General features: G+C 34.2%; 60 protein-coding genes and 1 tRNA gene (2 of these 61 only partly in view). 31 read left to right on the forward strand and 30 right to left on the reverse strand.

What is annotated here, in order from left to right:
- On the forward strand, nucleotides 1–1,236 hold the 3' portion of the coding sequence (gene aspS, locus P0Y62_11025) for an aspartate--tRNA ligase (protein ID WEK68391.1). It extends 519 nt beyond the left edge of the window; 1,236 of the gene's 1,755 nt are visible here — the last part of the coding sequence; the start codon falls outside the window, past its left edge; it ends in the stop codon at nucleotides 1,234–1,236.
- 249 nt (nucleotides 1,237–1,485) lie between these two features.
- Here the strand turns inward: aspS and P0Y62_11030 are convergent, their stop codons facing one another.
- From P0Y62_11030 to P0Y62_11050, 5 genes are all read right to left on the reverse strand, one after another.
- Nucleotides 1,486–2,259, reverse strand: a complete 774-nt coding sequence (locus tag P0Y62_11030; GenBank protein WEK68392.1) for a hypothetical protein — start codon at nucleotides 2,257–2,259, stop codon at nucleotides 1,486–1,488.
- A gap of 68 nt (nucleotides 2,260–2,327) precedes the next feature.
- Nucleotides 2,328–3,059: an SDR family NAD(P)-dependent oxidoreductase gene (locus P0Y62_11035; protein WEK68393.1), complete on the reverse strand. Its 732-nt coding sequence runs from the start codon at nucleotides 3,057–3,059 to the stop codon at nucleotides 2,328–2,330.
- A 297-nt stretch (nucleotides 3,060–3,356) separates the two neighbouring features.
- Nucleotides 3,357–3,719, reverse strand: a complete 363-nt coding sequence (yajC, locus tag P0Y62_11040; GenBank protein WEK68394.1) for a preprotein translocase subunit YajC — start codon at nucleotides 3,717–3,719, stop codon at nucleotides 3,357–3,359.
- A gap of 4 nt (nucleotides 3,720–3,723) precedes the next feature.
- Entirely contained in the window at nucleotides 3,724–4,242 is a 519-nt protein-coding gene (locus P0Y62_11045; GenBank protein ID WEK68395.1) for a DUF1573 domain-containing protein, read from the reverse strand.
- A gap of 1 nt (nucleotide 4,243) precedes the next feature.
- Entirely contained in the window at nucleotides 4,244–5,149 is a 906-nt protein-coding gene (locus P0Y62_11050) for a transcription antitermination protein NusB (protein ID WEK68396.1), read from the reverse strand.
- 90 nt (nucleotides 5,150–5,239) lie between these two features.
- Here P0Y62_11050 and P0Y62_11055 point away from each other — a divergent pair, with 90 nt between their 5' ends.
- The 3 genes from P0Y62_11055 (at nucleotide 5,240) to P0Y62_11065 (ending at nucleotide 8,364) form a co-directional block, all read left to right on the forward strand.
- Nucleotides 5,240–6,901, forward strand: a complete 1,662-nt coding sequence (locus P0Y62_11055; GenBank protein ID WEK68397.1) for an ABC transporter ATP-binding protein — start codon at nucleotides 5,240–5,242, stop codon at nucleotides 6,899–6,901.
- 99 nt (nucleotides 6,902–7,000) lie between these two features.
- Nucleotides 7,001–7,336 carry a DUF3276 family protein gene (locus P0Y62_11060; protein ID WEK68398.1) on the forward strand — a complete coding sequence of 112 codons (336 nt, stop codon included), beginning with the start codon at nucleotides 7,001–7,003 and terminating at the stop codon, nucleotides 7,334–7,336.
- A gap of 128 nt (nucleotides 7,337–7,464) precedes the next feature.
- The gene (locus P0Y62_11065; GenBank protein WEK68399.1) at nucleotides 7,465–8,364 is read left to right on the forward strand and encodes a hypothetical protein; all 900 of its coding nucleotides are present in this window, start codon (nucleotides 7,465–7,467) and stop codon (nucleotides 8,362–8,364) included.
- Between the two features lie 227 nt (nucleotides 8,365–8,591).
- Here P0Y62_11065 and P0Y62_11070 read toward each other — a convergent pair.
- From P0Y62_11070 to P0Y62_11125, 12 genes are all read right to left on the reverse strand, one after another.
- Nucleotides 8,592–8,667, reverse strand: a tRNA-His gene (locus P0Y62_11070).
- 35 nt (nucleotides 8,668–8,702) lie between these two features.
- Nucleotides 8,703–9,422 carry a bacillithiol biosynthesis deacetylase BshB1 gene (gene bshB1, locus P0Y62_11075; GenBank protein WEK68400.1) on the reverse strand — a complete coding sequence of 240 codons (720 nt, stop codon included), beginning with the start codon at nucleotides 9,420–9,422 and terminating at the stop codon, nucleotides 8,703–8,705.
- A gap of 75 nt (nucleotides 9,423–9,497) precedes the next feature.
- Nucleotides 9,498–11,147: a tetratricopeptide repeat protein gene (locus tag P0Y62_11080; protein ID WEK68401.1), complete on the reverse strand. Its 1,650-nt coding sequence runs from the start codon at nucleotides 11,145–11,147 to the stop codon at nucleotides 9,498–9,500.
- A gap of 97 nt (nucleotides 11,148–11,244) precedes the next feature.
- A complete protein-coding gene (locus tag P0Y62_11085) occupies nucleotides 11,245–12,117 on the reverse strand; it encodes a substrate-binding domain-containing protein (protein ID WEK68402.1) in 873 nt (290 codons plus the stop codon).
- Between the two features lie 266 nt (nucleotides 12,118–12,383).
- Nucleotides 12,384–13,226 (reverse strand): energy transducer TonB, encoded by an 843-nt coding sequence (locus P0Y62_11090; protein WEK68403.1) that lies wholly within the window; start codon nucleotides 13,224–13,226, stop codon nucleotides 12,384–12,386.
- 24 nt (nucleotides 13,227–13,250) lie between these two features.
- The gene (locus tag P0Y62_11095) at nucleotides 13,251–13,823 is read right to left on the reverse strand and encodes a biopolymer transporter ExbD (protein WEK68404.1); all 573 of its coding nucleotides are present in this window, start codon (nucleotides 13,821–13,823) and stop codon (nucleotides 13,251–13,253) included.
- 12 nt (nucleotides 13,824–13,835) lie between these two features.
- Complete coding sequence (locus tag P0Y62_11100; GenBank protein ID WEK68405.1) at nucleotides 13,836–14,444, reverse strand: biopolymer transporter ExbD; 609 nt, start codon at nucleotides 14,442–14,444, stop codon at nucleotides 13,836–13,838.
- A gap of 56 nt (nucleotides 14,445–14,500) precedes the next feature.
- A complete protein-coding gene (locus tag P0Y62_11105) occupies nucleotides 14,501–15,382 on the reverse strand; it encodes a MotA/TolQ/ExbB proton channel family protein (protein WEK68406.1) in 882 nt (293 codons plus the stop codon).
- A gap of 241 nt (nucleotides 15,383–15,623) precedes the next feature.
- Nucleotides 15,624–18,437 (reverse strand): leucine--tRNA ligase, encoded by a 2,814-nt coding sequence (gene leuS / locus P0Y62_11110; protein ID WEK68407.1) that lies wholly within the window; start codon nucleotides 18,435–18,437, stop codon nucleotides 15,624–15,626.
- Nucleotides 18,438–18,504: 67 nt separating this feature from the next.
- Nucleotides 18,505–20,136 carry a DUF1501 domain-containing protein gene (locus tag P0Y62_11115; protein WEK68408.1) on the reverse strand — a complete coding sequence of 544 codons (1,632 nt, stop codon included), beginning with the start codon at nucleotides 20,134–20,136 and terminating at the stop codon, nucleotides 18,505–18,507.
- 2 nt (nucleotides 20,137–20,138) lie between these two features.
- Nucleotides 20,139–21,773 (reverse strand): DUF1800 family protein, encoded by a 1,635-nt coding sequence (locus tag P0Y62_11120; protein ID WEK68409.1) that lies wholly within the window; start codon nucleotides 21,771–21,773, stop codon nucleotides 20,139–20,141.
- Between the two features lie 155 nt (nucleotides 21,774–21,928).
- Nucleotides 21,929–22,396, reverse strand: coding sequence for a lipocalin family protein (locus tag P0Y62_11125; GenBank protein ID WEK68410.1), 468 nt, complete (start codon nucleotides 22,394–22,396; stop codon nucleotides 21,929–21,931).
- Nucleotides 22,397–22,543: 147 nt separating this feature from the next.
- Here P0Y62_11125 and P0Y62_11130 point away from each other — a divergent pair, with 147 nt between their 5' ends.
- Nucleotides 22,544–23,296: a glycosyltransferase family 2 protein gene (locus tag P0Y62_11130; protein WEK68411.1), complete on the forward strand. Its 753-nt coding sequence runs from the start codon at nucleotides 22,544–22,546 to the stop codon at nucleotides 23,294–23,296.
- Complete coding sequence (locus P0Y62_11135; protein ID WEK68412.1) at nucleotides 23,296–23,922, forward strand: deoxyuridine 5'-triphosphate nucleotidohydrolase; 627 nt, start codon at nucleotides 23,296–23,298, stop codon at nucleotides 23,920–23,922. The genes P0Y62_11130 and P0Y62_11135 overlap by 1 nt, the downstream gene beginning before the upstream one ends.
- On the opposite strand, the gene P0Y62_11140 is transcribed toward P0Y62_11135, so the two are convergent.
- The 7 genes from P0Y62_11140 to P0Y62_11170 form a co-directional block, all read right to left on the reverse strand.
- Nucleotides 23,914–25,152 carry a glycosyltransferase N-terminal domain-containing protein gene (locus P0Y62_11140; protein ID WEK68413.1) on the reverse strand — a complete coding sequence of 413 codons (1,239 nt, stop codon included), beginning with the start codon at nucleotides 25,150–25,152 and terminating at the stop codon, nucleotides 23,914–23,916. The genes P0Y62_11135 and P0Y62_11140 overlap by 9 nt on opposite strands.
- Entirely contained in the window at nucleotides 25,152–25,661 is a 510-nt protein-coding gene (locus tag P0Y62_11145) for a hypothetical protein (protein WEK68414.1), read from the reverse strand. Before P0Y62_11145 ends, P0Y62_11140 begins: the two co-directional genes overlap by 1 nt.
- Before the next feature lie 6 nt (nucleotides 25,662–25,667).
- Nucleotides 25,668–26,009 carry a cupin domain-containing protein gene (locus P0Y62_11150; protein ID WEK68415.1) on the reverse strand — a complete coding sequence of 114 codons (342 nt, stop codon included), beginning with the start codon at nucleotides 26,007–26,009 and terminating at the stop codon, nucleotides 25,668–25,670.
- On the reverse strand, nucleotides 26,006–26,473 hold the full coding sequence (locus tag P0Y62_11155; GenBank protein WEK68416.1) for a DUF1648 domain-containing protein: 468 nt from the start codon (nucleotides 26,471–26,473) through the stop codon (nucleotides 26,006–26,008). The genes P0Y62_11150 and P0Y62_11155 overlap by 4 nt, the downstream gene beginning before the upstream one ends.
- A gap of 18 nt (nucleotides 26,474–26,491) precedes the next feature.
- On the reverse strand, nucleotides 26,492–27,208 hold the full coding sequence (locus P0Y62_11160) for a C40 family peptidase (GenBank protein WEK68417.1): 717 nt from the start codon (nucleotides 27,206–27,208) through the stop codon (nucleotides 26,492–26,494).
- A gap of 92 nt (nucleotides 27,209–27,300) precedes the next feature.
- Entirely contained in the window at nucleotides 27,301–27,948 is a 648-nt protein-coding gene (locus P0Y62_11165; protein WEK68418.1) for an O-methyltransferase, read from the reverse strand.
- A 358-nt stretch (nucleotides 27,949–28,306) separates the two neighbouring features.
- The gene (locus P0Y62_11170) at nucleotides 28,307–29,140 is read right to left on the reverse strand and encodes an OmpA family protein (GenBank protein ID WEK68419.1); all 834 of its coding nucleotides are present in this window, start codon (nucleotides 29,138–29,140) and stop codon (nucleotides 28,307–28,309) included.
- Between the two features lie 90 nt (nucleotides 29,141–29,230).
- Between P0Y62_11170 and tilS the strand changes: the two genes are divergently transcribed.
- The 7 genes from tilS (at nucleotide 29,231) to P0Y62_11205 (ending at nucleotide 36,446) form a co-directional block, all read left to right on the forward strand.
- Complete coding sequence (gene tilS / locus P0Y62_11175) at nucleotides 29,231–30,556, forward strand: tRNA lysidine(34) synthetase TilS (GenBank protein ID WEK68420.1); 1,326 nt, start codon at nucleotides 29,231–29,233, stop codon at nucleotides 30,554–30,556.
- A 1-nt stretch (nucleotide 30,557) separates the two neighbouring features.
- The gene (locus P0Y62_11180) at nucleotides 30,558–32,627 is read left to right on the forward strand and encodes a cytochrome c biogenesis protein CcdA (GenBank protein WEK68421.1); all 2,070 of its coding nucleotides are present in this window, start codon (nucleotides 30,558–30,560) and stop codon (nucleotides 32,625–32,627) included.
- A 270-nt stretch (nucleotides 32,628–32,897) separates the two neighbouring features.
- Nucleotides 32,898–33,416 (forward strand): biopolymer transporter ExbD, encoded by a 519-nt coding sequence (locus P0Y62_11185; protein WEK68422.1) that lies wholly within the window; start codon nucleotides 32,898–32,900, stop codon nucleotides 33,414–33,416.
- A gap of 62 nt (nucleotides 33,417–33,478) precedes the next feature.
- Complete coding sequence (locus P0Y62_11190) at nucleotides 33,479–33,988, forward strand: hypothetical protein (protein ID WEK68423.1); 510 nt, start codon at nucleotides 33,479–33,481, stop codon at nucleotides 33,986–33,988.
- A 10-nt stretch (nucleotides 33,989–33,998) separates the two neighbouring features.
- On the forward strand, nucleotides 33,999–34,781 hold the full coding sequence (locus P0Y62_11195; protein ID WEK68424.1) for an alpha/beta hydrolase: 783 nt from the start codon (nucleotides 33,999–34,001) through the stop codon (nucleotides 34,779–34,781).
- Nucleotides 34,782–34,790: 9 nt separating this feature from the next.
- Entirely contained in the window at nucleotides 34,791–35,609 is an 819-nt protein-coding gene (locus P0Y62_11200) for a hypothetical protein (protein ID WEK68425.1), read from the forward strand.
- Between the two features lie 33 nt (nucleotides 35,610–35,642).
- Nucleotides 35,643–36,446 carry a patatin-like phospholipase family protein gene (locus tag P0Y62_11205; protein ID WEK68426.1) on the forward strand — a complete coding sequence of 268 codons (804 nt, stop codon included), beginning with the start codon at nucleotides 35,643–35,645 and terminating at the stop codon, nucleotides 36,444–36,446.
- On the opposite strand, the gene P0Y62_11210 is transcribed toward P0Y62_11205, so the two are convergent.
- Nucleotides 36,441–37,445 carry a bifunctional oligoribonuclease/PAP phosphatase NrnA gene (locus P0Y62_11210; protein WEK68427.1) on the reverse strand — a complete coding sequence of 335 codons (1,005 nt, stop codon included), beginning with the start codon at nucleotides 37,443–37,445 and terminating at the stop codon, nucleotides 36,441–36,443. The genes P0Y62_11205 and P0Y62_11210 overlap by 6 nt on opposite strands.
- Nucleotides 37,446–37,674: 229 nt before the next feature.
- Between P0Y62_11210 and rpmH the strand changes: the two genes are divergently transcribed.
- Nucleotides 37,675–37,833, forward strand: a complete 159-nt coding sequence (gene rpmH / locus P0Y62_11215) for a 50S ribosomal protein L34 (GenBank protein ID WEK68428.1) — start codon at nucleotides 37,675–37,677, stop codon at nucleotides 37,831–37,833.
- A gap of 152 nt (nucleotides 37,834–37,985) precedes the next feature.
- Complete coding sequence (locus tag P0Y62_11220; protein WEK68429.1) at nucleotides 37,986–38,696, forward strand: ATP-binding cassette domain-containing protein; 711 nt, start codon at nucleotides 37,986–37,988, stop codon at nucleotides 38,694–38,696.
- Here P0Y62_11220 and P0Y62_11225 read toward each other — a convergent pair whose 3' ends face one another.
- The 3 genes from P0Y62_11225 to P0Y62_11235 are packed head-to-tail and all read right to left on the reverse strand — an operon-like array spanning nucleotide 38,697 to nucleotide 41,435.
- The gene (locus tag P0Y62_11225) at nucleotides 38,697–39,395 is read right to left on the reverse strand and encodes a methyltransferase (GenBank protein WEK68430.1); all 699 of its coding nucleotides are present in this window, start codon (nucleotides 39,393–39,395) and stop codon (nucleotides 38,697–38,699) included.
- Nucleotides 39,395–40,849, reverse strand: a complete 1,455-nt coding sequence (locus P0Y62_11230) for a HAMP domain-containing sensor histidine kinase (GenBank protein ID WEK68431.1) — start codon at nucleotides 40,847–40,849, stop codon at nucleotides 39,395–39,397. The genes P0Y62_11225 and P0Y62_11230 overlap by 1 nt, the downstream gene beginning before the upstream one ends.
- Nucleotides 40,839–41,435 carry a riboflavin synthase gene (locus P0Y62_11235; protein ID WEK68432.1) on the reverse strand — a complete coding sequence of 199 codons (597 nt, stop codon included), beginning with the start codon at nucleotides 41,433–41,435 and terminating at the stop codon, nucleotides 40,839–40,841. Before P0Y62_11235 ends, P0Y62_11230 begins: the two co-directional genes overlap by 11 nt.
- Nucleotides 41,436–41,484: 49 nt before the next feature.
- On the opposite strand from P0Y62_11235, the gene pdxA reads away from it, so the two are divergent.
- The 12 genes from pdxA to P0Y62_11295 all read left to right on the forward strand — a co-directional run bounded on the left by pdxA (nucleotide 41,485) and on the right by P0Y62_11295 (nucleotide 52,560).
- A complete protein-coding gene (pdxA, locus tag P0Y62_11240) occupies nucleotides 41,485–42,576 on the forward strand; it encodes a 4-hydroxythreonine-4-phosphate dehydrogenase PdxA (GenBank protein ID WEK68433.1) in 1,092 nt (363 codons plus the stop codon).
- Between the two features lie 84 nt (nucleotides 42,577–42,660).
- On the forward strand, nucleotides 42,661–43,182 hold the full coding sequence (locus tag P0Y62_11245; protein WEK68434.1) for a DUF177 domain-containing protein: 522 nt from the start codon (nucleotides 42,661–42,663) through the stop codon (nucleotides 43,180–43,182).
- Nucleotides 43,183–43,241: 59 nt separating this feature from the next.
- Nucleotides 43,242–43,445: a 50S ribosomal protein L32 gene (gene rpmF, locus P0Y62_11250; GenBank protein WEK68435.1), complete on the forward strand. Its 204-nt coding sequence runs from the start codon at nucleotides 43,242–43,244 to the stop codon at nucleotides 43,443–43,445.
- A 127-nt stretch (nucleotides 43,446–43,572) separates the two neighbouring features.
- Nucleotides 43,573–44,055 (forward strand): acetyl-CoA carboxylase biotin carboxyl carrier protein, encoded by a 483-nt coding sequence (accB, locus tag P0Y62_11255; GenBank protein ID WEK68436.1) that lies wholly within the window; start codon nucleotides 43,573–43,575, stop codon nucleotides 44,053–44,055.
- A 98-nt stretch (nucleotides 44,056–44,153) separates the two neighbouring features.
- Complete coding sequence (gene accC / locus P0Y62_11260; GenBank protein ID WEK68437.1) at nucleotides 44,154–45,509, forward strand: acetyl-CoA carboxylase biotin carboxylase subunit; 1,356 nt, start codon at nucleotides 44,154–44,156, stop codon at nucleotides 45,507–45,509.
- Between the two features lie 135 nt (nucleotides 45,510–45,644).
- Nucleotides 45,645–46,220 (forward strand): Crp/Fnr family transcriptional regulator, encoded by a 576-nt coding sequence (locus P0Y62_11265; GenBank protein ID WEK68438.1) that lies wholly within the window; start codon nucleotides 45,645–45,647, stop codon nucleotides 46,218–46,220.
- Nucleotides 46,221–46,296: 76 nt separating this feature from the next.
- A complete protein-coding gene (locus tag P0Y62_11270) occupies nucleotides 46,297–47,421 on the forward strand; it encodes an FAD-dependent monooxygenase (GenBank protein WEK68439.1) in 1,125 nt (374 codons plus the stop codon).
- 191 nt (nucleotides 47,422–47,612) lie between these two features.
- The gene (locus P0Y62_11275; protein ID WEK68440.1) at nucleotides 47,613–48,623 is read left to right on the forward strand and encodes an MAC/perforin domain-containing protein; all 1,011 of its coding nucleotides are present in this window, start codon (nucleotides 47,613–47,615) and stop codon (nucleotides 48,621–48,623) included.
- A gap of 229 nt (nucleotides 48,624–48,852) precedes the next feature.
- Nucleotides 48,853–50,100 (forward strand): ornithine--oxo-acid transaminase, encoded by a 1,248-nt coding sequence (gene rocD, locus P0Y62_11280; protein WEK68441.1) that lies wholly within the window; start codon nucleotides 48,853–48,855, stop codon nucleotides 50,098–50,100.
- A gap of 133 nt (nucleotides 50,101–50,233) precedes the next feature.
- On the forward strand, nucleotides 50,234–50,992 hold the full coding sequence (locus P0Y62_11285; GenBank protein WEK68442.1) for a glycosyltransferase family 2 protein: 759 nt from the start codon (nucleotides 50,234–50,236) through the stop codon (nucleotides 50,990–50,992).
- A 66-nt stretch (nucleotides 50,993–51,058) separates the two neighbouring features.
- Complete coding sequence (locus P0Y62_11290; protein WEK68443.1) at nucleotides 51,059–51,823, forward strand: glycosyltransferase family 2 protein; 765 nt, start codon at nucleotides 51,059–51,061, stop codon at nucleotides 51,821–51,823.
- Nucleotides 51,817–52,560, forward strand: coding sequence for a polysaccharide deacetylase family protein (locus tag P0Y62_11295; GenBank protein ID WEK68444.1), 744 nt, complete (start codon nucleotides 51,817–51,819; stop codon nucleotides 52,558–52,560). The genes P0Y62_11290 and P0Y62_11295 overlap by 7 nt, the downstream gene beginning before the upstream one ends.
- Here P0Y62_11295 and P0Y62_11300 read toward each other — a convergent pair.
- Nucleotides 52,557–53,636, reverse strand: coding sequence for a glycosyltransferase family 1 protein (locus P0Y62_11300; protein WEK68445.1), 1,080 nt, complete (start codon nucleotides 53,634–53,636; stop codon nucleotides 52,557–52,559). The genes P0Y62_11295 and P0Y62_11300 overlap by 4 nt on opposite strands.
- A gap of 62 nt (nucleotides 53,637–53,698) precedes the next feature.
- Between P0Y62_11300 and P0Y62_11305 the strand changes: the two genes are divergently transcribed.
- Genes P0Y62_11305 through P0Y62_11320 form a run of 4 tightly spaced genes read left to right on the forward strand, consistent with a single transcriptional unit; the run spans nucleotide 53,699 to nucleotide 57,420 of the window.
- On the forward strand, nucleotides 53,699–54,676 hold the full coding sequence (locus P0Y62_11305; GenBank protein ID WEK68446.1) for a hypothetical protein: 978 nt from the start codon (nucleotides 53,699–53,701) through the stop codon (nucleotides 54,674–54,676).
- Nucleotides 54,673–55,611 carry a glycosyltransferase family 2 protein gene (locus tag P0Y62_11310; GenBank protein WEK68447.1) on the forward strand — a complete coding sequence of 313 codons (939 nt, stop codon included), beginning with the start codon at nucleotides 54,673–54,675 and terminating at the stop codon, nucleotides 55,609–55,611. Before P0Y62_11305 ends, P0Y62_11310 begins: the two co-directional genes overlap by 4 nt.
- On the forward strand, nucleotides 55,608–56,579 hold the full coding sequence (locus tag P0Y62_11315) for a hypothetical protein (protein ID WEK68448.1): 972 nt from the start codon (nucleotides 55,608–55,610) through the stop codon (nucleotides 56,577–56,579). The genes P0Y62_11310 and P0Y62_11315 overlap by 4 nt, the downstream gene beginning before the upstream one ends.
- 4 nt (nucleotides 56,580–56,583) lie before the next feature.
- Nucleotides 56,584–57,420: a glycosyltransferase family A protein gene (locus tag P0Y62_11320; GenBank protein ID WEK68449.1), complete on the forward strand. Its 837-nt coding sequence runs from the start codon at nucleotides 56,584–56,586 to the stop codon at nucleotides 57,418–57,420.
- Here the strand turns inward: P0Y62_11320 and P0Y62_11325 are convergent.
- A protein-coding gene (locus tag P0Y62_11325; protein ID WEK68450.1) for a glycosyltransferase crosses the window boundary here: on the reverse strand, nucleotides 57,417–57,671 show its 3' portion. It continues 1,764 nt past the right edge of the window; 255 of the gene's 2,019 nt are visible here — the last part of the coding sequence; its start codon lies beyond the right edge, outside the window; its stop codon occupies nucleotides 57,417–57,419. The genes P0Y62_11320 and P0Y62_11325 overlap by 4 nt on opposite strands.

Consider the following 57,671-nt stretch of genomic DNA (forward strand, 5'->3'; position numbering starts at 1 on the left):
GAAGGAGCGAGAGATTTCGTAGTTCCAAGCAGAATGAATCCGGGACAATTCTATGCATTGCCACAGTCTCCACAGACTTTCAAACAATTATTGATGGTTGGAGGAATGGACAAATATTTCCAGATTGTAAAATGTTTCCGTGACGAAGACTTAAGAGCCGACAGACAGCCGGAATTTACACAAATCGACTGTGAAATGGCTTTCGTAGAGCAGGAAGATGTGATGAATGTTTTTGAAGGAATGACGAAAACGTTGTTGAAAGACATCACTGGTCAGGAATTCGGAGATTTTCCAAGAATGACTTTTGCAGATGCTATGCAGAAATATGGAAACGACAAACCGGATATCCGTTTCGGAATGGAATTCGTGGAACTGAACGATTTAGTAAAAGGAAAAGATTTCAAAATATTCGATGAAGCAGAATTGGTTGTCGGAATCAATGTTGAAGGATGCGCAGAGTATACGAGAAAACAAATCGACGAGCTTGTTGACTGGGTAAAAAGACCACAGATCGGAGCTTCAGGAATGGTTTGGGTGAAATTCCAGAATGATGGAGTGAAAACTTCTTCTGTAAACAAATTCTACAACGAGGAAGACTTAACGAAAATTATAGAAAAGTTTGGAGCAAAAGAAGGGGATTTAATGTTGATTCTTTCAGGAAATGAGCACAAGGTAAGAACTCAGCTTTCTGCTTTGAGAATGGAGCTTGGAAATCGTTTAGGATTAAGAAAAGGGAACGAATTTGCACCACTTTGGGTAGTCGACTTCCCGTTATTGGAATTTGATGAGGAAAGTGGACGTTACCATGCTATGCACCATCCCTTCACCTCTCCAAAGCCTGAAGACATCCATTTATTGGAAACAGATCCGGGAAAAGCAAGAGCCAATGCTTATGACATGGTTTTGAACGGAAACGAAATCGGTGGAGGTTCTATCAGAATTTTTGATAAAGATCTTCAGTCTAAAATGTTTGATCTCTTGGGATTCTCAAAAGAAGAAGCAGAAGCCCAGTTTGGATTCCTGATGAATGCCTTCAAATACGGAGCTCCGCCTCACGGTGGTTTGGCTTTCGGGTTTGACCGTTTGGTTGCAATTCTTGACGGAAATGAGGTAATCAGAGATTATATCGCTTTCCCTAAAAATAATTCAGGACGTGATGTAATGATCGATGCCCCTGCAGCTATTGCGAATGAGCAACTCGATGAACTGGAATTGCAATTGAATTTAAAAGCATAAATTAGAAGCGGAGATTTTTTCTCCGCTTTTTATTTGCTAAACTTAATAATCATGAATGAAGAAATTCTTATTTAAATTACTGTAATTCCTCACTTAAATTTTATTTTAGACAAAGCCAATGTTGACGAAAATAATTTTAATAAAACAATTGAATACCTCAATAACAAATCAAAATTAAAAGCAATTTAAAAAACAGAAAAAGCGAAGAATTTTTCTTCGCTTTATATAAAATTTCAATATTAAATTAATTTACAAATATCCATTCTGCACCAACCAAGCGGTGATTCTTTTCAACGTAAGTGAATTCGGATCTACAACAGACGACGAAAATTTTACATTATCTTTTTGCGGAATCGCAACCACCCTTCGAACATTATCTTTTGCCGAAAACAACTCAAAATTTTGAGCATTATTTCCTCCTGCAAAACTTACTTTAGCGACCAACACCCCATTGGGAATAAAAAATTCATAAGAATCTTGTCCGCCAACATTTCCTGTAGAAGTAAAGAAACCTATTTTTTCTACACCTTGTTCAATAGATTTATCCTGCTTTAATTCTATTGGCCAGCTTTTGTTGCGCGACACCAAGGTATAATTTACAGCTGTTCTTGGGGAAACACCTTTTGAAGCAATAAGTTCTGTTACCTTCCCTTCATTTAGAGTATTTCCGTCAATAATTCCACCTTTTCCGATTAGGTTTACAAAACCTTTTTCCATTCCTAATGTGGATAATTTAAAAATTCCAACCTGATTTGTAGGTAAAAAAGTAAAGCGGTAAAACATAGTTGCATTGTCATTTTTATCACCCTCAAATTCCGTACTCAAAACAGCGATAACTAATTTTTCGCCACCCATCGAATATAGATTAAAATTTTTCGTAAGTCCAAAATTTTGCTTTTGTACTTCGACTTTTCCTATTTTATTACCATCTATAGCGATAATATTATTTTTATATTCTACTTTTTGAGCATATAATATAATGTTGATTCCAACAATAAATAAAAAATTTAAGATAGTTTTCATTAATTATAATTTTTCGTTGCAAAATACAAATAATAAAGCAAGCAAACTAAAAAGGATAACATCTTGATTTACGGCAACTTCGCCACCAAACTCTCTGGCAACATTTTTAAAATAAAATAAATCATTTTCCATTTAAAATTAGGAACAATAGTAAAGGAATTTCCTGCATTCACAATGAATTTTGCCACATACTCAGGTTCCATTATTAAAGATTCATTCAGTTGCAACCCTTTATTAATCTTCGTTCTGATGTAGCCAATTACCAAAGCATTTACTTTTATATTCCTTGAAGCCAGTCCCTGTCTCAATCCGGCCAGATAAGTAGTAAAAGCTGCTTTGGTACTTCCATACACAAAATTACTTTTTCGTCCTCTTACTCCTGAAAGTGAAGAGAGTCCGATAATTCTTTCTAAATTTTTATTACTTATATCCGTTGCGATAATATTCAGAATAGAGACGGCTCCCATATAGTTCACCAACATCATTTGTTGTGCTCCTTTAAAATCTTTCAACGCTTTTTCATTATCTACTAAAAATCCCGCCGCATAAACGACAATATTAGGCTTTACCGGAAGTTCACTGTAAAATTTCTGATGGAAATCAAAATCAACAGAATCAAAATATAAAACCGTAACCTTAGAATCAAAACGATTTTCAGCAACAAAGTCTTTCAGAGAATCTGTATTTCTGGAAGCAGCCATTACCCAAAATCCTTTTTTGATATATTGTTTGATACATTCTTTAGCAACATCAGAGTTTGCACCTAAAATAAGGACGGTTTTATTCGTGTTTTGATTCATTGGGCAAAGATAAATTAAACTATAATAACACCAATACAGCATTAACAAACATAAAGCTTGGGCATAACAATGTCATTTCGACGAAGGAGAAATCTTTTGTTTACTTTTCTATTATAATTCTTCACTACGCTACGCTTCATTCAGAATGACAATAGAAAATAGCCATCTCGTGAAATAAGGAATTTCATATTTGGAGAAAGCCTTGTGTATATTTCTTACTAATGATATAAAAAATTTTCGGCGGGGTGAGCTTTGCTCACCCCGCCGAAACAAGGTATTTTTTTTAAATAAAGAGAATTAGTTTTTCTCTTCAACTTCTTTTTTGTCAGTTGCTTTTTCAGCAGTTTTAGCTTTGTCTCCGAAGCGAGCTTCTGTAAGATCCTTAGAGATTGCAGCTTTTTCAAATTTAAGCTTTCCTGATAATGTCTCAATAACATAACCATCGTCCTGAACCTGAGCAATTCTTCCGTGAAGTCCTGAAGTAAGTACTACCCTGCTTCCCACTTTTAAATTTTCCTGAAAGTTTTTTTCTTTTTTCTGCTTTCTTTGCTGAGGAAGAATTATTAAAAGGAAAAAACCAACCATCATAACTCCCATTATGATCATCATGTTTCCCCCTCCTCCTGGTTGAGCCTGTAAAAAAATTGATAATAAACTCATGATATTATGGTTGAATGTTTGCTGTGAATGTTAATTTAATAGGCGCTTTTTCCACATTAGCAAAAACATCAGCATATTTATTTACTGCTCCGTCAAAGTTGGTGGAATCAAAATGCAAAGTGATTTTTCCTTTTTTACCAGGTAAAATCGGCTCTTTTGTAAAATCAGGAGCTGTACATCCGCAACCAGGCTTTACTTCAGAAATTACTAAAGGATTAGTTCCTGTATTTGTAACTTCATATACATGTTCTACTTTATCTCCTTTTTTTACTTTTCCGAAATCAAAATTACTTTCAGATAAAGCAATAGTTGTTAAAGGTTGGTTTGAAGCAGGAGCAGGAGCTGCATGTTCATCAGAAACTGGAGTCACCGAAGATGACCTTTCTGATTGTTTTATTAAAGAATCATGATGGCTCTTATCTATTGATGGAATTCCCTCTTGAGCTTCTTTATTTTCTTTTTTACAAGAAACCAAACCAAAGCCTATAATAGACAAAGCGATAATGGATAATGTCTTTTTCATGTTAAATTCTATTTTGATCTTTACAATATTTATCTAAAATTCCATTAATAAATATATTGGATCTGTCTGTAGCAAATACCTTTGCAATCTCAATATACTCATTGATAATAACTTTTGAAGGGGTGAAAGGAAAATTATCAAGCTCCGAAATAGCTGTAGATAAAATCACTTTATCCATTAAAGAAACTCTTTCCAAATCCCAGTTTTCCAGTCTTTCTTCCAGTTTTTTCTCATTATTTTCCCAGCTATCCAGTGTATTTCTCAACAATTTCATGGCGAAAGTCTTGTCCTCATCATCTTTAATCATTTTAATTAAAGTTCTGCTTTCTTCATCCTCTTTCAGGAAACCAATGGTTTTTTGTACCATAGAGTTCGCAATGTGAATATCATCATACCAGGAAAGTTCTTTATCTCCAAGATAATCGTGGAAATCATCATTTTCAGCAATATATCTTAAAAATAATTTACCAATGAACTTCTGATCTTCCTCAAAAGAATATCCTTCTTCTTTCATAAAATCCTGATAACGTTTTCCTGCAGTAATTCTCTGGAAAGTTTTCACCAATAAATCATCATGCAGATCCCATTTCAATTGTTTATGCTGTCCTGTAAAAAATAATCTTTCAGGATTTTCTTCTAATTTAATTAAAACTTGATTGTTGATGAATTTTTGATTAGGATTGATATCAGACTCTGTTTTAATGTATTTATTTTTACCAATCTCAATTTGATTCTCTGCCAATTCTTTTAGAGAAACTAAAAAATTCAGTTGATAGATGTATAAATAATAGATTTTCTCTATTCCAGAGAACATATTTTTCTCTAATACATCAAATTTAACAGGGTTCTGGTAATATGAATACACAGTCTGTACTACTTTTTCACGGATTTGTCTTCTTCCTAACATTCAAAGAGCTTTTAATGAGTGCAAAGATACAAAATTTAAAATTTATGAAATTCGTAGTCTGATGACATTTTTGTAATTTTGTAAAACTTTATGAAAGCGCTGAAAACCTTAAACCCCTATTTTTGGAAACACAAAATACTATTATTTTGGGGAGTCCTATTTATCATTGCCAGTAATTTTTTCAACATATATAAAGTCCAGTTTGTAGGTAAATCGGTAGATGAACTTACAAAAAACGGTAATCTCGGTTTCAATCAGCAGGTTTTGATTTATGTTGCCATTATTGTAGGCTGTTCTTTATTAACAGGATTTTTCACCTTCATGATGCGTCAAACCATTATTGTGGCATCCAGAAGAATTGAATATGAGCTTAAAAATAAAATCTATAGACACTATCAGGATTTATCTTTAACGGATTACAAGCAAACAACCATCGGAGATTTAATGAACAGATTAAGTGAAGATGTTGTTGCGGTAAGAATGTATTTAGGACCTGGGGTAATGTATGTAGCAAACTTAATTGTTCTTGTGATTATCACGGCCATATATATGGTAAAAACAGACGCTTCAATGACAATGTGGACATTGCTGCCTCTCCCAATTCTATCCTATGCTATATATAAAGTAAGTTCAATTATCAACAAAAAATCGAAAATCATGCAGAAAAGCCAGTCTGCCATTTCTACTTTTGTTCAGGACAGTTTTTCAGGAATCCGTGTTGTAAAGTTCTTTGCCAAAGAAAAATATATTGAAAGAAATTATGGAATAAAAGTCACGGATTATCAAAACAAAGCCCTTGATTTGGCAAAAACGGAAGCCTATTTCTTTACCATCATATTATTTGTCATCGGATTATTAAATGTTGCTATTATTTTAATCGGAGGACAAAAATATATTGACGGACAATTAAGTATCGGGAAAATTGCAGACTTTTTTATGTATATCAATACTCTGATCTTCCCATTTTCCATGGTAGGCTGGGTAACTTCAGTTAATCAGCGCGCGGAAGCTTCCATGCAGAGAATTAATGAATTCATGGATAAAAAGTCTGAAATCATCAATACTAATTTTGAAACCTATCTTATCCAGGGCAATATTGAATTCAGAAACGTGTCTTATGTTTATCCAAATACGGGAATCAAAGCATTAGAAAATTTAAGTTTCACGGTAAAAGCCGGAGAGTCTTTAGCAATTATGGGGAAAACCGGAAGCGGAAAATCTACCATTGCTCTTTTATTATGCAGATTAATTGATCCTACCGAAGGAGAAATTTTAATTGACGGCAAAAACCTTAAAGAGCACAACTTAGAAAACTACAGAAATTTCATCGGATACATTCCTCAGGAAAGCTATCTTTTCTCGGATTCCATTGAAAACAATATAGGTTTTGCGATCGATCATCCAAGTCATGAAAAAGTAGTTGAGTACGCTAAAATTGCCGATGTTAATAAAAATATCATAGAGTTTAAAGACCAATACAAAACCATGGTCGGTGAACGCGGAGTTATGCTTTCGGGAGGACAAAAACAAAGAATTTGTATTGCAAGAGCCTTGATTAAAGATCCAAACATTATAATTTTTGACGATTCTTTATCTGCTTTAGACACCGAAACCGAGCAGAATATTTTAGAAAATATTGACAGAAAAATTCAAAACGCAACTTCCATAATTATCACGCATAGAGAGTCTAGCGCACAAAAAGCTGATAAAATCATTAATCTTACCGAAATTGCAAATTCTGTAACCGCTTAGCCGTTTCGTTCTCAATTGTTAAATAAATCATAAAAAAAATTTTGTGATTAAAAGAAAACTTTTATATTTGTTCTTAACAAGATTAAAAAATATCTAACAATGAGTGAATACAAGGAACGCCATGAAAATGAAATTTTCACTAAGGTGTTAAAAGCAGGGAGAAGAACTTATTTCTTTGATGTGCGCGAGACGAAAGCAGGAGATTATTATCTTACAATTACTGAAAGTAAGAAGAACTTCGGAGAGAATGGAGAAGCAACATTCGAGAAGCATAAAATTTACCTTTATAAGGAAGATTTTAAAAGTTTTCAGGAGATGTTTAATGAGTCCACAGATTTCATCATTAACGAGAAGGGTGAGGATGTAATTTCAGAAAAACATGATAAAGACTTCAAAAGCAAATCATATACCATAGATTCTGACGACGAAGTTTAAAAAAGAATACTAAAAACACAAGCATCTGAAAAAGGTGCTTTTTTTATTGATACACTTTTCCGTTCCCAACAACATTTATATTTTCAGACTTTCATCTTGAAAGCATTAATACATAAACTTACACACAAATGAAAGCAAGAATTAGCATTCTACCTTTATTAATATGCTTATTTTCCAATTTTTATCTCGCACAAACATTACCCACAAAACAAAAAGAATATATTATTTTCAGGCAAAAACTAATTTTCGAAGACCCTCTGAACATATCATCCGATGAGGTACTTAATGAATTAAGAGAAGTTACTAAAAACTGGCATGACAGCGTAAAAGTTTACAAAGAAGGAAAATTATATGTGGAAGATTTCTATGTAAAAGCCGGAGACAACATTAATCTAGACATATTCAGTCAGCATCTTTCCAGCAGGATTAATGGATTTTACACTCCATATCCACCCGAAAAAATAAAATCTATTATACAAAGGTTTACAGAGAAAAACACCTCAAATTACATTCCTGCGATGCAGATTCAGAATAATACCCATAATCCTTTTTTGCTTGCAATATCCAATGGATATGCAGATCCGAAAATGATGCGTGAAATATATATTAACAGATTACTGAAAGAACTTCCTGCAGATTGCATACCTGTACTGAGACACAACAAAGAGTATAACAAATGGACATTAGCTGCTATTCAATATAACACCAAAGAAAAAAACTTTATTCCCACCACTATGTTTGATAAAGTGGTAAAAGATCATAATAAGGTAATAATTCATGTAAAGAAAGAATATTGGGAAACCATCGCAACAATTATTCGTAAAAATCCATATCCTATTTTCAGTGTTGTACATCAAAATTTTAACTTAATAGCCGATTTGTACAAAGAAGCTCTTAACGTCAAAAAGGGAATTATTAGCCTTGAAACATCATCAGAAGAAACCGCAGAAGAGTTTTATGAAGCAGTCTCAAATCAATATACTCAATATAAATTTTTAATTGAGTATCAAAACATACACAAATTATAAGATTTTATCCCTTCATAATTATATTTAGAATACTCAGAAAATTTTAAACAATTAGAATATTAATAGAGTTCATATTTATATACAATAAATTTAATATGTAACAAAAACATGAACTAAGAATAATTAATAACGAACAGTTTATGATAAATAGAAATTAATAAATGGTAAATTAAGCCATTATAGAAATAAAAAAAATCCTGCTAAATCTAGCAGGATTTTCGATTTTTGGGTGAATGATGGGTCTCGAACCCACGACCTTCGGAACCACAATCCGACGCTCTAACCAACTGAGCTACAATCACCGTTTTGTGAGTGCAAATATAGAGAAGATTTTTCAATTACCAAACAATTCCATCAAAATTTTTCAAAGAAATTAGCTTTTCTGACGTAAAGCCCTCAGCATAAGCAACTCCCGACAAACGCCCTAAATCCTGAGCTCGGTAAGTTAAACTCTCATAAAAGTCTTTTGATGTAATAGGTGTCTCGGGTTCTTTAGAAGACGGATCATAGAACTGAGTTTTGAAAGCCATACATGCAGCCACTTTTTTATCCAAATGCTCCGAAATATCAATGCAGAATTCCGGGGTTATATTTTTCCATTGAATATAATGGAAAATATGCTTCGGTCTCCACACTTCCTGATTTTCTCCATCCAAAACTGTTTCAATTTTCCTCAATCCGGCTAAAAAGCACGCATCCGACACTAATTTCGCTCCTTTTGCATGATCTGGATGTCTGTCATCAATCGCATTCGCTAAAACGATTTCTGGCCTGTATTTTCGGATCATTTTTACAATCCTCATCTGATATTCTTCAGAATTTTCCAAAAAGCCATCCTTCATTCCTAGATTTTCACGTGCTGATACTCCTAGAATTTTTGCAGCATCCATTGCTTCTTTTTTTCTCATTTCTTCCGTTCCTCTTGTTCCCAGTTCTCCTCTGGTAAGATCTACAATGGCACAGGTTTTACCTTCTGAAATTAATTTAGCAATAGTTCCGCCACATCCAAGTTCTACATCATCAGGATGTGCTCCAAAAGCAAGTATATCTATTTTCATATCCTCAAAGATAAGATTTAAAACAAAAACTTCCCAAACGAAACGAATGGGAAGTTTTGATGATATTAATTCAAATTATTTATTGATTTCTGCATTCAATTTTACAGCATCCTGATAAGTAGGATCTAATTGAACAGATTTAGCAACATAATCTTTCGCTTTTGCCAGATCTGAATCCTTACTCATATATGCGACAGCAAAATAAGCATATGCAAGAGTCTGCTTATTCGCTTCTTTATCTGCAGGTTTTACTGTATTGATGAATTTCTCATAAGCCATTTTTGCGGCATCATTATTTCCGGCTTGCTGATAAGAATATCCCTGACTGTAATAAGCAGGAGCCCAATCAGGAAGAAGCGCGCTCATTTTCTGCCACGTTACGATAGCTCCGTTCCAGTTTTTAACATCCTGATAAGCTGTTGCTAACTTAAATAAAGCATCTGAATCTTGTGCGTTTGCAGCAACTTGTTTTTTAAGAGCTTCAATTGTCGGGTTTGTCGGTCCTGCATCTACAGCTGCCTGCGAAGCTCCACCACCTGAAATTTTCATCAATTCGACATCCCATTTCATTGTCTCATCTTTAGCAGCTTTTGCAATCGCAATTTTTTGTTGTGCTTCATTTGTTAAAGCGGTTTTCTTGGCTGCATCTTTTTCAGTTTTTGCCAATCCTGCTGCAATAAGACCTTGTAATCCCTGATCTGCAGGCTGAACTCTTGATTTCTCAGCCTGAGATACAAAATTATCCATGTTTTGTTTAGCTTCCACATAGTTACCCTCAGCGAATAACTGATATGCTCTTAATTTAAACTTAATCGGATCATTAATCTTATCAAATATTTTATCCAAAACCTGCTTAGAGTTGACAAAATCTTCATTTGTAAAATAAAGTTTGGCAATTTCTAACTGAGTATACGGATCTTCATCTGCATATTTTGTATAGTTAATAAGGTCCTGAGTCGCTTTATCATTTTGCTGATATCTGATATTATAAGCAGCCATTGCTTTATAAGCAGGTGCATAAGAAGGATCTGTAGCAATAGCTTTTTCAATGCTTGTTTTAGCCTGCTGCCATTGTTGAGCCGCCATCCACAAAGTTCCTATTCTGGTATAAACAGAAGCCTTATTGGTTGCTAATGGTAAAGCTTTATCATAAGCCGTCATTGCATCTCCTGGAATTCTTTTTAATCTGTAAGCATCCCCTAATGTATAATAATAGTAGGCAGGAACTCCTTTTTTCTGTGCTTTTTCTACAGCTTTATTCAAATAATCTATAGCAAGATCTGGCGCATTATTTTTTTCAAATAAAGTTAAAGCTTCCGCCGCTCTGAAAAGAACTTCAGCGTCTTTTTCCTTAGAATCTGCAACTACTTTCTGAATTTCGGCAATAGCAGACTTGTCTCCTTTACCTAATTTAACTGTAGCCAGACCAATTTTATTTAAATAACTTTTAGCATCAGCGGCCAAACCTTTATTAAAATTTTCTGTAGCTGCTGCAAAATCGGGTTCACCTTGTCTTAGAAAAGTGTTCCCTAAGTAAAAATAGTTTTCTGCCTTAGGTTCTTTAGCAATCATTTGAGTGAAATTTGTCTTTGCCTGAGCAAATTTATCACTGTCTATACTATTAATACCATCCTGCAATGTCTGTGCTGTTGCGAAGCTGGTAAAAAATACTACTGCTGCTCCTAAAGCAATCTTTTTTACATTCATAATCATTATATCTTTCATTTTATATTTGTAAATTAAAAACCTAGAATAATCTAAAGACAATTTTCAGACCAAAATAAATGATTAATGTCATGAAAATTATTTTTATTATATATTTTTAACGCATTTGAACCTCTCTTTTATAGATATTGTAAGGTTGTAACCCTTCTTTCTGAACAATCATTTGTCCTAGCTGCGTACAAGAAAATCTTATAAAGCCATTAGCAATATTAAAGTTACCTTCATTAGCTAAAAAATACAGTATTCTGGTAAACGGATATTTCATCTCCCTCATTCCAGAATAATCGGGGGTATAAAGTTGCCCTTTATTCTCTACCTTCAGAATTTTAACTTTATTTCTTAATTCTATAGAAGCTTTATCATAAGGTCTGCTAAATGTATTCAATCCAATAACCCCTATTTTATTAGGAAATTTATTCAGTTCTTCAATAAGATTTTTACTTCCCGGAATTACTGAAAATTTAAGATCTTTAGGTTCTTTATGAAGTTTTTGGGCCACAAAATTCAAATTACTTGAATTGGTTCCGTCAAAAATAAATTCTTTTTCTTCTGATTGTAATCCTTTTTCGATTTCGTCCATAGAAACTGACTTTTTAGACGAAGTATTAGGAACTACAAATACAACTGCGTCTGCAGCAAATTTAGCCGGCAAAAACTTGAGCTCTACTTGTTTTTCATATTCTTTTATTTCATCAGGAGAAAGCTCTTTCGACATCACAACAATTCTCGCTTTACCATTTAATAAATCAAGAAATCCTAAATCTTCCTTTTTTGTTACTACTTTCAACTTTGTTTCAGGATAATTAATCATATATCCTTCTGCCAAGGCTTCTGTAACACTTTGGAAAGATTCGTCAGTAAGAATGGTAAGATCTCCTTTATTGTATGATGGTGAACTTTCTTTTTTCTTTGAACAGCCTGAAAGAATAGTTATAACAATTATTAAAGCTATTTTAAGAGAATTATTCATCTTTATTTTTTTTTTAGTTGGGATATTGCTCTGTAAATTCTAAATATCCCGTAAAGTACCAAAACAGCCCCCAATGGATAGGCAATTGTCGGTTCTAAGGTAACTACAAAGAACTTGTAAATAATTACAACAATACCTAAAACAATATAAAAAAATCCTGTTATTAAGGATAACCACTTGAACATCATAAGACAAAAATACCAAAAAAAATAAAAAGAGAAGCAATCGCTTCTCTTTTTTAGATATTATTTAATATTAAAAATAAATTATTCTGGTGGTTGCATTGCTAGAGGTAGTCTATATCTGTAACGTACAGACTGGCCATTGATCTTAGCAGGCGCCCATTTGTTTTTAATTGATTTAACAGTTCTCACTGCTTCAGCATTAAAGTCAGAGTTTGAACCTGTAACTTTAACATCTGTTATACTTCCATCTCTTTCAACAACGAAAGTAACTTCTCCTTTTACTACACCATTAGCTCCTTCGATTGCAGAAGTATCAAAATTCTCTCCTACTTTCTTTCTGAAGGCATTGATACCTCCTGGAAATTCCGCAGTTTGTTCTACCTCTGTATAAACCTGGTTTTCGTTTACCTGAGGTTTAACTTCAGCTGTAGAAGCTTTAGTTCCTGTTGAAGGTGGTGGTGGTGGTGGCGTATAAGCCGGAGCTTTTACCCCCTCCTGATTTACCAAACCTGTTGTTGTTTCTAATTGCTTAGAAATTGGTGGTGGTGGAGTTTCAATTTTCGGAGCTTTTACAGGCTCCGGAACCACATTCTGAATTACCTCAATTTTTTCCTCTTTTGGAGGTGGAGGTGGTGGAGGTGGTTCTTTTTCTTTGGGTTGCTCAATAATTTTATCTTCCTGAAGAATTTCTACCAAATCCGCCTTCACTTCTTGTTTAGGAGGAGCAGTAAGTCTCTTAATGGTAAGATAAATGAAAGGAGACAAAGCCGCAATAAGGAATAATGCTGTTCCAACGATAAAAGATTTCGTCAGAAGTCTTGGATACTGATGTCTTAAATCGTATGCACCATATTCCTTGTTTCTATTTTCAAATACAATCTCATCTAAGGTAAGATTAGGATCATATACATTTTCATTTGCCATAGATTTACAATTTTATGGTTTAAATTACTTTGTAGCCGGTGCTGCAGCAGCTCCAGAGTTACCAACTTTTCTATCGTAAATCGCTCTCTCCCAAGGCTTAAGATCAGTAACCCCGTACTGTTCGCTTTTGGTAATCGCCATTTCATCAAGAATATCTACAAAGTTTTTATATACAGCATCGTCAGTCGGTTTGATAATCACAGTAAACTTATTTTTATCAGCCGCGTTTGCTTTTGCCTGCTCAATTACTTTTCTAATCCCTTCCCTATCAAAAGTAGTTTCATTAAGATTTTGATCAGTTAAAGACGTATTGTCTTGCTGATGCCAGAAAATCTTATTGTCCTTACCTAATAATAAAGAGATAGAATTTGAAAGTTTAATTTCTGTTGGAGGTGGTTTTTTATCTTTTTCTTTCGGTTTTGCCGGAAGACCCAAATCCATTACATTCGGTTTAGAGAATGTAGTTGTGAACATAAAGAAGGTAATCAATAGAAACCCTAAGTCCACCATCGGAGTCATATCGACTCTGGTACTCTGCTTCTTGGAGCGTACCTTGCCGCCCTTGGCGCCCTTTTCCTGTACTTGTACTTCTGCCATTTCTAAATGATATTATTCATTAGGTTTACCTTCTTGTGATGTAATCAACCAAAATTTAAGAAAATCAATATCTCTTAAACCTTCAAATAAACTTTTAACTTTAGGATATTTAGTTGTAACGTCACCCTTGATTGCTAATTTGTAATCAGGATTAACACTTAAACTTTGCTGTACCCAGTCAACTAATTGCTTATTTGTACTATCCATAGGAATCCCTGTAGGACTCTTGAAATTCTTTTGCTCGTCATCTGGCAAATCAAGATAGCTCTTAAGTTGGTTCATAGGAACCCCAATCGCTTGTACTTTTTGGAATGCAGCTTTTTGTTTATTGTCAAAAGTAATCCCATACTTTTTACCCATATTGTCTAAAAGCTGTAATCTCTCAGATGCATTTTCTACTGGCTGGAAATAAAATTTCCCGTCCGGAGTAGCGTTGATAGTCATCAAACTTGCATCAGGAAGTAACTTCTCTGATATTGAAGATGGCGGTTTGATCTGCTCCACGTCAGGTTTTTTAAACTGAGTGGTCAAGATAAAGAACGTAAGTAGTAGGAACGCAACGTCACACATTGCCGTCATATCCGTAACTACTCCATGTCTTTTTGGTTTGACTCTCGCCATTATTAATAATTTTTAATTAAACTTCTTTTTACTTACTACAAATTCCTTGCTAATTCTTAATTGAATTCAGCGAAAGACTGCTGGATACTCATAGCGATCTCGTCGATCTTATAAGTTAATCCGTCAATTTTAGAAGTAAAGAAGTTATAAAGGATGATAGCGATAGCTGAAGTACCAATACCTAATGCAGTGTTGATCAATGCTTCAGAGATACCAGTAGAAAGTGCAGCTGCGTCAGGAGTACCTCCTCCAGAACCTAATGCGAAGAACGCCTTGATCATCCCGATTACCGTACCTAATAATGCTACTAACGTTGCAACAGTACCTAAAGTAGAAAGGATCATCATGTTTTTCTCTAACATTGGCATTTCAAGAGTTGTAGCCTCTTCGATCGCTTTGTTAAGAGCTACCATTTTTTGCTCTTTGTTTAAAGTTGTATCGTGAGCTAAAGCTTTGTAGGTAGTAAGACCTTCTTTTACTACATTACCAACAGAACCTTCTTGTCTGTCGCACTCTTCTAAAGCTGCATCAATTTTGTTTTGGTTTAGTAAGCTTCTTACTTGTACTACGAAGTTATCCAAGTTTCCTTTTCCAGCAGCTCTTCCAAGAACAAGTGCTCTTTCTATAGAAAACACTATTACAGTAAGCATAAAAGTAATCAATATCGGTACAATTACACCTCCTTTATAAATAATTCCAATAAATGAATCATCACTAGGGTGAATATCTTTCCCAGGGGTACTAGAAAATGCTACAGATAATCCTCCTCCATTCTTAGCAATTGCTTCTGAATCCTTAAAGTTCCCAGGATTCCCCAAAACGAATAAATAAATACAAATTCCTATTGCTAAGATGATAGGAATAATAACAGCCGGGTTTAAACCTCCTGCTTTTTTAGCAACTACTTGCTCATCATTTTTTGAAACATTCATTTCCATATTTAACTAAATTATATTGTTTTAAATTTTTTTGAGGCTGTAAATTAAAGGCAAAATTAATTAAAATGCAATTATTTTAAATAAACAATTCGCTTTTTTTTGATCGATAAATTTTAAATCAATTTCAAAATCTTAATTATTCTTTATTTTTTTGGCAATATTATTTCATTTTAAATAATATATTGAAAATTTAAAAAAATTACCCTACTTTTTTTTTTATTTTACCAATGTTAATTTTTTTTTAAATCACAACATTCACAATTTTACGAGGCACTACAATGATTTTTTTAGGTGTTTTACCCTCCAATATTTGTACCATTTTTTCATTCTGAAGCGCTAATTCTTCAACTTCTTTAGCCGAAAGCTGTGCCGAAAGTGAAATTTTAAATTTCATTTTCCCATTCACACTTACCGGGTATTCAATTTCATCTTCTATCAAATAATCCTCGTTCAATACAGGGAATTTCTCAAATTCGATAGATTCGTTGTGACCTAGCAAACTCCAAAGCTCTTCACAGATGTGAGGTGCATATGGCGAAATGATAACGGCAAGAGGTTCTAAAATATTGCGTTTGTTGCATTTTATTTTTTGTAATTCATTTACGGCAATCATAAATGAGGACACAGAAGTATTGAAAGAGAAGTTTTCAATGTCATACACTACCTTCTTTATCAAGGTATGTAAAACTTTATATTCTGCTTTGGTAGGTTCTTCATCAGAAACAGAGAAATTATCTCCGTCAAAATACAGATTCCAGAATTTTTTCAGGAAACCGTACACTCCACTCAAACCTTGCGTATTCCAAGGCTTGGATTGTTCCAACGGACCTAAGAACATTTCATACAATCTTAAACCGTCTGCTCCGTATTCTTCACAGATATCATCTGGATTTACTACGTTATATTTAGACTTAGACATTTTTTCTACTTCACGACCTGTGATGTATTTTCCGTCTTCCAAAATAAATTTCGCATCTGCATAATCCGGCCTCCAAGCTTTGAAAGCTTCAGTATCTAATTCGTCTGTTGTACCTTTTAATAAAGACACATCAACGTGGATTGCCTGTGTTTTATAATCTTTTGCTAAATTTTTAGATACATATTGATTGGTTCCATCAACTCTGTAAACAAAAGCACTCATTCCCAAAATCATCCCTTGGTTGATCAATTTTTGGAAAGGTTCATTATGATTGATATATCCTCTGTCCTTTAAGAACATATTCCAGAAACGGGAATACAATAAGTGACCGGTTGCGTGTTCGCTTCCTCCGATATACAAGTCTACCTGTCCCCAATAATCTGAAAGGTTTTTATTTGTGAAAACCTCATCATTATTAGGATCCATATATCTTAAGAAATACCAAGAACTTCCGGCCCAACCCGGCATTGTAGATAGTTCTAAAGGAAAAACCGTTTTTTCGTCGATTAAATCAGTATCAACAACTTTTTGATTCACTTCGTCCCAGGCAAAAGTTTTTGCATTTCCTAATGGAGGATCTCCATCTTCAGTCGGTAAATATTTTTCAACTTCAGGAAGTTCCAAAGGCAATGCAGAAGTTGGCAGTGTATATGGCATTCCATCCTTATAATATATAGGAACCGGTTCTCCCCAATATCTTTGTCTTGAGAAAATCGCATCACGCTGTCTGTAGTTTGTTGTTCCGTGACCTATTCCTTTTTTCTCAATCGCCTCAATAATTAATGCTTTTGCTTCATCATATTTTAACCCGTTTAAGAAATCAGAATTCACACAAACCGAATCTTTAGAATCAAAAGAAGCTTCCTGAACATCTTCGTCAGTTTCTACCACTTTTTTAATTTCTAAATTAAATTTCTTCGCAAATCTGTGATCACGCTCGTCATGTGCAGGAACAGCCATTACAGCTCCCGTTCCGTACCCCATCAAAACATAATCTGAAATATAGATCGGCATTTTTTCGCCACTAAACGGATTGATTGCGTAACTTCCCGTAAAAGCACCTGAAACGTTTTTCACGTCAGACATTCTGTCTCTTTCAGATTTTTTGGAAGTTTCTTCAATATAAGTATCTACTTCAGCTTTTTTTTCCGCTGTAGTAATAGTTTCCACTAAAGGATTTTCAGGAGCCAATACCATAAAAGTTGCTCCAAAGATTGTATCAGGTCTTGTCGTGAAAACCTCAACAATTTCGTCATGACCATCAACATTGAATTTCACCTGTGCTCCCTGAGATTTCCCGATCCAGTATTCCTGAGAATCTTTCAAAGGTTGTGGCCAGTCCAAAGTCTTTAAACCTTGTAGTAATCTTTCGGAATAAGCAGAAATCCTCATGCTCCACTGCATCATTTTCTTTTGGAAAACAGGGAAACCTCCTCTTTCGGATTTTCCATCTTTTACTTCATCATTAGCCAACACTGTTCCCAATGCAGGACACCAGTTAACGGTCGTTTCTGCTCTGTATGCTAAACGATAATTTAAAAGAATATCTTCTTTATCCATTTCGGAGGCGAAATTCCATTCTTCTGCTGTGAAACTCAATTCATCATTCTGATTAGCATTTAATCCCTCCGTTCCTTTTTCCTCAAAACGTTTAATTAAAGTTGAAATAGACTCTGCTTTATCTGTATCTTTATTATACCATGAATGAAAAAGTTCAATAAAGATCCATTGCGTCCACTTATAATAAGAAGCATCGGAAGTTCTTACTTCTCTACTCCAGTCGAAAGAGAAACCGATTTTTCTCAACTGCTCTTCGTATCTAGTAATGTTTTGCTCAGTAGTAATCGCAGGATGTTGCCCCGTCTGAATAGCGTACTGTTCAGCAGGAAGCCCGAAACTGTCATAACCAACCGGGTGAAGCACATTGAAACCCTGATGTCTTTTATATCTCGCATAAATGTCGGAAGCAATATATCCAAGCGGGTGACCTACGTGAAGCCCTGCTCCGGAAGGATACGGAAACATATCGAGAACATAAAATTTGGGTTTGTCTGTAGTATTGGAAGTCTTGTATGTTTGATTGTCTTCCCAGTATTTCTGCCACTTTTTTTCTATCTGCTGATGATCGTAAAACATTCTATAATTTTATATAAAGTACAAATTTAAGTTTTTTAAAAGAAAAAACTTAAATATTATTTTCATGTTATTTAGCAATGATAATCTTAGTTGTAAATTCTATCTCTGTAGTTTTAGCTCGTAACACATAATTACCATTAGGTAAATTCCCTACAAACAATTTTGCCTTCCCTTGATTAATTCCATGTGCATCTGAAAGCACTTCTCTTCCTGAAGCATCATAAAAAGCAAATGTTGCATTTTCTCCCGACATATTATTTCCAAAATCTACTTCAAGAAAATCTTTTGCCGGATTTGGATATACTTTAATGTTATTTTTTGTTATCGCTTCCCGCGTTCCTAAAGTTGCACAAACTGCAGTAGCCGTACTGGATGCTGAAATTAAATTTATTTTATTGGCCGGTGTTACAAAATCCTGTAATTCGGTAGAAGTGATAAGTCCTGAGTCAGCACCTAACCAATCTTGCAGAAGGGATGCAAATATCTGGCGGTAATCAAATTTTCGCTGGTTTTGATTGTAGTAATAGCTTGTAGCATTAGTAAATAAAGGATGATCTCCCATAATCCCGGAATTCAAACCATTTCCAACAATAAAAAACGGCGCTAAATCTCCATGATCAGTACCTAAGCTTGCATTTTCTCTTACCTGTCTTCCAAATTCGCTAAAGGTAACCGTCATAATTTTGTGCCCGATTCCCAACGCTTCAACATCAGCCTGAAAAGCCTGAATTGAATTTGAAATATCTGCCAATAAATTAGCATGGCTTCCTAACTGTGTACTCCCCGACTGAATCTGATTAACATGGGTATCAAAACCTCCCAAATTCACTTGGAAAATTTTCGTTTTGCTGCCTCCTTTTATCAATCTTGCCACCGTTTTTAGTTGTTTTGCCAAAGTGGAAGCAGGATAAGTTGTGGTAGAATTATTTCCGGCATTGAAAACCTGCATCACTCTATTGTAATAACTGTCCATACTACTCGCAACATTTTTTATATAATCTAAAAGATCATTGTATTCTGACTGAGTCGGAATTACATTTACAAATAAATTGGTAAACAAAGAAGTCTGAAACCCCGTAAGGTTATATTCTATATTTTTCTCTGTTGTATGTTCATAAAACAAACTTGGATTTAAATTTCCCAATTGTATTGCTAAAGGATCAGGACTTTGTGTGGTAGGATTTCCGGCCAATCCAGGATATAAAGCACCCAGATATCTCCCAAATATACCATCCAAAAGATCCGGATTATTATTCGAACCGTCTTTTCCGGAAAACATTAAATTTTCTGATCTGAAGTGGGAGTAATTGGGATTAGGATAGCCAACACCGTTCAGTAAAGTTAATTTACCTGAGTCGTAAAGAGATTTAAATCCCGTCATTGACGGATGCAGCCCCACCTGTTTAGTCATAGCAACCGTACTATCTAAAGGAATATACGCTCCTGTTCCTGTGTTACTAATCTTAATATTGGGTCTTAAATTAGCATACGTATCATATTGATTTATCGGAATCACCGTATTCAAACCGTCATTTGCTCCTGCCAATCTTAGTATAACCAGAACACGTTCGTTCACAGGATCACAACTTACATTAAAATCCAGAAACTGATTCATGACACGGGAAGGCATTCCATTCAATAAAAAGGGAGCTCCAACGCCTGCCATAGAAATCAACTGCAAAAACTTTTTTCTGTCCATAATTACATAGTTTGAAATTCAGGAGATTTAATAAGTGCTTTCACTAAGCGATCAATCGGAATTTTCACATTGGTAGCCGTTCCGGTAGTAAGATAATTATTCCATTCATTTTGCCAATTGATTACACTCAGACCATTAAGGAAAACTGATTTAAAATAATCCAATCTTGTGGCAGGTGGAAAATCAACAAAAAGAAGTTCACAGAATTCCGAAACCAACTGCACAGCATCGGCAGGATTTTGAAAATTTCCACTATCCTTCACGAACAAAGGCAAATTGAGTTTATATAGAAATCCATTTTGGGTAGTTCCGTTGATTAACATATCAATGGAATTATTATAACGAATCCTTAAAGAAGAAGTAGTTATCCAGTTTTTATCATAGTTGGGACTGCTGGAATAAGCTGCATAACCATTCACAGATTGCGGTCTGAAAACAGGCATTCCCGAATTTTGAGCATAACTGGAAATTGTTGATAAAAAGCTATGCAATGAACTTGGATTGGTGGCATACAAAGGCGTTGAAAGCTGAAGTAAAGAAAACATATGAAAATACAGTTCCAAAGGACTTCTCACTAATGAACCAATGGTTTGATCTCCTGCAACAGAATCTTCTTCATCATAAAAATGTTTACTGGACAGCAATATTCTAAGCACCGGCAAAATATTATAACCATTCGTTTTAAGGGTAGCCGCTAAAGGAACAATAATATTTGTTTCTATATCGCTGGTAATATTTCTTCCCACAAAATAACGGTACATCCTTCTGCAATATGCTTTTGCGGTTTCATCTTGATTAAAAATCATAGTTATGAAGCTTTCAAACTCCGTCTGAATAGTACTTACAGTATTAGCTCCGGTAATTACCGTTCCTCCAAAAGCACTGCTGAATGTTTTATTGGTGATGTCATGAGTAGTAACATCTATATATCCTTTCGGAAGCTGAGTGACAGAATCTACAGTATTAAGCCTTGCCGTTTTATTAAGCTGAGTAGCAGAAGTTAAAGTAAAACCTGTTAAAACTTTTGCGGCTTGCTGCACATCGGTTTCTGTATAATTGGTATAATTTCCCGTTCCCATTTGAGGTCCTTTAAGGATCGTAAACAGTTCTAAAAACTCTCTTGCATAGTTTTGATTCGGGCTATTCTTCTTATTTACGTTGTTATTGAGAAAAATAAGCATTCTGGGATCCAGCGTGATTCTTATTGCCAAATCTTTTAAACTTCCGTTGGTATGAAACCTTAAAAGCTCTTTATAATCAAAGTTGGTAAAAAAACTTGCATCATTATCCGTTACAAAAAGCAAATGCAACCAATACACAATTTTATATTGTGCAGAAGGGTCTTTCATTGCCTGATACATCCACCAGTAATTATCATACACCACAGAATTCGCGGTATTTAAAGTATCAGTAATCGTAGGATTTGCCACTGTAGGAACAATGGTTTCCCCATTATTATTAAGAGGACTGGGTGGTGAAGGCGCCGTAAAAGTAAACAGTTCATTCAGAGCCTGATCCGGAGTTTTTGCTGCAAAGTAATTTATTCTTGCCTTTGTGATGTTATAGGTCGTTCTTCTCAGCAGATGATATGCATTAAAAAAGCCTAAGGCAGATGTTTTAGGAGTTAAACTTGGCATTACAAAGATTTTAGTGAATCAAAGTTAGCTAATTGTACTATACAATACTGCACCCCAATCAATAAAATTATCAAATAATTAACAAACCATTTATACAAAAGAAAAAAATCCCATCATAAGACAGGATTTAATATATTAACAATAATAAAATTAACTTATTGTGGAATTCTCTTCATGGTATAGGTTATTGAAGAATATTTGGTCGGATCAGTTTTATCTTCAATCGTAAGATTTAATGTAGTATCATTAAGAAGGGTTACTTTTCCTTTGTCCGGCTCAACTGTTCCCACATATTTTATCTGGATCGTTTTATCTTCATTATATGTATAAGTAAACATACGGTCTGGAGACACAATACATTGTCCCGGGTTTGCCGCATCATCATCACTATCTTTTCTTTTACCTGTAGAACCTTCGTTAAAAACCCATCTGGAAGCTTTTTCACAATCAGTATAACTGATCTCATCTGAAACACCAGCTCCCGAAGACTGAACGGTTGTTCTTACTTCCTTAATTGGAGACCATGTCCCAACCAGCGGATATACTTGTTCAGTATTATCATCTTTACAAGCTGAGATAGATAATAATGATAAACCTGCAAATAGCAATGCTAATTTCTTCATATATCAATTTTTTCAAGGCCTAAAATTATGATTTTTTTTAAAAACTTCATCATTTTTTTTAGCTTTCGTAATTTAATTTTCAAATTATTAAAAATAACGTTGTCTAAAGCTTATGTTTTAAGCCTTATATTTGTATCAAAACATTGCATGCCGTTAGTTTCTATCATTACTCCGTGTTATAATTCTTCTCAATTCCTGAAAGAAACCATTGCCTCTGTAATGAATCAAACCTTCACCGATTGGGAATGGCTGATTACAGACGACCTTTCTTCGGACAACTCCGTTGAAATCATAAAAAGCACAGAGGATCCGAGAATAAAACTTATCCTTTCCGAAGAAAACAGAGGAGCGGGGCATGCAAGAAACATGGCACTGGAAAAGGCAGCGGGAAGATATATCACCTTTTTAGATGCTGATGATTTCTGGGAACCTGAATTCCTTAACGAAATGATTAGTTTCATGCAAAAGGAACACGCAGAAATTGCCTATTCAAATTATGCAAGATGTAACGAAGAGCTTATTCCTCAGCTTGAAGATTTTAAGGCAGACAAAGAAGTTACCTTTCAAAATCTTTTAAAAACCTGTCGCCTTTCTCTTCTTTCTTCCATGTATGATTCTCAACGGGTAGGAAAAGAATATTTTCCGGAAGGAAGCAAACGTGAAGACCATGTTATGTGGTTAAAACTTTTAAAGAAAATTCCAATCGGAAAACCCCTTCCAAAAACTATGGCAAAATACAGAATGCATTCCAACAGTATATCACGAAAAAAACAAAATATTGTGAAAGACCAATATCTTGTCTACAAAGATTACATGAACTTTTCTACCGTAAAATCTTTATACTATACCGCTAATTGGGCAATTAACGGGTTTCTTAAATATTCTAAAATTTTCAACTGATGGAGTATTCAAAAGAATTCAAAACAGCCATAAGCAACTTTTCTTCCCTGGAAAAAGACCGTTTAATTTTCAGACTATTGAAAAAAGACAAGCTGCTGTCAAAAAAATTATACTTTGAGCTTATTGATCCGGAAAACACAGATCAGAAAAGAGCACAGATGGAGGAAAACATCCATGAAAAGCTGACTCTTTTAAGCAAGTATTTATCAAATCATAAATACTATCTGATGCATATCCGAAAAATAAGCAGCGAAATTACGGAACATGTAAAGGTAACAACAGATAAATACGGAGAAGTTTCCCTGAATCTTTTTCTGGTAAATGAAATTTTAGAAAACAATGATAAACTCAACACCCAGCGATTTGACAATGTCTACAAACTCTATTTGTACATTATTAATAAAATCATTAAAAGCTTTGTTTTAACTAAAAAACTAGATGAAGACTACTGGATGGAAATCGATGAATATTTAAGAGAAATACAACAAAAAATAGATGACAATCATTACCTGAAAAAACTGTGTGAAAACAACGGATTAAATCTCAACTGGTTTGCTACAGAGAAAATCCCTGCGAACATTGACCAGATTGTAAAAGATCTTAAAACAAAGGGATTTCTACGATGACATTATTTTCTTTATAATCAGCTCAGTAGAATTCGGTTTTTCTGTAACAAATCTTTCGGCGTGACCGGACATCTCATTTAAAATATCTTCGTTAGCCACCAATGAAAGAACAAATTGCGCGGCTACATTTTCACTTTCAAACGATTTACCTCCGTTTGCTTTAATAAGATCATGTGCTTCAGGATTCTTTTTGTAATGATTCCCAAAAATCACAGGAATACCAAATGTAGCGGCTTCTAAAATATTATGAAGTCCCGCATCATGAAAACCTCCTCCAACGACTGCTATATCTGCATAAGAATACAATTTGGAAAGCAAGCCGATGCTGTCAATAATAAGAATTTGACTCTCTGAAAATTCAGGTTTCTGAATATTTTGGATCTGGCTATAAAGAACTGATTCAGGAAAAATCTGCTTGAGATGATGAACTCTCTTTAAATCATGCGGAGCAATGATGAGCTTTATTTCATTGTTTTTGGCAACCAGCATTTCGGCTATTCTCTCTTCTGCGCTCCATGAGCTTCCAAAAACTACAGCCTTCTCCCCTCCTATAAAATCTACGATATAATCTACATGATTGTTTCTTTCCCGAAGCTGCTTCACTCTGTCAAACCTTGTATCTCCGGTTATGGAAGCATTCACAAGACCTATGCTTTTTGCCAAAAGATAGGAGTGTTGGGTTTGATGAAAAAACCAATCTACATTGTTTTTAAGTTGCTTTACAAACCATTTTCCATAGGTTGTAAAAAAAGACTGTCTTTCATAAAACAATGCAGAAATTACATATAGCTTCGCTCCTTTTGCGTTAAGTTCCGCCAGTAAATTATACCAGAAATCATACTTGACCGTAAAAAATAGTTTAACATTAAAAGCTGATATAAAATCTTTTACCATTTTCTTTTTATCAAATGGAAGATAACAAATGACATCCGCAATATGTTTTTTCCTGACTACATTTTCATAACCGGAAGGCGAAAAGAAAGTCACTAAAATCTTACGTTCCGGAAATTCTTTTTTTAGTCGTTCCAAAACCGGCAACCCTTGTTCGTATTCACCTAAACTGGCAGCATGCATCCATATAACTTCATCCGATTGACTGAAAGCAGTTTTCACTTTCTGTAAAGATTCTTTTCTTCCTTCAACGCCTTTTTTAGTTTTATCATTAAACCATGAAAAAACCTTCATCCCGACAATGAGTAAATTGATAAATATGTTATAGAAAAAAGACATCAGCTTTTCATTAAACCTCTAAAAAATTGAATTCCGCCAAAAATGATGGCGCCATATGCAATCACGCCTCCCTTTCCATTGTTGAGAGAAATTAAAGTGATAATCAGTCCTCCGCCAAGCCACAAAGCTCCATATAAAACATCTTTACCTGCCTGCTTTTGCTCTATCTGCCCTAACTGATGGATTCTTTCACGTCTTAATTGATCCAGCAGAAGTTTTTCTTCATCACTTTTTTCTAAAACGTTAATTTTAGATTGATAGTACTCATCATAATTGGAGACGCCTTTATCCTGAAAAAATCCCTGCTCTAATTCAGCAATTGATTTCCCGTTGTACTCGGCAAAATCCGTAAGAAGCCCCTGCATTTCATCATTGAACGGGATATTTCTTTTTTTAAGCTCCGATACGGCAAGAATAACGGTTTCCTGATTATAGTTTCTCCAGTTGACCAACACTTCTGATAAGCCTGCGTTTTTAGTTTGAGAGATTTCAAGTAGAGTTTTATTCATTAGTTTTTAGTTAGTATCTATTCTATCGTTATTCGTAGAAGGGGTCGAAATTACTAAAAATTCCACATCTTCCATCGATTCGTTAGAAATATAATGTTCTGACTTGGGCAAAACTGTTATGCTTTCGCCTTCTTTTACAGACCATTTCTCATCATTAATACAGAAAACAGCTTCTCCTTTCAAAATATAGAAAAGCTGTTCTGCCTGGTCATGAAAATGTTTTTTCTCAGCCGTTCCGGGAGGCATTACTTCCTGTTTTACGGAAAGATTCTGAGAGTCTTTTAAAATCCAGCTATCACAGTTGTTTCCCCAGATATAATGTTTGGAATTATTTTTAGATTGTATCATTTGAAAATACCTACAAAAACAAATAAAATAATTAAACTTCCAATCACCGAAAAGATTGCTGAAGACAGCGGAATCCGCGGTTTTGCATTCTCGTCAAAAGAATATCGGAACATATAGTCCTGACTATTCAGAAAAAGCAATGCAATAAGTGTCAATAACCATCTGATGAAAATTTCCATGATCATAAATTGCGCATCTTCATTTTCTGCTGTGATTTTTACAGGAAAATTGGCAGATTCCGGAGATCTTACAATAAAAGCAAACAAAAAGTAGAGCCCAGTTAAAACAACCGGCATTAAAAACGAATATTTTTTGCTTCCAAAACCATCTGCCTTTCCATCAAAATCAAAATGGATAGGAATTGTCTGCGGTAAGGTTTTATAATGTTTTACAGTAAACCACCACAGAAAAACAAGCAATCCGAAATTGAAAACATCAAAGATTATGAAGAATGTATTTTCCATTTCAGACTGGTTTTAAGACTACAAAATACTTTTAATGACTCTTAATTTATGGGTATGTTTGTTGAGTTCTTTATTAAAAATACCTGTAGAGTCCAATGTATCTATCCTCACCTTTCCCGAAGCATGAATAATTTTTTGGGAATCGAGCATAATACCCACATGAATAATTTTTCCTTCCGGATTTTCAAAAAAGGCCAAATCTCCAGGTTTGCTTTCCTCTACAAAGCTCAGTGCTTCTCCCACTTCAGCCTGTTGATAAGTATCTCTCGGAAGTTTTATATTGTGAACTTTATACACCAATTGGGTAAAACCCGAACAGTCTACCGCAAAAAAACTTTTACCGCCCCATAAATAAGGGACATTAAGAAATTCTTTAGCCGTCAAAGCAATACTTTCCCGAACATCATGACTTCTACGCGATGCAACAACAGGAAATTCTACTTCCGATCCCATGGATAAAAGAGTTTTACCATCGTTCATCAAAACAGAAGAAAAATCCTCCGTCACTACCGTTACTTTTCTTTTCGCAAAGTCTTCATCCGAGATTGGCCTGATCTGTTTTGTATCCATCCAGCCTTCGTATTCATCGTAATGCATCTTAATTTTGGTCCAGTTTTTATTTACTTCCAAAATATCTGCACTTTCTCCGAAAAGTATTTCCGTAACAATTTCTGCTTTATCTGAACCTTCGGCACGAACAGGCGCTACCGTAACAATACAAATTCCTTTATTCATTTATATTTTGATTAAAAGATTCAAGAATTAAAAATTAAAAAATTAGCGCTCTCTAATTTTTCAATAATTTAATCTTTTAATAGTTTGATTAATTATTTTCTGCGAAGCAAATTCACTCCGTCACGCAAAGGTAAAATAAGATTCTCAAAATCTTCATCATTTGCCACCAAATCATTAAGCTCTTTGATAACCTGAGTAGACTTCTGCTTAGGGCTTTCCTCTAAAACTTTTCCGTACCACAACACATTATCAAACATTACCACAGAGCCTGATTTTGTCTTAGGTTTTATCAAGCGGAAATATTCGGCATAGTTTTCTTTATCTGCATCAATAAAAACAAGATCAAAAACCTCATCTGTTTCTTTTAAAAACTCTTTCGCGTCCTGAAGTTTAAAATCTATCTGACCGGAATATTCACTTTCTGTAAAATATTTCCTAGGCAGGTAAGCTAGATCTTCATTCACATCCAATGTTGTAATTTTTCCGTCTTTTGCTAAACCCGCGGTCAAACAAAGTGTGGCATAGCCTGTAAAAGTCCCGATTTCAAGAATGTTTTTCGGCTGCATCATTTGAGATATAATCGTCAACAGTCTTCCTTGCTGATACCCCGAAATCATGTGAGGCTGTGTTGTTTTCTGAAAGGTTTCCCTTCTCAGCTTTCTCAGGATTTCAGGTTCAGAAGAAGCGTGTGTTTCCAAATATCTGTCCATCTCAGGATTCGTCTCTTCGAAAAAACTCATTTTATTTTTTTAATGATTCAAATTTAACTAAAAATAATTTAGCCTTTATCATAGAAACAGTAAAATACACGATATAAAATTCCGTAAAAACACGGATGTTTTTCAGCAGTACTAAACAATACCTTTGCAGAGGAAGGTAAAAACACACAATCAAAATGAATACCGGAGAAAATCAAATTAGCAAGACTAAAGAATCAAAAACGCGCATTATCACAATGAATGCGTCAAAAAAAACTAAGCCCGAAATATCCAATTCATTTTTACAGCGAATTATTTCATTATTGAAAAAAGAAGACGTAGTTTAAGAAACAAAAAACTCCCGAAGATTTCGGGAGTTTTAATTTATATTATTACAAGTTTATTTCTTTGGAGCAATATCCATAAGCTTCATAAATTCATCAAGCTTAGGCATAATGATAATTTCAGTTCTTCTGTTTTCCGCTCTTCCTGAAACGCTCATATTAGTCGCTTTAGGATTATATTCAGAACGTCCTCCAGCTGTAATTCTTGCCGGATCAACACCAAACTGAGTCTGCAAAATTTTAGCCACTGCAGTCCCTCTCAAAGCAGAAAGATCCCAGTTATCTCTTGGTAAATTCGCAGAGCTTAATGGCGCATTATCTGTATTACCTTCAATCAATACTGAATATTTATCATAATCGTTGATCACTTTAGCCACTTTACCTAGCACATCCTGAGCTGCAGGAAGAATATTGTAATCTCCTGTTTTATAAAGCATTTTATCTGAAAGAGAAATCATTACTACTCCTTTTAATACTTTCACCTGAACATCGCTATCTGCTACATTATCCAATGATCTTTTTAATTTGTTTGATAATGCTAAATTTAAACTGTCATTTTTAGCATTATTAGAAATTAACTGTTTGATATATGAGTTAGAAGAATTAATCTCTCCTACCAGTTTATCAATATTTGCAGAACTCTTACCCGTATTGGACAGACAAGCATCCAAAGATGATTTCAATGCATCGTGCTGACTTTTCAGCAAATTATTTTCCCCTGATAAAGCAGAATTTTGAGATTTCAAATCCTGAATCTCACGTTGTCTTTCTCCAATATTTTCAATACATTGTTTGTAATTGGAACTCAAAGCTTCATACTGCTTTTTACTAACGCAAGATGTCAATCCTAACACCATTGCAGAAACTGCTAAAATTTTAAAAATCTTCATAAATAATCATTTTTAGACAAGCCAAAGGTAGGAAAATTGAATTGAATTATAAGGGTTATCTTTGCCTAAAAGAAATTCCACACTTAAATTTTGAAAAAACCGGACTTAAAAAAAGAATTACAAAATCTTATTAATCTGCCTGAAAATCAGACCTATCTTCTGGCTGTGAGCGGAGGTGTCGATTCTATGGTTTTAGCACACCTGTTTAGCCAGTTGCGTGATTCGGGTTTTGAATTTCAGATTGCTCATATTAACTACCATCTGCGGGGTGAAGATTCTAATCTTGACCAAAAAGTAGTTTCCGAATTTTGTATAGAAAATAATATCCAATTTCATTTATATGACGTTTCAGAGAAGGATCAGAAGCCGCAAAACTCTATTCAGCTTTGGGCAAGAGAATTAAGATATACTTTTTTCAGGCAGATTCAGGAACAGCAAAAGCTGGATTTTCTGGTTACTGCCCATCATTTGAATGATCAGCTTGAAACATTTATCATCAATCTGTCCAAAGCGGCAGGAATTAACGGGCTGAGCGGAATCCCTTCGAATGAAAATAATATTCTGCGTCCTCTTTTACATCTCACAAAAGAAGAAATCTACAAATACGCAAAAGAAAATAATATCAAGTATCGCGAAGATCTTTCCAATACAAAAAGTGATTATTTAAGAAATAAAATCCGCCTGGAAATCACACCTAAATTATTAGAAACGAACGATCATTTTTTAGAGAACTTCAAAAAAAGCATTTCTTATTTAAATCAGGCAAAAGATTTCGTTCAGGAGCAGATCAGAGTAATAGAAAAAAGCCTGACAACATTTAACAATGATTATAAAATTATATCCAAAGACCAGCTCAATCTGCAAAATGATTTTGTAAGGTTTGAGATTTTAAAAAAATATGGCTTTGATCCAGAAGAGATTCCTAAAATTTTCACCGCTGAAAACGGAAGTTCTTTTTTTTCAAAAAAATACCAATTAATCGTTACCCGCGATGAGTTGATCCTAAAAACAAAAACAGAACACCAAAATACTGCGTTGAATGAAGAAATTCTCCTGATAGAAAAATTTGACTTTTCCCAAAACCAAATGATCATTAATCTCGAAGATATTATTGGAGAGATTGAAGAAATCAATAAGAACATCGAATGGGACTTTGATGCTGAGAAACTACACTTCCCATTGCGATTACGGAGACAAAAAGACGGCGATGAGTTTTATCCTTCCGGATTTTTGGGGAAAAAGAAAGTTTCTAAGTTTTTTAGGGACGAAAAATTATCTATTTTAGCAAGGCAAAAAATCTGGCTTCTGACTGACAGCGAAAATTCTGTACTCGGAATTATTCCTTTCAGACAAGACAGAAGAAACTCTAAGGGAGAGAATACCAATAAAATTCTCAAAATTTTTAATAAGAAGTAAAATGAAATTTAGAAACTGGTTTTTATTAATTCTGTTATTTTTAGCAACAGGAATTAATGCACAAATCAAAAATCCTGTAAAATTTAAATTTACCATCAACGATTTAGGAAACAATCAATATGAAGCGGTTCTGAACGCTACGATGGAAAGCGGATGGCATATTTATTCCAAAGACATCCCGGAAGATACAGGAATTCCTACGGATTATAAAGTATCAGGAAAAAACATTGAACTGATCGGAAAATTTACTGAAGTTGGAAAAAAGCATGAAGAATTTTCGGAAGCTTTCGGAGGAACGATTGTTTTTTATTCCAATTCTGCGGGTTTCAAACAGAAATTTAAATTAAAAGACGGAACAAAACCAGGCGATGTAGTTGCTGAGATTACGTATCAAACTTGTGACGACAGAGTTTGTCTTGCTCCGAATACTTTAGAATTCAACAAGCAGGTTACCCCAACAGGAGCAACTGAAGAAGCATCAGATAAAGAAAAGACAGAACTCGCAAAAGATTCTGTAAAAACGGTTGAAACAGTCGTTGAAAATCCTGCTAAAGGAGAAGTTACTATAACGGAAGCATCAAAACTGGATCCTAAAAAGTTAAAAATCGAATCTATTGATTTTGAAAAACCTTTGACTGATTGCGGAACAGGTTCTACAAAAATCAAAGAAAATTATTGGACCTATTTATTCTTAGGTTTCATCGGTGGGTTAATTGCTTTATTGACTCCTTGTGTTTTCCCAATGATCCCTTTAACTGTTTCTTTCTTTACAAAAGGCAACAAAAATAAAGCAAAAGGAAAAAGAGATGCGCTGATCTACGGATTCTTCATTCTTTTAATTTTCGTATTATTAAGTGTTCCTTTCCATATCATTGATGGAATTGCAGGAAATATCTTCAACGAAATCTCTACAAGCGTCTGGCTGAATATTGCATTCTTTATCATATTTATTTTCTTCGCAGGAAGTTTCTTTGGATATTACGATATTACATTACCAAGCTCAATTGCCAACAAATCTTCAAAAGCGGAAGAAGCCGGAGGAATTATCGGAATCTTCTTTATGGCTTTAACATTGGTTATTGTTTCTTTCTCTTGTACAGGTCCGATTTTAGGAAGCTTATTGGGAAGTGCAGTCACAGGTTCAGCAAACGTTCCTATGTTATTGACCTTTGCTTTAGCTGGTTTCGGTTTGGCTTGGGCAATTATTTTTGGACTATTAGCTTTATTTCCACAGGCATTACAAAGTCTTCCAAAATCAGGAGGCTGGATGAACACCGTGAAAGTTGTTTTAGGTTTTGTAGAATTGGCTTTAGCTTTAAAATTCTTATCAAAAGCAGATCTAGTTTCTAAAACATTCTTATTAAAAAGAGAGCTTTTCATCGCCATCTGGATTATTGTTGCCCTTGGATTAGCATTATATCTATTTGGATTAATCAGATTCCCTCATGATGATAAAAAACCAAAAATTTCTATTACCAGAAAAATTCTGGGAGTTTTAGGATTTGGATTTGTAATCTATTTGATTCAGGGATTAATCCCTTCGGAACGTCCGAAACTTCAGTTATTAAGCGGAATTTTACCACCGTTGAACGTAAGCTATTTCCATGATGAAAAAGACGGAATTTTGGGAATGCATCCTCAACACGACTTCTTCAAAGCAGTAGAATTGGCAAAAAAAGAAGACAAACCTATCTTAATTGACTTTACCGGTTACGGCTGTGAAAACTGTAGAAAAATGGAGGAATTCGTTTGGAGTGAGGCAGATATTTTACCAATTCTACAAAACGATGTTGTTCTTGCCTCTCTTTATGTAGATGACAAAGAAGAGCTTCCGGAGGATCAGAAAACAAAAATTGACCTCGGAGACGGACAGGTAAAAAAAGTTAAGACAATTGGTGACAGATGGAGCTTGTTCCAACAGGTGAACTTTAATAATAATTCTCAGCCACACTATGTTCTGGTAACTCCGGACGGAAAAGTAATCAATACTCCGGTTTCAGGATATATGCCAAAAGAAGATTTCAAAAAATTCTTAGAATGCGGAGTCAATTATTATAAAAAGAATAAATAAAAATCAAAAATATTATACATAACTCATGTCTTTCGACATGAGTTTTTTTATACTCTGACAGCAATAAGATTTACTATATCATTCTTAAAAATTCATAAAAACATACAGCATTAAAAAACAAAACAAACCTTTCGGTATCAAAATTCAATATTTTCAAAAATCTATCATAAAATTCACAAATTAGGTATAGACTTTGTATAGTTTCAAACAGAAAGATAGGAAAGTGCTACTTTTTTATCAGCATCGTTTAACTATTAAAAAATATTAATTATGGCTGAAGTTATTGCACAAGAAAAACAAGGAGGCAGCAAGCAACGAAAAAAATTAATCCGCGTTGATATGACTCCCATGGTAGACTTAGGATTTTTATTAATCACATTTTTTATGTTTACCACCAATTTCACAAAACCCAATGTGATGGATTTAGGAATGCCTGCAAAAAGTCCACACCCACCAAAAAAAGTAGTAGATGTAAAAAATCAGGTTACTTTTATTCTGGGAAAAAACAACAGAGTATTTTATCACCAACAATCTGCGGAAGATTTAAATAAAAATAACTTAAAGGAAACAAACTTCAGCGGAATTAACATTTCCAAAATAATTTCCGAAGCCTACGACAAAGCTCCGAAAAAAGAAAATTTTACAATCATCATAGAACCAACAGATGATGCAAACTATAAAAATTTTGTAGACGTTCTTGACAATATTGCAATCTCCAACAAAGAACGCTATGGAATTACCGATATTAAACCTTGGGAAAAGAAAGTTTACGAAGAATTAACAAAATAAAATAAGAAGGGCATTTTTACAATGCTCTTTTTTTTGTTTACATTTGAGTATAATTTTATTTAATGAAAAACTTTTTAGCCGCAATCGCCATTTCAGTTTTACTTTTTTCATGTTCTAAAAAAGAGACGACTCCCACTTCAGGCAAGACAGACAGCACAAAAATCATTGATTCCATTAATGCTGTACGAACAAAAATAAATGACAGCATCCGCAATAAAAATCAATTCAAAGATTTTAGCGGAAATCATAAATTCACTCATAATTTAATTAAAAATTCAGGATCCGTTACTTTCAAAAAAATTGATGGAGAGAGAGATCACTATACGATTTCAGGTTCTATAAAATCAGGAAAAAATTCCGTAGAAATAAAAGGTTTTATGGCTGTTATTTCTGACAGGCACATGAACTTCACCGGGGAAATCACTCAAAGTATTTCTGATAATGATAACGGAAAACCTTACACCAGAAAAGGTACTAAAACTTTTGCGTCTAAAGACGGCGGAAAAACATACCGACTTCAGGATATGGTAAATGGTTCGGGATTTGTAGACTATATAGACATCCACTTTTAATTTCTTGCTTATGCTCAACTTTGAAAGAAAAGGAAACGGAAAAGAGACTCTAGTCCTGCTCCATGGATTCATGGAAAACATTTCAATATGGCACGAAATGGAATCTCATCTTTCTGAATATTTTTCATTATTAAAAATAGATCTTCCGGGACACGGCCAATCAGAAATGGTAGCGGAAGTTCAAACCATGGAAATCATGGCTGAAGAAGTCAAAAAAGTACTGGACAAGCTTGATTTAACTAAAGTCCATTTATTAGGTCATTCAATGGGAGGCTATACTTCTTTGGCCTTTGCCGAAAAATACCCTGAATTCCTTATAAGCTTAACTTTATTTTTTTCTACCTATTTTCCGGATGATGCAGAAAAAAAAGAACAACGTATAAAAAGCTACAGAATTATCAAAGATGCTTTTCCACACTATGCCAGAGCCGGCGTACCCAACCTTTTCAACCCCAACGAAAGAGATATCCTGGAAGGAAAAATAGAGACTGCTTTAGAAATCGCTCTTTCCACGAATAATCTCGGAGCTTTAGCTTCGGTAAAAGGAATGGTAGAAAGAACTGACAAAAAACACGTTTTGGAAAGCCTGGATGCAAAAATACTAGTGATAGCGGGAAAACACGACAATGCCGTAAAAACAGAAATCATGATTAAAAATCTTCCTGACAGAACGAATATAAAATCCTATGTTCTCGATTGCGGACACAACGGACACTGGGAAAAACCAAGTATTTGTGCTGAAATCATTAATACCGAACTTCTTCATCATCTTCCAAAACATTTGATCCTTTAAAACACTTTTATGAAAATTTGGATTTCATCACTCCTGCTTCTTGCAGTAATCAGCTGTAAAAAAGACGCTGAAACTTCTACAAATACCGTTTCAAAAGATTCTGTTTCTACGACAGAAAATCAGACTGAAAGCTTGAAAAAAGTTAAAAATAAACAAACTTTTAATTTCGCAACAGAACTTTGTGAGAACAAAGGTCAATATGATGCCGATAAATATTCACAGGAAGAAATTGAAGGCACTTATAAACTTTGGTTTGAATACAGCAGTCTATCATTAAGTAAGCCGTCCGTTTTTAAACCTGAAACATTACAGGAAGTAAGAAGAGATAAAGATAAAATTTTAGCAAAACTGGATAAAGATTTTGCTGAAAAGAAAAAAGCTCTTGAGAGTTTAAAAATAGTTAATGATCCTTACTGGCAAAACATTAAGGATCAGAAAATTCAGGAATTGGTTCTTGAATATGAATTTGATAAAACTGAAATTATGGCATTTTCTGATCCATCTGTATTACTCAACAGCAAATTCTCTAAAAACTGCGAAAATTTTGTCCGGGCTTTAAATTCTGATGAAGACGTAATGATTGAAGAATGGAGAAAGCTAAGAATACAAATGAGCAAAAAAAATGGCAATCCGGAAAAAATCATGGATGAGTTTGAAAATAATCTGCATGCCCAAAATAAAAATGAATATGCAATGGTTGATCTTATCACCTTCGGATGGGGAAATTGCGCCAATAACAGTATTAAAAGAGTGGAATACGATGAAAAAATGATAAAAGCATTCAATTCCTTATTTATCAAAATAGACTCACAATGTGATGAGCCTTAAAAAGATTATTACAATTTAGCAAACACAGATTCTATGAGCTTCTTTTCTTCTCCTCAAAAAAAACCGGTAATCGGACTCACTCTTTCCGGAGGCGGAATGCGTGGAATTGCCCATATTGCCGTTTTAAAAGCATTGGAGGAGTTTGATCTGAAGCCTCAGATTATTTCAGGAACCAGTGCAGGATCTATTATTGGAGCCTTTTACTCTTTAGGAAAGACTCCTGACGAAATGATGGAAATTGTAAGGCAGACCACTTTTTTCTCCCGATCCTATTTAAGACTTTCAAAAAATGGAATATTCAGCTCCAAGTTCATTGTAAAACTTCTTGTCGATTATTTTCCCGAAAATGATTTTAAGGTTTTAAAAATTCCATTGTATGTTGCTGCAACAGAAATGACCCACGGAATTGTTGATTTCTTTTCAGAAGGCGAACTTTTTGCCCCTTTGCTAGCTTCTTCTAGCGTTCCTTTTGTTCTTCCTCCTGTCAGAATAGGAGAAAAAATATATGTAGACGGCGGAGTATTGGATAATCTTCCTATAGAACCTATTATGGATCAATGTGATTTCCTGATTGCTTCTCACGTCAATTCTCTAAGCTATGATCCTCTTCCCAATATGAGCTTATTAAAGGAATTTGACCGTATTTTACACTTAGCAATTGCAAAGTCGGTGTATTCCAAGGCAGATTTTTGTGATATTTTTCTAGACCCTCCCAAAATGACCAAATTCAGTCTATTCAATAAGAAGAATCTGGACGAAATGTTTCAGGAAGTTTATGACTATACCTGTAAAGAATTAGAAGAGAAGGGATATAAAAAGATACAATCTTCTTTATAATTGTTCTTCTGCAATTCTATTCTTAAAAGTTTCAAGTGTATCCATTAAAGATTCTAAAGATTTTCCTCCGGCTGCGTTGATGTGCCCTCCTCCATTGAAATATTTTCTTGAAAACTGATTAACATCCACATCGTCTTTACTTCTAAAAGAAATTTTAATAAAATCATCATATAAATCTTCCATAAAGAAAGCCGACATTCTTACTCCGACAATACTCAGTCCATAATTTACAAATCCTTCTGTATCTCCTTTCTGGAAACCGTATTCCTGTAATTCTTTTCTTGTAAGGTACAAAACAGCTACTTTCCCATCATTCACCACTTCAATTCTTCCCAGAATAAGAGCCAGCAAATGAAGCCTTGAAACCGTATTGGTATCCCATGTATTAGAAGTAATCACTGAAGGATCCGCTCCTTTTTCAATAAGATTGGCTACAATCCTGTGAGTGGTCGCACTTGTAGAACGAAAACGGAAACCTCCTGTATCAGTCATAATCCCAGTATAAAGACATTCAGCAATATCTTTATTGACAAGACTCTCCTCATTCATCGCTTCAATAAAATGGTAAACCATCTGGCAAGTTGCGGGAATAATCGTATCAGAATAAACAAAATCGAATTGTTCAGGTTGCTGGTGATGATCTATAAGGATTTTTTTTGCTTTGGATTTTACCAGCCATTCTCCCAAAATCCCGATTCTTGACGGAGAATTGAAATCCAGGCAGAAAATAATATCAGCTTCGTTCATGAGATCAAAAGCAACTTTTCTTTTATATTCTGCAATGATATTCTTTTTAGCTTCGGGCATCCATTTCAAAAATTTCGGAAAATCATTCGGTACCACCACTTCTGCCTGTAAACCTTTTGCCTGCAAATAATGCTTTAACCCCAAACTTGAACCAATAGCATCACCATCAGGATTGTAATGAGTAATGATGACGATTTTGTTTTGTGGAATAAGTAATGATTTGATTTCTAGTATTTCTGCAGGTGTAAACATCTATCCTTCTTTAATTTTGAGTCTCCAAAGATAGAGCTTTTAACTCAATCATAAGTATTATTTTTAAATGTTACAGTTTTCGCCTACAGCAGGACTTTTATAAATAAGATACTAAAAAACCTCAACAATAATTTTAAAAAAAAGAGTTGAAAGTTTGTATCTTATAAAAAAATCTATATCTTTGCAACCTGAAAAATTAATAGATTAATTACGATTTAAACATATAGTAATGAGTAAAAGAACATTCCAGCCATCAGAAAGAAAGAGAAGAAACAAACACGGTTTCAGAGAAAGAATGTCTACGCCAAATGGAAGAAGAGTTTTGGCTGCAAGAAGAGCTAAAGGCAGAAAGAGTTTAACTGTAAGTGCATCTCGCGCTAAGAGATAATTCTTTAATTATCATATACAAATCATGCTTGAAAATAATCTTTTCAGGCATTTTTTGTTGTTAAATTTTACTAAAATTTAAGGTTCTTAAGTTTCTTTTTTCTATTTTTAAAAATTGAAATATTTCTAAGAATAGCATTATAAAATAGCATTATGCCACATACAAATATATCCGGAGATAATATCATAAGTCTGCAGCACGCAAAGATTGCCCAAAAAAACTTCACGGTTCTTTCTGACGTTAATCTTAATATCAAAAAAGGCAGATTTTGTTATCTTATCGGAAAAACAGGTTCCGGAAAAAGCTCATTGCTAAAGACTTTATACGGACATATTCCCTTAGCTTCCGGACACGGAGCTGTCGTTGGTTTTGATTTGGCTAAATTAAAAATGTCTGAAATTCCTAACCTGAGAAGAAAATTAGGAATTGTGTTTCAGGATTTTCAATTACTATCCGACAGAACCGTAGAAAAGAATTTAATATTCGTTCTTGAAGCAACAGGCTGGAACGACAAAACAAAGATTCAAGACCGCATCAATGAGGTTCTGGGCAGTGTAAATATGAAAAGTAAAAAGCACAAAATGCCTCATGAACTTTCCGGAGGAGAGCAACAGCGTGTAGCTATAGCAAGAGCCTTATTAAATCACCCAGATCTGATTTTAGCCGATGAACCTACAGGAAATCTTGATCCTGAAACTTCAAATGAAATCATGACCTTACTAAAGCAGGTAGCACTGGAAAACGGAGCTGCAGTAGTAATGGCAACCCACGATTATCACATGATCCAGAACTTCCCAGGTGAAGCGATCAGATGTGAAGACGGAAAAGTTTCAGTATTGGATACTTCAGAGCTTTTCGAATAATTATTTTTCACGAAAAACATGAAACTCTTTAGTGAGTTCAAGATATTGGTCCGAGTATTTTCTCGGACTTTTTTCTATAACAAATTCCAATTCCTCAAGATCTTTTTCAACAGAAGAAAATGCCAGAATCAGTCTTTTTACGGACGAAGTTTCAATTCCTTTGATATTGATTCGTTTTATTAAGAACAATTGATTTTCCTTTGCGATCTCAATAAAATCACCTCCCGCTTCCACAGGAATGATCACAGAAAAAATACCGTCCCCAGAAAGCAGCTCTGCAGATTTGGAGATAAGCTGCCTAAAATTAAGTTCTACAGTCTGCCTGGCAATTTTATCTTTTTCGGAATCAGTAACCTCGAAATATGGTGGATTTGAAACAATAAGATCAAATTTATCTTCGGTATGAAAACTTTTAAAATCCTGCAGAATATTATTTAATCTTAGCGAAAAAGGTGAATTTTCAAAATTAATTTTAGTAAATGCTACTGCCTCTTCATTAATGTCAATTCCCAAAAATTCTGCTTCAGAAGCCCTTTGAGCCAACATTAAGGAAATCAATCCAGTTCCTGTTCCGACTTCAAGCACTTTAGAAACGTCGTTTACAGAAGCCAACGCCCCAAGCAAAACACCATCCGTTCCTACACGGAAAACATTTTTTGACTGCTGAATTTCGAATTGTTTAAACTTAAAAGGCTTCACTATAAATTCGTTGGCAATGTGATAATGAATGTTGAACCTTTCCCCACTTCCGACTTTACAACAATTTCCCCTTTGTAATCTTCAATCATTTTTCTCACCATTGATAAACCAAGCCCCATTCCGCTGCTTTTGGAAGTAAAATTAGGTTCGAAAATCCTTTCATACATGTTTTCAGGAATTCCAACTCCATTATCCTGAACCGAGATCATTACTCTTCTCTGGTGCTGTTCAACATCAACGTTAATAATCAACTTTCTCTCATCACTTTGCGCCTGCTTGGCATTGGTAACAAGATTGGTAATAATCCTTGAAAGATAAATCCTGTCCATACTGATCATGATGTTATTTTTATTTGTGTGCATAAAAATACTGTCATCATTAAATACTCTAAGAATATCTTCAACTTCTTTATTCAGATTAATAACCTCATTATTCTTCTCCGGAAGCTTGGCAAACTCAGAAAACGCAGACGCAACAGTAGCAATCAGATCAATCTGATCAACCACAGTTTTACTCATTTGCTTCACCCGTTCTCTTATATTAGGATCTTCCGGGTCAAATTTTCTTTCAAAGTTCTGGATAGTTAACTTCATTGGAGTTAACGGATTTTTCACCTCATGAGCAACTTGCTTTGCCATTTCTCTCCAGGCTTCTTCAGATGCTTTAAAACGTAATCTTTCCTTCTGATCCTGAATCTGAAGAATCATCCTGTTATAAGCTCTTGCCAAAGCATTCAATTCATCATTTTTATAGTATCTGATCGGCTGCATTTCATTTTCAAACAAAGTAATACGGGTAATCATATCCGAAAACTTCGTAATGTTTTTAGCCAGGCTGTTCGAAGTCACCCAACTTATCCAAATACTAAAAAGAATAAGAAATATATCTACCAACAGGATGTACTTAACATACTCATGAAGCACTTCCAAATCAGCAGATTCATTATGGTATAAAGGAATATATACAATTGCAATAGGCTCAAGTTCATTATTTTTCAACAATAAATAAGAGGAGGTAAGAGCTGCATCAACGGAAGGGTCATAACTTTTAATATCAACTCTGGCATCAGTAGCCAAAATCTTATTTACAATATGCAACGGCACTCTTTTTTGCTCAACAAGACTTACGTCCTTATTGGAAAGCAGATAATTCCCTTTTAAATCATAAAGAATAATATCATGCTGATTAATATCCGCAATTTCAAAAATTTTATTTTCCAGAACAGTCGGAAGATCTGCCGTTTCAATACGCGCTCTACTCACAGCATAATCCAAATACCTCATTACGGCATTTGTTTTATCCTGCATATCGATACGGCTTTGCTGCAAAGAATTATTCCTCAGCACAAAATAAGGTACCAAGGACGAAGCAACAACACTTAAAAGACATACCAGCAAGAATCCGAAAAAAACACGGTTTCTCAGGCTATATCCTCTATATTTACTAGACGCCATGCTGTTTGTTTATTAACCTGGCAATGTATTTACCTATGATATCAAATTCTAAATTAACTTTATCTCCTGCTTTCAGATGCTGCATATTTGTAAATTCCCAAGTATAAGGAATAATAGCAACAGAAAACTGCGCGTCTTCACTTTTTGCAACGGTTAAACTAATTCCGTTCACCGTGATAGAACCTTGTGGCACTGTTACAAAACTTCCGTTATCTTCATATTTAATGGTGATAAAATAACTTCCGTCTTTATTTTCGATACTTACTACTTCTCCCGTCTTATCTACGTGACCCTGAACAATATGACCATCCAATCTTCCATCCATTTTCATGCAACGTTCCAGATTTACCACACTTCCTACCTCCCATTTCCCAAGATTGGTTTTTTCCAATGTTTCATTGATGGCAGTCACCACATATTGATCCCCTTCAATTTTTACAACCGTCAAACAACACCCGTTATGAGCAAGACTCTGATCTATTTTTAATTCATTCGTAAAAGGACAGGTAAGCGTAAAATCTATATTACTTCCGTTTTCTTCAATTTTCTCAATAACACCTACTGCTTCAATTATTCCTGTGAACATATTATTTTTTGCTAAATTTGTAAAATTATAATCTTCAAAGATAATCAAAATGAGCCCAAAAAACCATAAAGTACGAGTAGGAATTTCAATTGGCGATTTCAATGGCATCGGCCCGGAAATCATTATGAAGTCTCTGAAAGACAAAACCATTACAGATTTTTTCACTCCTGTAATTTTTGGTTCGGGAAAATTATTCACCTATCAGAAAAATATTTTTAAATTAAATTTAAATTTCAACTACATCAATGAAGCTTCACAAGCACATGCAGGAAAACTGAATATGGTAAACCTTGTGAAAGACAACGTGAATGTAGAACTGGGAGTTCCTACAGAAGAATCCACCAAAATGGCCATCGACTCTTTGGAAGCTGCCACAGAAGCATTGATCAAAGGAGAGATTGACGTTCTGGTAACCGCTCCAATCAACAAAGACGAAATGGTGAAAATGGGATTCAAGCATGCCGGTCACACCGGTTATTTTGAAGAAAAATTCAATAAAAAAGGATTGATGTTTCTGGTAACTGAAGATTTAAAAGTAGCGGTTTCAACACATCATATCCCCATTTCACAAGTGGCTGAAAACATTTCCAAAGAAAAGATAAAAAAGCAGATCAAAGCTTTGAATCAGACTTTAATTGAGGATTTTAATATTGCAAAGCCAAAAATTGCTGTTTTGGGACTAAATCCTCACGCAGGTGACGGTGGTGTGATAGGAAATGAAGAAATTGAAATTATTTCTCCGGCTATTAAAGAACTTTCAGATAACGGAATTTTAGCTTTTGGACCTTTTCCTGCTGACAGTTTTTTCCAACCAAATAAATACAAAGGATTTGATGCTGTTTTAGCAATGTATCACGACCAAGGTTTGGCTCCTTTTAAAACATTGGCCTATGAAGAAGGTGTAAATTATACTGCCGGACTTCCATTCATCAGAACATCTCCCGATCACGGAGTAGCGTATGATATTGCAGGAAAAAATCTGGCCGATGAACAGAGTTTTACAGAAGCAATCTTTACAGCTATTAAAATTTTTAAAAACAGAAGCGAATATAACGAACTTATGGCCAACCGTCTGCAACCAAGGAAAATGGCTATAGATAACGGAGTTGACGAAGACCTTCCAGAAGATATAGAAGGGTAAATCTTTGAAACAAATTTTAAATTAATTTGTTAGAAAAATTATTTGTTATTATAAAAAAAATGCATATTTTTGCACACTCATTTTATGGACAAGTTAAGAAACTACGACGTAAGCTTTTCCGGTTTAAAAACCGGTAAGCACGAGTTCAGGTTTGAGATAGATAAAGAGTTCTTTCAATTATTTGACACTGAACAGGATTTTACAAATCCTAAAATCACAGTAGATGTTTTATTAGACAAGCACTCTACTTTTTTAGAATTTGAGATCAAAGTAAGTGGGACGGTAGAATTGGTTTGTGATATCACCAACGAAAATTTTGATCATCCCATTGAAAATCAACTCAAGGTCCTGGTGAAATTTGGAGAAGAATATGATGACAGCGAAGAAGATGTTATTACGATTCCGACAAGTGATCACGCATTTAATATTGCACAACTGATCTACGAAAATGTAGCCCTTTCAATTCCAATGAAAAAGCTATCTCCTAATGTAACCGAAGAAGATCTTGCAATTTTAGACAAGTTCAGTCCAAAAGATATTGAAGAGGAAGAACATGAAAGCGATCCCAGATGGGACGCATTAAAAAATTTAAAGAATAAAAATTAAATAGTTTAATGATGGGATGATGAATCTCATCGCTCATCAATTAAAAAAGTTATTACAAAATGGCACATCCAAAGAGAAGACAGTCGTCTACAAGAAGAGATAAGAGAAGAACTCACTACAAAGCTGTAGTTCCTCAATTAGCAAAAGATGCAACAACAGGAGAGCTTCACCTATACCACAGAGCTCACTGGCATGAAGGAAAATTATACTACAGAGGAAAAGTAGTATTGGAAAAAGAAGTAGCAACTACTGAAGAAAACTAAGAGTCGATTTTCACTGAAAAACACTCGTTTTAATACAAAAACCGCCCAATTTTGATAAAATTTGGCGGTTTTTTGTTGTTTTTTATGTTTTTTTGGTATCTTTGAACCAAAATCAAATATCAAATTTATGGACATTAAAGACATACAAAATCTTATTAAGTTTGTATCTAAGGCAGAGGTTTCTGAAGTGAAATATAAAACTAAAGATTTCGAAATCACTATTAAAACTCCATTAGCTGGAAGCGAAGTTGCTTATGCTCAGCCTGCAGTTTACCACACTGCGCCTCAACAAGTAGCTGCTGCTCCTGCACCCGCTGTAACTCCGGCAGCTCCTGCACAAAGTACTGAAGCTGCATCAGACGACAGCAAATATGTAACCATCAAGTCTCCGATGATCGGAACTTTCTACAGAAAACCATCTCCTGATAAAGAGGTGTTCGTAAACGTTGGTGATGAAGTATCTAACGGAAAAGTAGTTTGCGTAATTGAAGCAATGAAGTTATTCAACCAAATTGAGTCTGAAGTAAGCGGAAAAATCGTTAAGATTTTAGTGGATGATGCTACTCCTGTAGAATACGACCAACCTTTATTCTTAGTAGATCCATCTTAATTTAGAAGTTAGATGTTAGACATTAGATGTTAGATTAAATTCTACATTAAAATAACATTATCTAATTTTCAAATTATCTAATTTTCAAATTGAAGAAGATGTTCAAAAAAATATTAATTGCCAATCGTGGCGAAATTGCAATGCGTATTTTACGTACTTGTAAAGAAATGGGAATCAAAACTGTTGCGGTTTATTCAACTGCTGATAAAGACAGCCTTCACGTAAGATTTGCTGATGAAGCAGTTTGCATCGGTCCTGCAATGAGTAAAGACTCCTATTTAAAAATCCCTAACATTATTGCTGCAGCTGAAATCACAAATGCTGACGCTATTCACCCAGGTTACGGATTTTTATCTGAAAATGCTAATTTCTCAAGAATCTGCCAGAAGAACGGTATCAAGTTCATCGGTGCTTCTCCTGAACAAATTGAAAAAATGGGAGATAAAGCCAATGCTAAAGCTACGATGAAAGCTGCAGGAGTACCATGTGTACCTGGTTCTGACGGTCTGATCGAATCTTACGAACACGCTGTAAAAGTAGCTGAAGAAACAGGATATCCTGTGATGATTAAAGCGACTGCAGGTGGTGGTGGAAAAGGGATGAGAGCTGTTTGGAAAGCTGAAGATCTTAAAGATCATTGGGAATCTGCGATTCAGGAAGCTGTGGCTGCATTCGGAAACGGAGGGATGTACATGGAAAAGCTGATTGAAGAACCAAGACATATCGAAATTCAGGTTGCTGGTGACCAATATGGTAAAGCTTGCCACCTTTCTGAAAGAGACTGTTCTGTTCAGAGAAGAAATCAGAAATTGACCGAAGAAACTCCTTCGCCGTTCATGACTGACGAACTTCGTGAAAGAATGGGGGAAGCTGCTGTAAAAGCTGCCGAATTCATCGGATATGAAGGAGTAGGAACTATTGAATTCCTGGTTGACAAGCACAGAAATTTCTATTTTATGGAAATGAACACCAGAATTCAGGTAGAACACCCTATTACTGAACAGGTTATTGATTATGACTTAATCAGAGAACAAATTCTTTTGGCTGCCGGAACTCCGATTTCCGGAATCAATTATTATCCAAAATTGCATTCAATTGAATGTAGAATTAATGCTGAAGATCCTTATGCGGATTTCAGACCATCTCCTGGTAAAATCACAGGATTAAATATTCCTGGAGGACACGGAGTAAGAGTTGACACCCATGTTTATGCGGGATATTCAATTCCTTCTAACTATGACTCAATGATTGCAAAATTGATCACGACGGCTCAAACTCGTGAAGAAGCGATTGCTAAAATGAGAAGAGCACTGGAAGAGTTCTATATTGAAGGAGTAAAAACTACTATTCCTTTCCATAGACAATTAATGGATAATGAAGATTATCTTGCAGGAAATTATACAACAAAATTCATGGAGGATTTTGTGATGGATAGAAAATATGAAAATCACTAAATAATTTATCATTCATATAAAAAGAAGGCGTCTAAAAAGGCGCCTTCTTTAGTTTTATACTATATACATTTCTAGTTATTTTTGTAGTTACAAAAGATAAAGTTGGTTATAGTATCAATCAAAACCAACATCTAAATGATGAAATCAACAGTAAAAGAAAAATTAGCAGAAACACTTCAAATTTCAATGGAACGTGTGACGGAATTTCTGGAAATTTGCTACATCGTGAATTACGATAAAAGCAAAATGATAGAACCTAGAAATGGAGTTTTTGATCGTTTGGGATTCATTTTGAACGGCGCTGTCAGGATTTATTACATCAATGAAAAAGGCGAAGATATCAGCTATCTTTTACAAGTTAATAATGATGTTATTGGCGATTATGCAAGCTATATCACTGGGAAAAAATCAATGGCTCATATACACACGCTTCTAAAAACAGAAGTTTTATATTTTGATAAAAAGGATATTGAAACCTTAGTTCGGAAAGATATTTTTTGGCTTGGAGTAGCAAAGCACATATCCGATTTGGCTTTTTTGGATGCAAAACAAAGACTGGACGAGTTATTTTTTTATACACCCGAAGAACGTTATCTCAATCTCTTGAAAAAGTCACCCGAAATTCTAAACAAAATTCCACAGAAATATATTTCGTCTTATTTAGGAATTACGCCGCAGTCTCTGAGCAGAATTCGAAAAAGAATTTACTGATTCCGAAATTAACTTAAGTGAACGTTTTTGACTTTTATGACCTTTAATTTTGCCTCGTAATATAAATGTAGTCCCAATGAAAATAGCAATTATCGGTGGCGGAATTGGCGGTTTAACAACAGCTTTAGCCCTACAAAAAAGTAACCTGGATATTACCATTTACGAAAGTGCACCCGAAGTAAAACCTGTTGGTGCCGGAATTATTATGGCCAATAATGCCATGCAGGTTTTTGATAAACTTGGCATCCGGCAAAAAATTGAACAAGCAGGGCACAAAATTTCAACTATTAAAATTACTGATCCACAGCTCAAAACCCTATCGGAGGTTCAACTGAATAAATTCGAACGTAAATATGGGGTACATAATATCGCTATTCATCGTGGCGATCTGCAAATGATTTTAGCTGAGAAAATTGGTTTTGAAAATATTAAACTTTCAAAACGCTTATCCAAAATTGAACAAGGAAACTGCGGCTACCAACTCACTTTTGAAGACGGAAGTATTGCCGATGCAGAAGCTGTTATTGGTGCAGATGGAATCAAATCGACAGTGAGGCATCAAATTTTAAACATTGGAAAACTAAGATCTGCCCAACAAAAATGCTGGCGTGGTGTGAGCGAATTCGACTGGACAACGAAATATAGTCATCAAGCCTATGAAGCATGGGGCAAAGGCAGACGCTTTGGTTTTGTAAGAATTAATGAACAAAAAGTGTATTGGTACGCTGTAGTTAACGAGAACCTGGTTAAAAACCCGGATAATTTTGAAGACCTTTTTGCCGAATTTAATCCTGAAGTTCCAAGAATGATTTCCGAAACGCCTAAAGAAAAAATATTTGTCAGTGACATTATCGATTTGGAACCAATCTTCCAATGGCAAAAAGATCGTGTTTGTCTGATTGGTGATGCTGCACATGCAACCACTCCTAATATGGGACAAGGTGCGTGTCAGGCAATTGAAGACGCCTATCTTCTCGGAAAGCTTTTTAATGAAGGAAAAAGCGTGGATGAGGTTTTTATACAATACGAAAAGCTACGCATGGAGAAAGCGCATTATATCGTTAATACAAGTTCAACTATTGGGAAAGTTTCTCATTATGAAAACAGACTGGCAATTTGGTTCCGTAATATGTTATTAAAAGCAACGCCCGGCTCTATCAACGAAAAACAGCTGGAAAAAGTGTTTGATATTTCGTACTAGAAGAAATGTATAATTGAATGATTGAATAAATCGTAAAACCTCAAAAATTACGTTTCTTTTCTTCCTCATGCCTGCATATATTCAGCAGTTACTTCGAACGTCTTAGTTGAGAAGATCTCCTATGACTTTTATCATAGTTAAAAATATCACTATTAAATGATTTAATAGTATTTTAGATGAAATTTAAAATAATGAAAAAGTTATTATTTCTCTCTTCCAGCGTCATGCTTATGGCTTTGGCTACATCATGCTCAGCAACAAATGATGATATTATTAATCAAGAAAACAACGAATCTTGGGAACATATCAAACTTCCAAACAACGAATCTTCTAAACCGCTTGGAGCATATAATGCTTTAGGATATGGATATAATGTATTGGGAGAGTACGCAAGTGAGAATTCAGTAGCATTACCAATCATTGATATTGAAAAATTTAAAACAGAGGAAAGCCAACGTCTCTCCGAAGAAAATATACTCTCTCAAGAATATAAAGAGGATTACGGAGAAGATGCTGCAGCCTTTTCAAAAACAATCTCAGGAAGAGTTTCAGCAACCGAAAAACTTAAAGTATTTGGGGAAACAATCCCCTTTTCCTCTGCGATTTTAAATAACAAAAAATATGACGCTGCCTATATCTATGGAAGTTATAATTTAATTATAAAACAAAAAAGATTTAGATTAAATGCCACTCCGGAACTTTTGAGTAATTATTTAACCGCAAACTTTGTTAAAGATCTTGAAGAAAAAACTCCAGAACAAATTATTAAAGATTACGGAACCCATGTAGCAGTTGACGTATATATAGGATCAGCATTGAACATGATTTTTCAGGCAAAAACAACAAATTCTAATCGTGAAAATGCGGCAAGAATTGGTGTCAAAAAATATATAACCGGCAACAGTAATGATATTGATGTCATAGAGGCAGCAAAGAATTACGAAAAGAAATTATACTACAAAACAAGAGGTGGCGACAAAACTTTAGCAATGGTAGGAATTTTCAATCTCGAAAAAATAACTCCATCCATCAATCATTCTAATTGGCAAAGTACCTCCACCAAAGAAAACTCAGTATTAGTAGATTTTGGCAACAATGGATTAATCGCGATATATGATTTAGTGAGAAATCCTGTAAAGAAAGCTGAATTAAAATCTTATACCGATCAATACCTCATAGATCATCAAGTAACAATAAATTAAATTGCTTATTCATTTAAAAACATCCGCCCAACGATTAAAGGCGGATTTTTTATGCATTTATAATATGCGAAAAAAGATATAAAAACCAAAACTCAATTATTCTTTACCAAATATTTTCCTGTGTTCAGAAATAAACCTTAACCCTTATACTGAATCTGGTTTAATTTCAAAATTATTTTACTAAAGCCGGATAATTTATAATATTTAACTTTGTCAAAAACCAAAATATATGTCAACAACAGCAGTAAAAAACTCACAGTATTTCATTGACCTTGAAAACCAATATGGAGCCCACAACTACCATCCTCTTCCAGTTGTTTTAGATAAAGGAGAAGGTGTTTTTGTTTGGGATGTGGAAGGCAAAAAATATTATGACTTTCTTTCAGCATACTCTGCTGTAAACCAAGGGCATTCTCATCCCAAAATCGTAAATGCTTTAGTTGAACAGGCACAAAAATTAGCTTTAACATCAAGAGCTTTTTACAATTCGAAATTAGGAGAATACGAACAAAAGATTACCACTCTATTTGGTTTTGATAAAGTTTTACCTATGAACTCCGGAGCTGAAGCAGTAGAAACTGCCGTAAAATTAGCAAGAAAATGGAGCTATGAGGTAAAAGGTATTTCAGAAAATGCTGCAAAGATCATTGTTTGTGAAAATAACTTCCATGGAAGAACTACAACAATCGTTTCTTTCTCGAATGATCCGGATGCGAATCAAAATTATGGTCCTTTTACTCCCGGATTTATTAAAATCCCCTACAATGATATTGCTGCTTTAGAAGAAGTTTTAAATCAAGAAGCCGGAAATATTGCCGCATTTTTGGTAGAACCGATTCAGGGAGAAGCAGGAGTATATGTTCCTAATGAAGGTTTCCTGAAAAATGCATCCGAATTATGTAAAAAACATAACGTTCTTTTCATAGCCGATGAAGTTCAGACAGGAATTGCAAGAACCGGAAAATTAATCGCTTGTCATCATGAAAATGTGCAACCGGATATTTTAATTCTCGGAAAAGCGCTTTCCGGTGGAATGTACCCTGTTTCAGCGGTTTTAGCAGACAACGAAATCATGAACGTCATTAAACCGGGACAGCATGGTTCTACATTTGGAGGAAACCCGATTGCGTGTGCCGTTGCTGTTGCAGCTTTAGACGTTGTTGAAGAAGAAAAATTATCTGAAAGAGCTGAAAACCTGGGCCAAATATTCAGAGCCGAAATTGAAAAATTGATTACAAAAACAGATTTGATTACCAAAGTAAGAGGAAAGGGCTTATTAAATGCTATTTTAATCAATGATACTCCGGACAGCTCTACAGCCTGGAATATCTGTGTGCAATTAAAGGAAAACGGATTATTGGCTAAACCAACCCATGGAAATATCATCAGGTTAGCTCCACCTTTGGTCATTACAGAAGAACAACTCCTAGAATGCGTAAAGATTATTGAAAAAACGGTTCTGGAGTTTCAAAAATAAAAAAATTAAAATTTAATTAAAAAAAATAGCACTCATTTTCAGAGTGTTATTTTTTTATTATGAAAATCATACAAACGATTGATTAACTTTTTACAACTTTTATTATCTAATACATACTAATTAGTTGTTGAAAATGAAGAACCCGAAAATAAGTGCGCTTCTTATTACTTTTAATGAAGAAAAAAATATAGAAGAAGCGTTAAAATCCGTTGATTTTGCAGATGAAATCATTGTTTTAGATTCTTACAGTACAGATAAAACAGTTGAGATTATCAAAACGAAATTTCCAGAAGTAAAGCTCTATCAAAATACATTTGAGGACTTTACCAAACAAAGAAATTTATGTCTTTCTTATGCTAATTTTGAATGGATCTTATTTTTGGATGCAGATGAAAGAGTAACACCTTCCCTTACCAAAGAAATTCTGAAAGAAATACGAAATCCCAAAGCAAAAGATGCCTATTACTTTAAAAGAAAATTTTTCTTTATGGGAGAACCGGTACATTATTCAGGAACACAAAATGATAAAAACATCCGACTTTTTAAAAAATCAGTAGGAAACTACGATGAAAATAAAAGAGTACATGAAGGGCTTCAGAATATAAACGACCCGGGAACTCTTAAAAATTATCTGTTGCACTTCTCGTTTGATTCGTATCAATCGTATTATCAAAAAGTTACTCATTATGCACAACTAAAAGCAAAAGATCTGCGTGAGAGAAATGTCCCATATATGTTGATAAAGCAAATCTCCAAAAGTGTTTTCAATTTTTTTAAAATGTACATTTTAAAACTGGGAATATTAGACGGAAAAAAAGGAATTATCCTCTCCTATCTAAGTGCTTTAAGCTCTTTTAAAACGTATGAATATCTAAAAGAAGAATATATATAAGTCTTTATTTTATAAATTTCCGAATCTCAAAATAAACTGTATTTTTGTATTAAACATCCATACAGTATGAAGCTATCCGTAGCATTTATTACATTCAATGAGGATCGAATTATTGAAAAGAACCTCAATTCAATTCATGATCTTGCTGACGAGATCATTGTGGTTGATAGTTTCTCGACAGACCGTACTGTAGAAATCTGCAAAAAGTTTCCAAAAGTGAAATTTGTACAGAAAAAGTTTGAAGGGTTCGGAAAACAAAAGAACTATGCCATAAGTCTTTGCAGTGGAGATTGGATTCTTTTTTTAGATGCGGATGAAATTCCTGACCAACAGGCGCAGCAATCGATAAAAAAAATTGCCGAAGCAGAAACATCCCCATTCAATGTCTATGAAATAGCTTTTAATAATATTTTCTTGGGAAAAGCCTTAAAATATGGAGGCTGGGGAAATACAAAAAGGGAAAGACTCTTCAAAAGAAATGTTGGAAAATATTCTGAAGATATCGTTCACGAATGTTTTATAACTTCAGAAAAAAAAGGCAAAATAGAGGGTAAAATAAACCATTATACTTACAAGGATATTTATCACCATATCGAAAAATCTAATAAATACACTTCGATGATGGCTGAAAAAATGTATGCAAATGGAAAGAGATCAAATGCACTTAAGATCGTTTTTAAACCGATATTTCAATTTATCAAGTCCTACATTATCCGATTGGGTTTTTTAGATGGCCTGGTTGGATATTATGCAGCAGCAACAGCCGCTTTCTACACATTTTTAAAATATAAAAAACTTCACGAAATTTCTAAATTCGGCAAAGCATGTTAACAAACGCTGTAAAAGGATTATTAGGCTTATCTAAGAAAAAAATCGTTCGTATTCTGATGTATCATCAGGTATTACCTAAGGAATTGGCTCCTAAAGATAACCTCATTGTAACCACAGAAAATTTAGAAGAGCAGCTCATTTATATAAAAAACAACTTCACCACTTTATTTGTTAAGGATGTTCAAAAAGAAAGCAATACTCCAAACAAGATCATTCTGACGTTTGATGACGGTTATCATAACAATCTTGAATATCTGATTCCCTTATTGGAAAAATACCAGTTAAAAGCAACCATTTTCATTCCTACGGAGTATATTCAAAAGGGAATACACTCTGCTGAAAGAAAATTTATGAGTTTTGATGAAATCAGAAACTTAAATTCAGAACTTATTGAGATTGCCCTTCACAGTCATTCTCATAAAAATTACGCCGAAATGCCGGTTGAAGAAGCCAGGGAAGATCTCAAAAAAAACATAAAAATTCTTGAAGAAAACTCCATTAAATTTTCTAATGTATTAGCCTACCCATACGGGAAGTTCCCGAGAGAGAAAAATAAAAAAAGAGTTTTCTTTAAAATGCTTGAAGAATCGGGAATCACTGCAGCCATAAGAATCGGAAACGAAATAGAGTCTTATCCGTGGAAGAATAAATTTGAAATCAAACGTATCGATATCAAATACGGGGACAACATCAATACATTCAAATGGAAGCTTAGACTGGGAAAACTAAAACTTTAGATCAACAATTCCTTATATATATTTTCATACGATTCAGCCATTTTAAGATAGCTGAATTCTAAAGCTCTTTCCTTTAGTTTGGTTTGAAATGCAGCTTTATCCTCATTAAATTTTGAAATTCCTTTCAGGTAAACTTCATTCATATTTTCTGCAGAAAAATCTTCAAAATAAAAAGCTATATCAGCTCCAATTTCGGGAAGACTCGTATACTTACTAAGAAAAACAGGCTTTCCGAAATACATGGCTTCAACAGGAGGAATTCCGAAACCTTCGGCTAATGAAGGATGGCAATAGGATTCACAGTGCTGCAATAAAAAATATTTCTCTTCATTCTCTACATTTTCTAAAATATGTACCCGTTCGGCTAGTCCCAATATTTTAATTTTTTCAAGAAATTTTTCTTTGTACTCAGATTTTGCAGAGCTTGTAATCAGAACCAGATGTCTATCATTCTTAGAAATTAGATCCAATAATACATTCTGATTTTTTTTAGGAAAAAGAACTCCGATATTCAGGATAAACTTCTCATTAATAAAAGAATAGTTTTTGGAGGCTGCAAAGTTTTCTTTTTCCGGAAACATTAGACCATTGTAAACCACTTCTATTTTTACATTATCTTTTAGTTGAAATAAATGTTTATTCTTTATAAAATCATTTTTTACAAATTCTGAAATACAAACAATAACATCAGCATTACCAATATTCTTTTGTACAAGACATCTGCTTTTTTCCATTTTTCTTTGCGAACTTTTATCATGAAGAAAATTAAGATCATGCAATGTCACTACTTTTTTCTGATCTTTTTTAATTTGATGAAAATATTCGGAAAGCTGATGCGTTGTATGAATAAGTGCATAAGATGCGATGGATACAGGAATTTTTTTTTGCCAGAATTTCCAGTTTATAATAGTAAATCTGGATTTCGTGGTAGGAATATTCGCTTTTGGCCCGTAAAATGTATAGTTAAACGCAGGTATTTTTTGATCCAATCCTTTTATCAGTGATAAACAAACGTTTGCAATTCCAGATTTTGGATATTTTAATCGTTCAACATCTATCAGAACATTTTTTTTCATTGAGAAAGCAGGGTTTGGCTCAAAAGTATAAATTTAAAATTTAAAATCTTTATTTTTGTGATATGAAAATTTGTTTGATTAGTTTTGATTTTTGGCATTATGACGAGCATATCGTTAATAAGCTCAAAGAAAAAGGCATTGAGGCATACCATATCAATATTGGAGCTTTCACTCACAAAAATATTGGAGCTAGAGTAAAAAATACCTTCAGTAAAGTTTTCTTAGGCAAAAATCTCAAACATGGAAAAAGGCAAAATTTCATCATAGAATCTTTGCGCAAAATAGGAAAGCAGGATCAGATTCTTGTTATCAATCCTGAAGCTATTGAAGAAAGGGTCCATAAAGAGATCAGAAAATATGCAAAAAGGAATATTGCTTATCTCTACGATAGTATGTCCAGAAACCCAGCGGAGCATATTTTGCATTTTTTTGATACCGTTTTTTCTTTTGATGATGAAGATGTAACCAACTTTGGCTTTAATAAAATCACCAATTATAATTATCTGGAGTTCTGCCCTGCAAAAAAGCAGCATCCTAAGATGGATCTTTTTTACATCACATCATATGATACTCACAGATTGCTAAGATTAAACATATTGATTAACAAAATAAATCAACTCAATATCTGTTTCAAGACGATCGTTGCCGGAAAAAAAAGCTGGAAAAAGAAAATTACACAGATTATTGATCAGAAGAATATTGATATTATTACATTCAGAACCAAGAATATTCCTCAACAATCTTTGCCTAAGCTTTATAAAAATACAAAAGCAATTCTTGATCTTCAAAGAAATAAGCAAATGGGATTAAGCTTCCGTATTTTTGAGGCAATGGCACTGGAAAAAAAATTCATCACAGATAATTATACCATTAAAAATTACGATTTTTATAATCCTAATAATATATTGATTCTGAATGATGATTTTAGTAATATTGAAAAATCATTTTTTGAAACAGAATACGAAAGTATTCCACAAGAAATATATTATAAATATACACTCGATCATTGGGTAAATACAGTCTTTAATCTGAATAAATGACAAAAATATCTGTCGCACTCTGTACCTATAATGGCGAAAAATTTCTTCGTCAGCAAATAGATTCTATTTTAAATCAAACGCTTCACGTAGAAGAAATTGTTGTGTGCGACGATTGTTCAACAGATAAAACATTCCAGATCTTAAAAGAATATCAAGAGAAATTCCCGAAAATATTCAGAATTTATAGTAATGAAAAAAATTTACGCAGTGTAAAGAATTTTGAAAAAGCACTTTCACTGTGTACCGGAGAAATTATTTTCTTAAGCGATCAGGATGATGTTTGGGAAAATAATAAAGTGGAAGCTTTTAATGCATTTTTCGCTTTAAATAAGCAAACGGATGTTCTTTGCTCAAACGGATACCTAATTAATGAAAACAATGAAAGACAAGATTTTCACACTGTTTGGGACGTTCCGGAATTTTTAAAAGCAGATAAACAAGAAATCGATTATTTCAAGATTTTTGCAACAATCGGAAATTTTGCAACGGGAGCAGCAATGGCCATGAGAAAATCTTTTTTACCTCAGGTTCTGCCCTTCCCAAATATTGATGGACTTCATCATGACGAATGGATCGCATTGATCTCATCTGAACAAAAAAAGTTCGCCTTTTTAAATGAAAAGCTATTCTCTTATCGCATTCACAATGAACAACAGGTGGGAGGAATATCTTATCCAAAAAATGACACTTCGAAAGAAAAACTTATCCATAAATTTGATTACGACAAAAAGGCCAGAACGTTCAGGGATTTTAAATTAAAATTCAGAACCCTCAATGATAAGGAAAGAAAATTCAGAAGTTTTCTGGAGAAAAACAAGGATGCGAAAGTAAAGCGATTTGTAGAAAATGTTCAAAATGAAAGACAGGTTCTGGAACAAAACCTAAAATCTGAAAACATCTTATTTTTCCTCTTTTTTAAATACTTTTACCGATGAGCAGAATACTTATCATCATGCACAACTATGCAGGAATTTCAGATCTGATCAAAAAAAACTTAAAGGATCTGCATTATGACAATGTAGATTTCCTCTTATATTCTGAAGAAAAATTCAGGTACAAAAATCTTAGCGAAAAACTGACTAATCTTTACCGAAAAACAGTTCTGGGTGATAAAAAATATAAAGAAAAACTCAGAACTTCATTTATAGAGAATACACTTCTTCAAAAGGCTAAAAGCCTGTCAGAATATGATACCATTCTGATGATGACCACCGAGTTTTTTTCGGAAGAATTCATAACTATCATTAGAACGAAAACTCAAAAACTCATCGGCAATCATTGGGATGGACTCAAAAGAACGCCCAACATTTATCCCAAGCTAAAGTTCTTTGATAAATTTTTCGTATTTGATCCGGACGACGTTGATAAACAGAAAAACATTTTCTTCCTCACTAATTTCTTTTTCACTTTTGAAGAAAAGAAAAATCCGACCAGGATTGAAAACGATGTTTTTTACATCGGAACTTATGTTGAAGAGCGTTTTAAAGCATTAAAGAAAATATCAGAAACTTTAAGTCAGAAGAAAATTTCACAGAAAATACTTCTTTTCAGCTGGGATAAAAGAGAGAAAGACGGAGAAATTGTTTTTACCAATGCTTTCCTGACTTATGACGAAAACATCAATTGGGTAAAAAGTTCGAAAGCTCTTTTAGATTTAAAATTAAAGGAACACAATGGACTTTCGTTCCGTTTTTTTGAGGCTTTAAAATATGAGAAAAAGATTATTACGGACAACCCTCATGTAAAAAATTACGATTTTTACAGAAAGGAGAATATATTTATCATTGGTGAAGATCATGAAGATAAACTGAAAAGCTTTGTTGAAGATCCTTACATGAAGATTCCCACCGAGACAAAAAATAAATATAGTTTTGAAAGCTGGTTTAAAATACTAACTTCGTAATATTATGAATGAAAAAATTTCTGTTGTTATTCCCTATTACAAAGGAGAAGAGTACATCCTTGAGACCTTAAAAAGTGTTTATGATCAAACTTATCAGGATTTTGAAATCATCATTGTAAACGATGGTTCTGATCATGCTGTATTAAACTCGATTGAAAGCAATGGAGCTTTTAAAAATGTAAAAATCATTCATCAGGAAAACCAGGGACAGTCTTCCGCCAGAAATAACGGAGTGAAGCATGCTTCAGGAAAATATATTCTTTTTTTGGATTGTGATGATATTATTGAAAAAACTTTTCTTGAAAAAACAATACATATTCTTCAAAACAAACCCGAGATCAGAATCTGCTATACCAAAGGGAAATTCTTTGAAAAAACAGATAAGGAATGGGTTCTTCAGCCATTCAACACATTTGATTTTTTAATTGAAAACTGTATTCCTATTACTGCCCTTATTTATAAAGAGGATTTTGAAAAAGTCGGTGGATTTGATACCCATTTGAATTATTACGAAGACTGGGATTTCTGGATCTATTTAATTGAAAAAGGAGCAAAAGTCTATAAGATTGAAGAGTTTTTGTTCTTTTACAGAATCAGAAATACCACCAATTCCTTAACAAACACAAGCATTGACAACAGCTCGAAGCTTTCTGATAATTTTTTTGAAATTTATAAGAAGCATTATACTTTTTACAAAAAGAACGGACTCGATTTTCATTCGATCATGAGCCTCATCCGTGAAAATAAAAAGTATAAAGCCAAATATTATAATGAATGGTACAGAAAGCTTATATATAAACTTTTCAAACCAAAAAAATACCAGAAGATTTATAAGAATTAATCTTTAAACCCAAGATATTCAATCATTTTCTTTATATTTTCCTCCTGAGTTTCTATAGAGAATTTTGATAATGGCTGTAAGCTGTTTTCATGCAGAGTCTGCCAAAGATTTTCATCATTATACAGCTCCAGAATTTTATCCGCAAAATTCTGTGGATTTTCATCAGAGATCAAAGCTGTTTTTCTGTCTTCCAAACTCATGCCTTCCGCTCCTATTTCCGTAGTAACTACCGGTAATTTAAATTCCAGAGC

This window comes from Candidatus Chryseobacterium colombiense (assembly GCA_029203185.1).
Lineage (GTDB): Bacteria > Bacteroidota > Bacteroidia > Flavobacteriales > Weeksellaceae > Chryseobacterium > Chryseobacterium colombiense.

Coding starts and splice junctions, on each gene's coding strand:
- P0Y62_11030 (WEK68392.1), bottom strand. CDS start 2,259: ATGAAAACTATCTTAAATTTTTTATTTATTGTTGGAATCAACATTATA.
- P0Y62_11035 (WEK68393.1), bottom strand. CDS start 3,059: ATGAATCAAAACACGAATAAAACCGTCCTTATTTTAGGTGCAAACTCT.
- yajC (WEK68394.1), bottom strand. CDS start 3,719: ATGAGTTTATTATCAATTTTTTTACAGGCTCAACCAGGAGGAGGGGGA.
- P0Y62_11045 (WEK68395.1), bottom strand. CDS start 4,242: ATGAAAAAGACATTATCCATTATCGCTTTGTCTATTATAGGCTTTGGT.
- P0Y62_11050 (WEK68396.1), bottom strand. CDS start 5,149: ATGTTAGGAAGAAGACAAATCCGTGAAAAAGTAGTACAGACTGTGTAT.
- P0Y62_11055 (WEK68397.1), top strand. CDS start 5,240: ATGAAAGCGCTGAAAACCTTAAACCCCTATTTTTGGAAACACAAAATA.
- P0Y62_11060 (WEK68398.1), top strand. CDS start 7,001: ATGAGTGAATACAAGGAACGCCATGAAAATGAAATTTTCACTAAGGTG.
- P0Y62_11065 (WEK68399.1), top strand. CDS start 7,465: ATGAAAGCAAGAATTAGCATTCTACCTTTATTAATATGCTTATTTTCC.
- bshB1 (WEK68400.1), bottom strand. CDS start 9,422: ATGAAAATAGATATACTTGCTTTTGGAGCACATCCTGATGATGTAGAA.
- P0Y62_11080 (WEK68401.1), bottom strand. CDS start 11,147: ATGAAAGATATAATGATTATGAATGTAAAAAAGATTGCTTTAGGAGCA.
- P0Y62_11085 (WEK68402.1), bottom strand. CDS start 12,117: ATGAATAATTCTCTTAAAATAGCTTTAATAATTGTTATAACTATTCTT.
- P0Y62_11090 (WEK68403.1), bottom strand. CDS start 13,226: ATGGCAAATGAAAATGTATATGATCCTAATCTTACCTTAGATGAGATT.
- P0Y62_11095 (WEK68404.1), bottom strand. CDS start 13,823: ATGGCAGAAGTACAAGTACAGGAAAAGGGCGCCAAGGGCGGCAAGGTA.
- P0Y62_11100 (WEK68405.1), bottom strand. CDS start 14,444: ATGGCGAGAGTCAAACCAAAAAGACATGGAGTAGTTACGGATATGACG.
- P0Y62_11105 (WEK68406.1), bottom strand. CDS start 15,382: ATGGAAATGAATGTTTCAAAAAATGATGAGCAAGTAGTTGCTAAAAAA.
- leuS (WEK68407.1), bottom strand. CDS start 18,437: ATGTTTTACGATCATCAGCAGATAGAAAAAAAGTGGCAGAAATACTGG.
- P0Y62_11115 (WEK68408.1), bottom strand. CDS start 20,136: ATGGACAGAAAAAAGTTTTTGCAGTTGATTTCTATGGCAGGCGTTGGA.
- P0Y62_11120 (WEK68409.1), bottom strand. CDS start 21,773: ATGCCAAGTTTAACTCCTAAAACATCTGCCTTAGGCTTTTTTAATGCA.
- P0Y62_11125 (WEK68410.1), bottom strand. CDS start 22,396: ATGAAGAAATTAGCATTGCTATTTGCAGGTTTATCATTATTATCTATC.
- P0Y62_11130 (WEK68411.1), top strand. CDS start 22,544: ATGCCGTTAGTTTCTATCATTACTCCGTGTTATAATTCTTCTCAATTC.
- P0Y62_11135 (WEK68412.1), top strand. CDS start 23,296: ATGGAGTATTCAAAAGAATTCAAAACAGCCATAAGCAACTTTTCTTCC.
- P0Y62_11140 (WEK68413.1), bottom strand. CDS start 25,152: ATGTCTTTTTTCTATAACATATTTATCAATTTACTCATTGTCGGGATG.
- P0Y62_11145 (WEK68414.1), bottom strand. CDS start 25,661: ATGAATAAAACTCTACTTGAAATCTCTCAAACTAAAAACGCAGGCTTA.
- P0Y62_11150 (WEK68415.1), bottom strand. CDS start 26,009: ATGATACAATCTAAAAATAATTCCAAACATTATATCTGGGGAAACAAC.
- P0Y62_11155 (WEK68416.1), bottom strand. CDS start 26,473: ATGGAAAATACATTCTTCATAATCTTTGATGTTTTCAATTTCGGATTG.
- P0Y62_11160 (WEK68417.1), bottom strand. CDS start 27,208: ATGAATAAAGGAATTTGTATTGTTACGGTAGCGCCTGTTCGTGCCGAA.
- P0Y62_11165 (WEK68418.1), bottom strand. CDS start 27,948: ATGAGTTTTTTCGAAGAGACGAATCCTGAGATGGACAGATATTTGGAA.
- P0Y62_11170 (WEK68419.1), bottom strand. CDS start 29,140: ATGAAGATTTTTAAAATTTTAGCAGTTTCTGCAATGGTGTTAGGATTG.
- P0Y62_11180 (WEK68421.1), top strand. CDS start 30,558: ATGAAATTTAGAAACTGGTTTTTATTAATTCTGTTATTTTTAGCAACA.
- P0Y62_11185 (WEK68422.1), top strand. CDS start 32,898: ATGGCTGAAGTTATTGCACAAGAAAAACAAGGAGGCAGCAAGCAACGA.
- P0Y62_11190 (WEK68423.1), top strand. CDS start 33,479: ATGAAAAACTTTTTAGCCGCAATCGCCATTTCAGTTTTACTTTTTTCA.
- P0Y62_11195 (WEK68424.1), top strand. CDS start 33,999: ATGCTCAACTTTGAAAGAAAAGGAAACGGAAAAGAGACTCTAGTCCTG.
- P0Y62_11200 (WEK68425.1), top strand. CDS start 34,791: ATGAAAATTTGGATTTCATCACTCCTGCTTCTTGCAGTAATCAGCTGT.
- P0Y62_11205 (WEK68426.1), top strand. CDS start 35,643: ATGAGCTTCTTTTCTTCTCCTCAAAAAAAACCGGTAATCGGACTCACT.
- P0Y62_11210 (WEK68427.1), bottom strand. CDS start 37,445: ATGTTTACACCTGCAGAAATACTAGAAATCAAATCATTACTTATTCCA.
- rpmH (WEK68428.1), top strand. CDS start 37,675: ATGAGTAAAAGAACATTCCAGCCATCAGAAAGAAAGAGAAGAAACAAA.
- P0Y62_11220 (WEK68429.1), top strand. CDS start 37,986: ATGCCACATACAAATATATCCGGAGATAATATCATAAGTCTGCAGCAC.
- P0Y62_11230 (WEK68431.1), bottom strand. CDS start 40,849: ATGGCGTCTAGTAAATATAGAGGATATAGCCTGAGAAACCGTGTTTTT.
- P0Y62_11235 (WEK68432.1), bottom strand. CDS start 41,435: ATGTTCACAGGAATAATTGAAGCAGTAGGTGTTATTGAGAAAATTGAA.
- pdxA (WEK68433.1), top strand. CDS start 41,485: ATGAGCCCAAAAAACCATAAAGTACGAGTAGGAATTTCAATTGGCGAT.
- P0Y62_11245 (WEK68434.1), top strand. CDS start 42,661: ATGGACAAGTTAAGAAACTACGACGTAAGCTTTTCCGGTTTAAAAACC.
- rpmF (WEK68435.1), top strand. CDS start 43,242: ATGGCACATCCAAAGAGAAGACAGTCGTCTACAAGAAGAGATAAGAGA.
- accB (WEK68436.1), top strand. CDS start 43,573: ATGGACATTAAAGACATACAAAATCTTATTAAGTTTGTATCTAAGGCA.
- accC (WEK68437.1), top strand. CDS start 44,154: ATGTTCAAAAAAATATTAATTGCCAATCGTGGCGAAATTGCAATGCGT.
- P0Y62_11265 (WEK68438.1), top strand. CDS start 45,645: ATGATGAAATCAACAGTAAAAGAAAAATTAGCAGAAACACTTCAAATT.
- P0Y62_11270 (WEK68439.1), top strand. CDS start 46,297: ATGAAAATAGCAATTATCGGTGGCGGAATTGGCGGTTTAACAACAGCT.
- P0Y62_11275 (WEK68440.1), top strand. CDS start 47,613: ATGAAAAAGTTATTATTTCTCTCTTCCAGCGTCATGCTTATGGCTTTG.
- rocD (WEK68441.1), top strand. CDS start 48,853: ATGTCAACAACAGCAGTAAAAAACTCACAGTATTTCATTGACCTTGAA.
- P0Y62_11285 (WEK68442.1), top strand. CDS start 50,234: ATGAAGAACCCGAAAATAAGTGCGCTTCTTATTACTTTTAATGAAGAA.
- P0Y62_11290 (WEK68443.1), top strand. CDS start 51,059: ATGAAGCTATCCGTAGCATTTATTACATTCAATGAGGATCGAATTATT.
- P0Y62_11295 (WEK68444.1), top strand. CDS start 51,817: ATGTTAACAAACGCTGTAAAAGGATTATTAGGCTTATCTAAGAAAAAA.
- P0Y62_11300 (WEK68445.1), bottom strand. CDS start 53,636: ATGAAAAAAAATGTTCTGATAGATGTTGAACGATTAAAATATCCAAAA.
- P0Y62_11305 (WEK68446.1), top strand. CDS start 53,699: ATGAAAATTTGTTTGATTAGTTTTGATTTTTGGCATTATGACGAGCAT.
- P0Y62_11310 (WEK68447.1), top strand. CDS start 54,673: ATGACAAAAATATCTGTCGCACTCTGTACCTATAATGGCGAAAAATTT.
- P0Y62_11315 (WEK68448.1), top strand. CDS start 55,608: ATGAGCAGAATACTTATCATCATGCACAACTATGCAGGAATTTCAGAT.
- P0Y62_11320 (WEK68449.1), top strand. CDS start 56,584: ATGAATGAAAAAATTTCTGTTGTTATTCCCTATTACAAAGGAGAAGAG.